40 protein-coding genes are annotated in these 44,674 nt (G+C 73.6%); 21 read left to right on the top strand and 19 right to left on the bottom strand.

Annotated elements, in window-relative coordinates:
* Positions 1-266 precede the first annotated feature (266 nt).
* Positions 267-3,956, top strand: a complete 3,690-nt coding sequence (locus tag AB0G63_RS33150; RefSeq protein ID WP_360758028.1) for a DNA polymerase III subunit alpha — start codon at positions 267-269, stop codon at positions 3,954-3,956.
* Entirely contained in the window at positions 3,953-4,927 is a 975-nt protein-coding gene (locus AB0G63_RS33145) for a hypothetical protein (RefSeq protein WP_360758024.1), read from the top strand. The genes AB0G63_RS33150 and AB0G63_RS33145 overlap by 4 nt, the downstream gene beginning before the upstream one ends.
* 36 nt (positions 4,928-4,963) lie before the next feature.
* On the opposite strand, the gene AB0G63_RS33140 is transcribed toward AB0G63_RS33145, so the two are convergent.
* Positions 4,964-5,338 (bottom strand): cupin domain-containing protein, encoded by a 375-nt coding sequence (locus AB0G63_RS33140; protein ID WP_351891772.1) that lies wholly within the window; start codon positions 5,336-5,338, stop codon positions 4,964-4,966.
* A 93-nt stretch (positions 5,339-5,431) separates the two neighbouring features.
* Here AB0G63_RS33140 and AB0G63_RS33135 point away from each other — a divergent pair, with 93 nt between their 5' ends.
* Positions 5,432-5,878, top strand: coding sequence for a MarR family winged helix-turn-helix transcriptional regulator (locus AB0G63_RS33135; RefSeq protein WP_360758020.1), 447 nt, complete (start codon positions 5,432-5,434; stop codon positions 5,876-5,878).
* 171 nt (positions 5,879-6,049) lie between these two features.
* Entirely contained in the window at positions 6,050-6,910 is an 861-nt protein-coding gene (locus tag AB0G63_RS33130; RefSeq protein WP_360758017.1) for an alpha/beta fold hydrolase, read from the top strand.
* Between the two features lie 64 nt (positions 6,911-6,974).
* On the opposite strand, the gene AB0G63_RS33125 is transcribed toward AB0G63_RS33130, so the two are convergent.
* Positions 6,975-8,003 carry a lytic polysaccharide monooxygenase gene (locus tag AB0G63_RS33125; RefSeq protein WP_360758014.1) on the bottom strand — a complete coding sequence of 343 codons (1,029 nt, stop codon included), beginning with the start codon at positions 8,001-8,003 and terminating at the stop codon, positions 6,975-6,977.
* A gap of 228 nt (positions 8,004-8,231) precedes the next feature.
* On the opposite strand from AB0G63_RS33125, the gene AB0G63_RS33120 reads away from it, so the two are divergent.
* Positions 8,232-8,699: a GNAT family N-acetyltransferase gene (locus tag AB0G63_RS33120; protein WP_360758011.1), complete on the top strand. Its 468-nt coding sequence runs from the start codon at positions 8,232-8,234 to the stop codon at positions 8,697-8,699.
* Here the strand turns inward: AB0G63_RS33120 and AB0G63_RS33115 are convergent, their stop codons facing one another.
* A complete protein-coding gene (locus tag AB0G63_RS33115; protein ID WP_360758008.1) occupies positions 8,700-8,834 on the bottom strand; it encodes a hypothetical protein in 135 nt (44 codons plus the stop codon).
* 139 nt (positions 8,835-8,973) lie between these two features.
* On the opposite strand from AB0G63_RS33115, the gene AB0G63_RS33110 reads away from it, so the two are divergent.
* Positions 8,974-9,597, top strand: coding sequence for a class I SAM-dependent methyltransferase (locus AB0G63_RS33110; RefSeq protein WP_360758005.1), 624 nt, complete (start codon positions 8,974-8,976; stop codon positions 9,595-9,597).
* A gap of 22 nt (positions 9,598-9,619) precedes the next feature.
* On the opposite strand, the gene AB0G63_RS33105 is transcribed toward AB0G63_RS33110, so the two are convergent.
* Together AB0G63_RS33105 and AB0G63_RS33100 are read right to left on the bottom strand one after the other, a co-directional pair.
* Complete coding sequence (locus AB0G63_RS33105; RefSeq protein WP_360758002.1) at positions 9,620-10,126, bottom strand: DUF402 domain-containing protein; 507 nt, start codon at positions 10,124-10,126, stop codon at positions 9,620-9,622.
* On the bottom strand, positions 10,107-11,036 hold the full coding sequence (locus tag AB0G63_RS33100; protein ID WP_360757998.1) for a GNAT family N-acetyltransferase: 930 nt from the start codon (positions 11,034-11,036) through the stop codon (positions 10,107-10,109). The genes AB0G63_RS33105 and AB0G63_RS33100 overlap by 20 nt, the downstream gene beginning before the upstream one ends.
* 71 nt (positions 11,037-11,107) lie before the next feature.
* Here AB0G63_RS33100 and AB0G63_RS33095 point away from each other — a divergent pair, with 71 nt between their 5' ends.
* The gene (locus tag AB0G63_RS33095; protein WP_360757995.1) at positions 11,108-11,479 is read left to right on the top strand and encodes a GntR family transcriptional regulator; all 372 of its coding nucleotides are present in this window, start codon (positions 11,108-11,110) and stop codon (positions 11,477-11,479) included.
* Between the two features lie 105 nt (positions 11,480-11,584).
* On the opposite strand, the gene AB0G63_RS33090 is transcribed toward AB0G63_RS33095, so the two are convergent.
* Together AB0G63_RS33090 and AB0G63_RS33085 are read right to left on the bottom strand one after the other, a co-directional pair.
* Positions 11,585-12,364, bottom strand: coding sequence for a DUF72 domain-containing protein (locus AB0G63_RS33090; protein ID WP_360757993.1), 780 nt, complete (start codon positions 12,362-12,364; stop codon positions 11,585-11,587).
* Positions 12,365-12,397: 33 nt separating this feature from the next.
* Positions 12,398-13,492 carry a DUF5925 domain-containing protein gene (locus AB0G63_RS33085; protein WP_360757988.1) on the bottom strand — a complete coding sequence of 365 codons (1,095 nt, stop codon included), beginning with the start codon at positions 13,490-13,492 and terminating at the stop codon, positions 12,398-12,400.
* 387 nt (positions 13,493-13,879) lie between these two features.
* Between AB0G63_RS33085 and AB0G63_RS33080 the strand changes: the two genes are divergently transcribed.
* Positions 13,880-14,677: an SGNH/GDSL hydrolase family protein gene (locus AB0G63_RS33080; RefSeq protein WP_360757985.1), complete on the top strand. Its 798-nt coding sequence runs from the start codon at positions 13,880-13,882 to the stop codon at positions 14,675-14,677.
* 3 nt (positions 14,678-14,680) lie between these two features.
* Here the strand turns inward: AB0G63_RS33080 and AB0G63_RS33075 are convergent, their stop codons facing one another.
* From AB0G63_RS33075 to AB0G63_RS33060, 4 genes are all read right to left on the bottom strand, one after another.
* On the bottom strand, positions 14,681-16,291 hold the full coding sequence (locus AB0G63_RS33075) for a protein kinase (RefSeq protein ID WP_360757981.1): 1,611 nt from the start codon (positions 16,289-16,291) through the stop codon (positions 14,681-14,683).
* A gap of 63 nt (positions 16,292-16,354) precedes the next feature.
* On the bottom strand, positions 16,355-17,959 hold the full coding sequence (locus AB0G63_RS33070) for a sulfite exporter TauE/SafE family protein (RefSeq protein ID WP_360757978.1): 1,605 nt from the start codon (positions 17,957-17,959) through the stop codon (positions 16,355-16,357).
* The gene (locus AB0G63_RS33065; protein WP_360757975.1) at positions 17,956-19,572 is read right to left on the bottom strand and encodes a tetratricopeptide repeat protein; all 1,617 of its coding nucleotides are present in this window, start codon (positions 19,570-19,572) and stop codon (positions 17,956-17,958) included. Before AB0G63_RS33065 ends, AB0G63_RS33070 begins: the two co-directional genes overlap by 4 nt.
* A gap of 83 nt (positions 19,573-19,655) precedes the next feature.
* Complete coding sequence (locus tag AB0G63_RS33060) at positions 19,656-21,191, bottom strand: DUF4331 domain-containing protein (protein WP_360757972.1); 1,536 nt, start codon at positions 21,189-21,191, stop codon at positions 19,656-19,658.
* 206 nt (positions 21,192-21,397) lie between these two features.
* Here AB0G63_RS33060 and AB0G63_RS33055 point away from each other — a divergent pair, with 206 nt between their 5' ends.
* The 3 genes from AB0G63_RS33055 (at position 21,398) to AB0G63_RS33045 (ending at position 23,151) form a co-directional block, all read left to right on the top strand.
* Complete coding sequence (locus AB0G63_RS33055; protein WP_360757969.1) at positions 21,398-21,940, top strand: sigma-70 family RNA polymerase sigma factor; 543 nt, start codon at positions 21,398-21,400, stop codon at positions 21,938-21,940.
* A complete protein-coding gene (locus tag AB0G63_RS33050; RefSeq protein ID WP_360757966.1) occupies positions 21,937-22,755 on the top strand; it encodes an anti-sigma factor in 819 nt (272 codons plus the stop codon). The genes AB0G63_RS33055 and AB0G63_RS33050 overlap by 4 nt, the downstream gene beginning before the upstream one ends.
* Positions 22,756-22,881: 126 nt before the next feature.
* Complete coding sequence (locus tag AB0G63_RS33045; protein WP_360757963.1) at positions 22,882-23,151, top strand: hypothetical protein; 270 nt, start codon at positions 22,882-22,884, stop codon at positions 23,149-23,151.
* Between the two features lie 438 nt (positions 23,152-23,589).
* Here AB0G63_RS33045 and AB0G63_RS33040 read toward each other — a convergent pair whose 3' ends face one another.
* The 3 genes from AB0G63_RS33040 to hmgA are packed head-to-tail and all read right to left on the bottom strand — an operon-like array spanning position 23,590 to position 26,912.
* A complete protein-coding gene (locus AB0G63_RS33040; RefSeq protein WP_360758031.1) occupies positions 23,590-24,747 on the bottom strand; it encodes a type ISP restriction/modification enzyme in 1,158 nt (385 codons plus the stop codon).
* A 26-nt stretch (positions 24,748-24,773) separates the two neighbouring features.
* Positions 24,774-25,523: a GntR family transcriptional regulator gene (locus AB0G63_RS33035; protein WP_360757960.1), complete on the bottom strand. Its 750-nt coding sequence runs from the start codon at positions 25,521-25,523 to the stop codon at positions 24,774-24,776.
* Positions 25,524-25,550: 27 nt separating this feature from the next.
* On the bottom strand, positions 25,551-26,912 hold the full coding sequence (gene hmgA / locus AB0G63_RS33030; protein WP_360757957.1) for a homogentisate 1,2-dioxygenase: 1,362 nt from the start codon (positions 26,910-26,912) through the stop codon (positions 25,551-25,553).
* 155 nt (positions 26,913-27,067) lie between these two features.
* Between hmgA and AB0G63_RS33025 the strand changes: the two genes are divergently transcribed.
* The 6 genes from AB0G63_RS33025 (at position 27,068) to AB0G63_RS33000 (ending at position 35,380) form a co-directional block, all read left to right on the top strand.
* Positions 27,068-27,673 (top strand): hypothetical protein, encoded by a 606-nt coding sequence (locus tag AB0G63_RS33025; protein WP_360757954.1) that lies wholly within the window; start codon positions 27,068-27,070, stop codon positions 27,671-27,673.
* Positions 27,670-28,332, top strand: a complete 663-nt coding sequence (locus AB0G63_RS33020; RefSeq protein WP_360757951.1) for a TetR/AcrR family transcriptional regulator — start codon at positions 27,670-27,672, stop codon at positions 28,330-28,332. Before AB0G63_RS33025 ends, AB0G63_RS33020 begins: the two co-directional genes overlap by 4 nt.
* 311 nt (positions 28,333-28,643) lie before the next feature.
* Positions 28,644-30,875, top strand: coding sequence for a molybdopterin oxidoreductase family protein (locus AB0G63_RS33015; RefSeq protein ID WP_360757948.1), 2,232 nt, complete (start codon positions 28,644-28,646; stop codon positions 30,873-30,875).
* A 196-nt stretch (positions 30,876-31,071) separates the two neighbouring features.
* Entirely contained in the window at positions 31,072-32,415 is a 1,344-nt protein-coding gene (locus AB0G63_RS33010) for an ABC transporter ATP-binding protein (protein WP_360757945.1), read from the top strand.
* Positions 32,416-32,897: 482 nt separating this feature from the next.
* Positions 32,898-34,286, top strand: a complete 1,389-nt coding sequence (locus AB0G63_RS33005; RefSeq protein ID WP_360757942.1) for an aldehyde dehydrogenase family protein — start codon at positions 32,898-32,900, stop codon at positions 34,284-34,286.
* An 11-nt stretch (positions 34,287-34,297) separates the two neighbouring features.
* On the top strand, positions 34,298-35,380 hold the full coding sequence (locus AB0G63_RS33000; protein WP_360757939.1) for a Zn-dependent alcohol dehydrogenase: 1,083 nt from the start codon (positions 34,298-34,300) through the stop codon (positions 35,378-35,380).
* A gap of 197 nt (positions 35,381-35,577) precedes the next feature.
* On the opposite strand, the gene AB0G63_RS32995 is transcribed toward AB0G63_RS33000, so the two are convergent.
* The 3 genes from AB0G63_RS32995 to AB0G63_RS32985 form a co-directional block, all read right to left on the bottom strand.
* On the bottom strand, positions 35,578-35,793 hold the full coding sequence (locus AB0G63_RS32995) for a hypothetical protein (RefSeq protein WP_360757936.1): 216 nt from the start codon (positions 35,791-35,793) through the stop codon (positions 35,578-35,580).
* A gap of 4 nt (positions 35,794-35,797) precedes the next feature.
* A complete protein-coding gene (locus AB0G63_RS32990) occupies positions 35,798-36,520 on the bottom strand; it encodes a winged helix-turn-helix domain-containing protein (protein ID WP_360757933.1) in 723 nt (240 codons plus the stop codon).
* A 149-nt stretch (positions 36,521-36,669) separates the two neighbouring features.
* Positions 36,670-37,311 (bottom strand): TetR/AcrR family transcriptional regulator, encoded by a 642-nt coding sequence (locus AB0G63_RS32985; RefSeq protein WP_360757930.1) that lies wholly within the window; start codon positions 37,309-37,311, stop codon positions 36,670-36,672.
* A gap of 154 nt (positions 37,312-37,465) precedes the next feature.
* On the opposite strand from AB0G63_RS32985, the gene AB0G63_RS32980 reads away from it, so the two are divergent.
* Together AB0G63_RS32980 and AB0G63_RS32975 are read left to right on the top strand one after the other, a co-directional pair.
* Positions 37,466-38,617, top strand: coding sequence for an acyl-CoA dehydrogenase family protein (locus tag AB0G63_RS32980; RefSeq protein ID WP_360757927.1), 1,152 nt, complete (start codon positions 37,466-37,468; stop codon positions 38,615-38,617).
* A 226-nt stretch (positions 38,618-38,843) separates the two neighbouring features.
* A complete protein-coding gene (locus tag AB0G63_RS32975) occupies positions 38,844-39,473 on the top strand; it encodes a TetR/AcrR family transcriptional regulator (protein WP_360757924.1) in 630 nt (209 codons plus the stop codon).
* Between the two features lie 321 nt (positions 39,474-39,794).
* Here AB0G63_RS32975 and AB0G63_RS32970 read toward each other — a convergent pair whose 3' ends face one another.
* A complete protein-coding gene (locus AB0G63_RS32970) occupies positions 39,795-40,256 on the bottom strand; it encodes a MaoC family dehydratase (protein WP_324788804.1) in 462 nt (153 codons plus the stop codon).
* Between the two features lie 108 nt (positions 40,257-40,364).
* Between AB0G63_RS32970 and soxR the strand changes: the two genes are divergently transcribed.
* Complete coding sequence (gene soxR, locus AB0G63_RS32965; protein WP_360757920.1) at positions 40,365-40,880, top strand: redox-sensitive transcriptional activator SoxR; 516 nt, start codon at positions 40,365-40,367, stop codon at positions 40,878-40,880.
* Positions 40,881-40,981: 101 nt separating this feature from the next.
* On the opposite strand, the gene AB0G63_RS32960 is transcribed toward soxR, so the two are convergent.
* Positions 40,982-41,584: a hypothetical protein gene (locus tag AB0G63_RS32960; protein WP_324788802.1), complete on the bottom strand. Its 603-nt coding sequence runs from the start codon at positions 41,582-41,584 to the stop codon at positions 40,982-40,984.
* Positions 41,585-41,806: 222 nt separating this feature from the next.
* On the opposite strand from AB0G63_RS32960, the gene AB0G63_RS32955 reads away from it, so the two are divergent.
* Positions 41,807-44,608: a penicillin acylase family protein gene (locus AB0G63_RS32955; RefSeq protein WP_360757916.1), complete on the top strand. Its 2,802-nt coding sequence runs from the start codon at positions 41,807-41,809 to the stop codon at positions 44,606-44,608.
* Positions 44,609-44,674: the final 66 nt, after the last annotated feature.

Genomic DNA, 44,674 nt, shown 5'->3' with positions numbered 1-44,674 from the left:
GCCGCCCCCCCCGCGCTGCCGGGCGGGGGCGGCGGGGGCGGCGGCAATGGCCCGCCGGCCCCGCCCCGGTGCCGTTCGCGCAGGCAGCCGCCGCACTTCCCCGGGCAGGGCGGTCCGTGTCATGCCCTCACGCTCCGGGGCGGTGGTCGTTTGCGCAGGTGGGAAGCGCCCGAACGGTTGTCGTACAGACGTTCGGGAATTGGTCTATGGTGGGGGTGAGGGAGTCGGGAACTGATGTTCGATACGGTTCGATGCGGGAGGTGCGGATGCCAGGGTTCACGCATCTGCACACCGTCTCCGGGTTCTCCCTGCGTTACGGCGCCTCGCACCCGGAGCGGCTGGCCGAGCGCGCCGCGGAGCGGGGCATGGACGCCCTCGCCCTCACCGACCGCGACACCCTCGCGGGCACGGTGCGCTTCGCCAAGGCCTGCGCCAAGACGGGAGTACGGCCCCTGTTCGGCGTGGAACTGGCGGTGGAGCCGGCGACGGCGGACCCGCAGCCGGGGCCCGTGCGCGGAGGCGGGCGCCGCACCCCCGTACGCGGAGGCGCCTTCGTCGACGAGTCGACACCCCGCGTCACCTTCCTGGCCCGGGACGGCGCGGTCGGCTGGGCCGGCCTGTGCCGTCTCGTCACCGCCGCCCACGCCCCCGTCCCCGGCGGCTCCGCCCGGGCGGGGGGACCCCCGTCCGCCGGTACGCCCCTGCTGTCCTGGGCCGACAACCACGCCGACGGCCTGACCGTCCTGCTCGGCCCCGCATCCGACGTCGGCCGTGCCCTCGCCGCGGGCCGCCCCGACCGCGCCGCGCAGCTCCTCGCCCCCTGGCGGGAGGTCTACGGCGACGCCCTGCGCCTGGAGGCCGTCTGGCACGGCCGCCCGGGCACCGGCCCCGGCTCCCTGCGGCTGGCCGCCCGCACCGTCGGCTTCGCCGCCGAGCAGCGGATCCGGCCGGTGCTCAGCAACGCCGTGCGGTACGCCGACCCCGGCCTCGGCCCGGTCGCCGACGTCCTGGACGCGGCCCGCCGCCTGGTCCCGGTCGACCCGGGCAAGGAACTGGACTCGGGGGAGGCCTGGCTCAAGGACCCGGGCGCCATGCTGCGCGCGGCCGAGCGGATCGTTCAGGCCGCGGGATTCCGGCCCGAGGCGGCCCGCCGCCTGCTGGAGCAGACGCGGGCGACGGCCGCCGCGTGCCTGGTCGACCCCGAGGGCGACCTGGGCATCGGCACCGTCCACTTCCCCGAGCCGCACCTGGCCGGCGCCGGGCGCCGCACCGCCCAGCGGGCGCTGGCCTCGCGGGCGGCGGCGGGCATGGTGCTGCGCGGCTACGCCGGCCGGCGCGCCTACTGGGAGCGCATGCACCGGGAGCTGGACATCATCGCCCACCACGGCTTCGCCTCCTACTTCCTGACGGTTGCTCAGGTGGTCGACGACGTACGGAGGATGGGCATCCGGGTCGCCGCCCGCGGCTCCGGGGCGGGCTCCCTGGTCAACCATCTCCTCGGCATCGCGAACGCCGACCCGGTCGAGCACGGGCTGCTGATGGAGCGCTTCCTGTCCAAGGAGCGGGTCGTCCTGCCCGACATCGACATCGACGTGGAGTCCGCGCGCCGCCTGGAGGTCTACCGCGCGATCATCGACCGGTTCGGCACCGAGCGGGTCGCGACGGTCGCGATGCCGGAGACGTACCGGGTGCGCCACGCGATCCGCGATGTGGGCGCGGCCCTGTCCATGGACCCCGCCGACGTCGACCGCATCGCCAAGTCCTTCCCGCACATCCGCGCCCGCGACGCCCGCGCGGCCCTGGAGGAACTGCCCGAACTCAGGCGCCTGGCGGGGGAGAAGGAGAAGTACGGAAGGCTGTGGGAGCTGGTCGAGGCGCTCGACGCCCTGCCGCGCGGGGTCGCCATGCACCCCTGCGGGGTGCTGCTCTCCGACGCCTCCCTCCGCTCCCGCACGCCGGTCGTGCCGACCAGCGGCGAGGGCCTGCCGATGTCGCAGTTCGACAAGGACGACGTCGAGGACCTCGGGCTGCTCAAGCTCGACGTGCTCGGCGTGCGGATGCAGTCGGCGATGGCGCACGCGGTCGCGGAGGTGGAGCGGGCGACGGGGGAGCGGATCGACCTGGACGGACTGCCGCCCGGCGACCCGGCGACGTACCGGCTCATCCGCTCCGCCGAGACGCTGGGCTGCTTCCAGATCGAGTCGCCGGGCCAGCGGGACCTGGTGGGGCGGCTGCAGCCGAGCACCTTTCACGACCTGGTCGTCGACATCTCCCTGTTCCGGCCGGGCCCGGTCGCCGCCGACATGGTGCGGCCGTTCATCGAGGCACGGCACGGGCGGGCGCCGGTGCGCTTTCCGCACCCGGACCTGGAGGAGCCGCTGAAGGGGACGTACGGGGTCGTCGTCTTCCACGAGCAGATCATCGACATCGTCGACATCATGACCGGCTGCGGCCGCGGCGAGGCGGACCGGGTGCGGCGCGGGCTGTCCGACCCGGAGTCGCAGGCGCGCATCAAGGTCTGGTTCGCGCAGCACGCGGCGGCGCGCGGATACGACGCAGAAACGATTCAGCAGACCTGGGAGACCGTCGAGGCCTTCGGGTCGTACGGGTTCTGCAAGGCGCACGCGGTCGCCTTCGCGGTGCCGACGTACCAGTCGGCGTGGCTGAAGGCGCATCACCCGGCCGCCTTCTACGCGGGGCTGCTCACGCACGACCCCGGGATGTATCCGAAGCGGCTGCTGCTGGCGGACGCGCGGCGGCGCGGGGTGCCGATCCTGCCGTTGGACGTGAACCGGTCGGCGGTCGCACACCGTATCGAACTGGTGTCTGAATCGGGTGTCTGGGGGCTGCGGTTGGCACTCTCCGACGTGCACGGCATCAGCGAGGCGGAGGCGGAGCGGATCGCGGACGGGCAGCCGTACGCCTCCCTGGTCGACTTCTGGGAGCGGGCCCGGCCGAGCCGCCCGCTCGCCCAACGGCTCGCGCAAGTAGGCGCGTTGGACGACTTCGGCGCCAACCGCCGGGACCTGCAGCTGCACCTGACCGAGCTGCACCGGGGCGCCCGGGGCGCGGGCGGCGGCCAGCTGCCCCTGGCCGGCGGGCGCAGGACCGCCCCGGCCGGGCTGCCCGACCTCTCCTCGGCGGAGCGGCTCAGCGCCGAGCTGGGCGTGCTGTCGATGGACGCCTCGCGCAACCTGATGGACGACCACCGGGAGTTCCTCGACGAGCTGGGCGTGATGTCGGCGCGGCGGCTGCGCGAGGCGCGGCACGGCGAGACGGTCCTGGTCGCGGGCGCCAAGGCGGCCACCCAGACCCCGCCGATCCGCTCCGGCAAGCGCGTCATCTTCACCACCCTGGACGACGGCACGGGCCTGGTCGACCTCGCCTTCTTCGACGACTCCCACGACACCTGCGCCCACACCGTCTTCCACTCCTGGCTGCTGCTGGTGCGCGGGGTGGTGCAGCGGCGCGGCCCGCGCAGCCTCAGCGTGGTGGGCGCCGCCGCCTGGAACCTCGCGGACCTGCTGGAGGTGCGCCGGGAGGAGGGGCTCGACGGGGTCGCGGCCCGGCTGGCCGGGCCGGCCGGGTCCGGCCGGGACGGCGCCGCCGGGGACCGCGCCGCACGGGAGGAAGGCGACGGCTCCGGGCGGGAGAACGGCTACGGCTCCGGACGGGAGGACGGTGACGGCCCCAGGCGGGAGGACGGTGACGGCTCCGGGCGGGACGGTGACGGCTCCGCGCCGGAGGACGGCGGCGGTTCGTCGCCGGCCCGGCTCGCCGGTTCGGACGGGCGGCCGGCGCCCGCGGGCTCCGCGGCCCGCGACCCGATGGAGGACCGGAGGATCCGCATGCCCACGGGGTACCGGATGCACCCCTGGGCGGATCTGCGCCCCGCGGGCGAAGGGCCCGCGGTGGGAAGGAAGTTGTGGCACCAGAGTCCGGGGAGTGCGGGATGACCGTTCTGTGCGTACGTTTCCAGCTGCCGCCGGCGCACGAGGCCGCCCTGCCGGGGCTGCTCGGGCTGCTCGAGGAGTTCACGCCGGTCGTCCAGGCGCTGCCGCCGGACGGGGCGCTGGCCGATCTGCGCGGCGCCGAGCGGTACTTCGGACGCAGCGCGGCGGAACTGGCGTCGGTGATCCGGGTCCGTGCCCTCGCGCTGCACGGGGTCGACTGCGTGATCGGCGCCGGGCCCGGGCCGCTGCTGGCCCGCGTGGCGCTGCGCGACGCCCGGCCCGGGACGACCTGCGCGGTGCCCGAAGACCCGCACGTCATCGCGGAGTTCCTCGCCGGCCGTCCCGTCGCCGCGCTCCCCGGCGTCGGCGCGGCGACCGCCCGCACCCTGGGCGAGTACGGCCTGGACACCCTCGGCCGGGTCGCCGCCGCGCCGCTGTCCACGCTCCAGCGCCTGGTCGGCGCGAGGGCGGGCCGCGAACTGCACGAGAAGGCGAACGGCATCGACCGCGGCCGCGTCGTCCCGAACGCCGTTTCCCGTTCCCTGGCCGCCGAACGCCCCTTCCCCCGGGACGAACTGGACCCCGGCCGCCACCGCCGTGCCCTGCTCTCGGCCGCCGAGGAGCTGGGCGCCCGGCTGCGCGCCCTGGACAAGGTCTGCCGCACGCTCACCCTCACCGTGCGCTACGCCGACACCTCCGCCACGACCCGCAGCCGCACCCTGAAGGAGCCGACCGCCCACTCGGCCGCGCTGACCGCGGCGGCGTACGGCATGTACGAGGCGCTGGGCCTCCAGCGCGCCCGGGTCCGCGCGGTCCACCTGCGCGCCGAGGGCCTCGCCCCCGCCGAACAGGCCTCCCACCAGCTCACCTTCGACCCCGCCGACGAGAAGGCCCGCCGTCTGGAGGAGGTCGCGGACCGCGCCCGCGCCAGGTTCGGCCCGGACGCGGTGAAGCCGGGGACGCTGGCGGCGTGAACGCGGCCGGCGGGGTGACCGTGGCCGGCGGGGTGGTCAGTTCGCCCACGGCGGGCTGATCCGGGTTCCGTCGGCCAGTTCGGCCTCCAGCCCGATGGACGTGGTGACCCAGGAGATCGCGGTCTGGTCGGTCGGGTTCTCGACGCCGAAGGCCGTGCCCGGGTTCACGATCACCGTGTCGCCCGCGGTGACGCGGTCGGTGCGGCCGTCGAGGGTGACCAGCAGTTCGCCGATGAGCAGGTGGAAGACCTCCTCCCGGCTGACGGTGTGCACCGGCGCCCTGGTGCCCGCCGGGATCTCGCCCCGCCAGGCGCACAGCTCCTTGCTGCCGGTGAGGGGAGTGGCGTACGAGACGAAGCGGGCGCCGTGGATCTCGTGGGTGACGGCGTCGGACGTGCGGATGACGGGCATGGGTGCCCTCCGTTGGTCAAGTTGCTTGACTATATGGACTGGACCCATGGTCAAGCCGCTTGACCATTTCGTCAAGGGTGTTTCAATGCCTCCGTGCAGAACTCCGAGGCCATGGCCCTGTCCGCCGCCCTGCTCGCCGTCGCCGGCGAGCTGACGCAGCGCATCAACGAGGGCGTCGCCGCCCGTGGCTTCGAGGGGCTGCGGCCCGCGCACGGTTTCGCCTTCGCGCGGCTCGCCCCGGACGGTGCGACGGTGACCGACCTCGCCGCCCACCTCGGGGTCACCAAGCAGGCCGCCAGCCAGCTCGTCGACGAGATCGTGCGCAAGGGGTACGCCGAGCGGCGGCCGCATCCCGCCGACGCGCGGGCCCGGCTGATCGTGCTGACGGAGCGCGGGCGGGCCTGCACGCGGGCCGCGGAGGAGGCGGCCGCGGAAGCGGTGCGCCGGTGGGCGGAGCTGCTCGGGGAGGGCGAGGTGCGGGCGCTGTCCGACCGGCTGGCCCGCCTCGCCCCCTACGGTCCTGTCCGGCCCACCTGGTGACGCCTCATCAGGCGTGACAGCCGAATCGGCTGTCACTGGAAGTTTTTACTGACGCGTAACTTCACGTCTTTACTACTCGCCCGTAACTTGATGGGTGAACAGCATCCTCGTGATCCGGATCACAGGGCGTCCTGCCGTCGCAACTCCCTTGAGCCGCAAGGAGATCACTCGATGCTGCCCTGGAAAAGACTCCTCAGACCCCTGACCGCGCTGCTCCTCACCGCCGCCGTCGCCCTGGTCCCCGCCACCGCCGCCCACGCCTCCACCGCCCCCAGCGCGGGCTGGAACGACTACTCCTGCAAGCCCTCCGCCGCCCACCCCCGTCCCGTCGTCCTGGTGCACGGCACGCTCGGCAACTCCGTCGACAACTGGCTGGGCCTCGCCCCGTATCTGAAGGACCGCGGGTACTGCGTCTTCTCCTTCGACTACGGCCAGCTCCCCGGCGTCCCCGTCTTCTACGGCCTCGGCCCCGTCGACAAGTCGGCCGAGCAGCTGTCCGCCTTCGTCGACAAGGTGCTCACCGCCACCGGCGCCGGCAAGACCGACATCGTCGGCCACTCGCAGGGCGGCATGATGCCCCGCTACTACCTGAAGTTCCTCGGCGGGGCCGCCAAGGTGAACGCCCTCGTCGGCATCGCCCCCAGCAACCACGGCACCGACCTGAACGGCCTGACCAACCTGCTGCCCTACTTCCCGGGAGCCGAGGACCTGCTGTCCACGGCCACCCCGGCCCTGGCCGACCAGATCACCGGCTCCGCCCTCCTCACCAAGCTCAACGCCGGCGGCGACACCGTCCCCGGCGTCCACTACACCGTCCTCGCCAGCAAGTACGACGAGGTCGTCACGCCGTACCAGAGCCAGTACCTCAGCGGTTCCGACGTGCACAACGTGCTGCTGCAGAACCTGTGCTCGCTCGACCTCTCCGAGCACCTGGCGATCGCGCTGTTCGACCGGATCGCCTTCCACGAGGTGGCCAACGCGCTCGACCCGGCGCACGCCACCGCCACCACCTGCGCGTCGGTGTTCAGCTGACCCCGCGTCGGGGCCTGCCCGGCCTGAGCCGCCGGACAGGCCCCGACGCCGTCGCCGGGCCCGCCTAACGGCCGTGCCGCCCGGCGGCCGCGCGGCGGCGGACCGAGGCGAACAGGGCCGCCGAGCCGAGCGTCAGGGCCGCCGCGCCGCCCACGGCGAGGTACGGGACGCTGCCGTCGCCGGTCTCGGCGAGGCGCCGCGCGGCCCCGGCCGCCGTCGGCGCGCCGGCCGCGACGGCGTCCGTGCCACGGCCCTCCGCGCTGCCCTCCGCGCTGCCGTCCGCGCTGCCGTCCCCGGTGGTGGCCGGCCGCGCGGAGGTGCGGGCGTCGTCGTCGCCGTGACCGTGGTGCTCCACCGTCGACTTGCCGGCGCCGTCCTCGATCTGCTCCTCGGAGGGCGCGGACGCGCTCGGGACCGGCGCCGGACCGGCCGTCACGGCGCCGCCGCTGTCGCCCCCGAACGCGACGTCCGAGCAGGAGTAGAACGCCTCCGGGCCGTCCGAGCGCTGCCAGATCGCGTAGAGCAGCTGCCTGCCGGAACGCTGCGGGAGCGTGCCGGAGAAGGTGTAGTAGCCGCCCGACGCGACCGGGTCGGTGGCCGTGGCCACCGGGTGCTCCAGGTCCAGGTCGGACCAGGCGAGCGGCTGGGCCGGGTCGTGACCGGCCTTGGTGATGTACACCGTGAACGTGCCCTTGTGCGGGGCGGTCACGCGGTACTTGAAGGTGTACGAGCCGCTGCTCACGCTGGTCGCGGGCCAGTCGGCACGGGCCAGGTCCAGCCCCTTGAACTCCTCGTTGCCCGCGCTGCACAGCCTGCCGTCCGGGATCAGCTCCCGGTGCCGTCCGTTCGCGTCCCCGATGCGGATGCCGTTCCAGTCGTACAGCGCCTGCGTGCCGCCCGCCGCGACCGCCGCCTTGCACGCGTCCGACTTCGGGCTCTCGGGCCCCTCGGCGTAACACTGCGCGACCCGGCTGACCGGGTCGCCCATCGAGCCGTGCGCGGACGCCGGGGCGGCGGCGAGGGCGGTCAGCGCGAGCGGGGCCGCGCCGAGGGCGGCGACGGCGACGGCGGCCTTGCGGCGGCGTGCGGGCATGCGGGAACTCCTCGGAGACGGTCCTCGGCGTGAAGCGCGGGGCGGGCCCCGGGGCGGAACCCGGGCGCGGACCCCGTGACGCGGACCCCGTGGCGCGGACCCCGTGGGGGCGATCCGAAACTAGCGCCGGAAGACCGCGGAATCGCCTGCCGGAGGCCGGTGAGGGAGATCCTTATGGTGCCGTTAAGGGAATGCTCAGGCTGCGCTGAGGCAGGTAGCGTGCACGCCATGACGGAGCAGGGGATCCGGCCGGCCACCGCCGACGACGTGCCGGCCGTACGGGCCGTGACCGACGCCGCGTACCACCCCTACATCGCCCGCATCGGAGTGGTGCCGGTGCCCGTGCGGGCGGACCACGCGGCGGACGTGGCCGCGGGCAGGGTGTTCGTCACGGGCGACCCCGTGATCGGTCTCGTGGTCGTCGAGGCGCACGACGACCACCTCTTCCTCGACAGCGTCGCCGTCCACCCCGACGCCCGCGGACGGGGCGTGGGGCGGCGGCTGCTGCACTTCGTGGACGCGCACGCGCGTGCGCTGGGGCTGTCCGAGGTCAGGCTCTACACGAACGCGCTGATGTTCGAGAACCAGCGGATCTATCCGCGCTACGGCTACGAGGTCGTGGAGCGGAGGCAGGACGGGCCGTACGACCGCGTCCATTACCGCAAGCGGCTGGACGGCGGGGCGGGACCGGGCTGATCACCCGTCCGGCCACCAGGTGCGCGCGATGTCCTTGCGCACCTCCGGACGCCCCGCGGGGCGCTCGTCGGCCTCCTCACGGATCCGGCGGGCGTCCGTCCTCTTCAGGGGCTTGTGCACGGTGGTACGGCGCATGGCTGCCTCCTTCAGTGCCTACCGGGTTCCGTGATGTCACGGAGGTAGACCCTTTTCGCGAGCCTGACTCATCAACGGGGGTCTGTCAGTGGTGGTGGTCACGATTCGACTGTCAGTGGCAGGTGTCACTCTGGGGCCCATGACACCCGACGACAAGGGCTTGACCGGTGCGGATGTGGACTGGGACGCGCGGGCCGCCACCTTCGACGAGGAGCCCGACCACGGCCTGCGCGACCCCGGAGTGCGCCGGGCCTGGGCCGGCCGGCTCACCGGCTGGCTGCCCGGACCGGCGAGCGACGTCCTCGACCTCGGCTGCGGCACGGGCAGTCTGTCGCTGCTCGCGGCCGAGCAGGGACACCGCGTCACCGGCGTCGACCGCTCGCCCGCCATGGTCGCGCTCGCGCGGGCGAAAGCGGCCGGGCAGGCCGGATGTGACGCGGTGTTCCATACCGGCGACGCGGCGCTGCCGCCGGTGGGGGAGCGGCGCTTCGACGTCGTGCTGGTGCGTCATGTGCTGTGGGCGCTGGCCGACCCCGGCCGCGCCCTGCGGCACTGGCGCCGACTGCTGCGCCCCGGAGGGCGGTTCGTGCTGGTGGAGGGCGTGTGGGGGACGTCCGGCCCGGTCGGGATACCCGCCGACCGCCTCACCGCGCTGCTCGCCCCGCTCGCCGGCGAGGTGCGCGTGGAGCGGCTGTCCGGGGACGCGCTGCTGTGGGGGAAGGAGGTGCACGACGAGCGGTACGCGGTGGTGGCACGGGTGTGAGGACCCGGGCATGAGGCCCGCGTCAGCCCAGCAGCGCCTCGAAGGCGCCGTCGCGCCGCAGGGCCAGCGCCTCCAGTTCGTCCAGCGCGGCCACGGCGGCGGCCGCCGCCCGCGGGTCGCTGCGTGCCAGGCCACTGTCGGCGAACTCGTCCTCGTCCAGGCGGCGTACGTCCGTGCCGTCCGCGGAGCGCCACAGGTCCAGGTCGAGGTCCTCGACGACCAGCTGCGCGCCGGTGAGCGCGGCCGGGCGGGTGATGTCGCAGTACCAGCCCTTCAGGCGGCCGTCGGCGTCACGCACCTCCTTCACCGAGTACCAGCGGTCGCGCCAGTAGTACTCGGTGAAGACGTCGCCCTTCTCGAAGCGGACGAACCCGAAGTCGCGCACGCCGTCACCCGCCCAGGGCGCGCGGACCGCGATCCGGGTGCCGTCGTCGCCGAGCAGTGCGGCCGGGTAACGGATCTTCGTCCGGCCCGCCTTGACCAGTACGACGTCCAGCGGCCGCGCCGGTTCAGCCGAGTTCGCGGACATACCGCACCTCCGTCCCGCAGCGCTCGTACCCGAACCACTTGTTGATCGCGATCATCGGCTCGTTGCCGGTGTCGTTGCCGGTGAACGCCTCCCGGTAGCCGGCCGCGCGGGCCCGGTGCAGTGAGTCGTTCTTGGCCAGCTTGGCCAGGCCCCGGCCGCGGAAGGCGCGGGCGGTTCCGGTCATGGCGGTGGAATACCGGCCGGCGCGGTCGGTGTAGGCGACGGTGAAGGCGGCGGGCCGGCCGTCGACCACCGCGACGGTGGTCAGCTCCCGGTCGAGCAGCGGATGCTGCCAGCTCACCTCGATCCAGTTGTCGTAGTCGGCGAACTCGGCGTCGATGTCGCTCGGTTCGTCCGACATCGTCTCCGCGTCCAGCTCGAACAGCGGGCGCGGATCGTCCGCGAAGTCGGCCGCGGTGCGCAGCTCGACGCCCGGCGGTGGAGGCGAGAGCGGCGGGAGCGTACCGTCGGCGAGGTCCAGCCGGAGGAAGTGGGCGGAGCGGCCGACGTGGTAGCCGTGCCGTTCGGCGAAGGCCCGGTCGGCCGGTGTGTCCAGCACCCAGGCGAACAGCTTCGTCGCCCCGTGCGCGGCCAGGTGGTCCTCGGCCGCGCGCACCAGGAGCCCGCCGGCGCCGCGGCGTGTCCGGCCGGGGTGCACGTAGACGGTGAGCAGGCCCTGGCCGGGCTCCGAGGTGTCGTGGGCCAGGCTCACCTGGGCCGTGCCGATCACCTCGCCGTCCTCCTCGGCGACCAGGGAGGCGAAGTGGGTGTCGGGGTGGGAGTGGTTCAGGTGGTGGAGGATGGCGTCCGGGGTCCACAGGATGAACGGGAGGGCGAGGTGCCGTACCCGGGCGAAGGCTTCGACGTCGGCCCGGTCGCCGGCACGGAGGTCGCGCACGATCACTGTCATATGCGCGCACGGTACGCCGGGGGCCTGCCGGGGTGCCTCTCATTTTCCGGCGGGTGCGGGACAATCGAGCGGTGACCTTGAAGATCCGCATCGACGACACCGCCCCGCCGTACGAGCAGGTACGGGCGCAGATCTCCGAGCAGGCACGGTCGGGCGCGCTGCCGGTGGGCTACCGGCTGCCGACTGTGCGCGGGCTGGCCGAGTCGCTGGGGCTCGCGGCGAACACCGTGGCGAAGGCCTACCGGGCGCTGGAGACCGACGGGGTGATCGAGACGCGGGGGCGCAACGGCACGTTCGTGGCCGCCGCCGGCTCGGCCGCCCAGCGGGAACTGGCGGCGGCGGCCCAGACGTACGCGGAGCGGGCCCGGCGACTGGGGCTGACGCCGGACGACGCGCTGGAAGCCGTACGCGACGCACTGCGTGCGGGCTACGACCGGGACTGACCGGGCCGGGACCGACCGGGCCGGGACCGACCGGGACTGACCAGGCCGGGACCGACCGGGAACGACCAGCCGGGGCCGACAGGGATCGCTCAGAGCCGGGAACGGTCAGGGCCCGGCGGCGGTGGGCAGCCGGCTCGGGGTGCGGGTGACGGTGAGCCCCGCCCTGGCTGCCGCCCTCCCGAAGGCCCTCACGTCCCGCACCGCCGCCCCGCCGGGGTCGTTGTTGAAGTACACGTACGTGTCCTCGGCGTCGGAGAAGGCGGTGGCGATCCGGTCGACCCAGGTCTCCAGGGACCGCCGGCCGTAGTGCGGCCAGGGCCGGGCGCGTCCCTGGTGCAGGCGGACGTAGCCCCAGTCCGCGGTCCGCCACAGCGGGGTCACCGGGCGGGCCAGCACGTCCGCCCAGCACAGGGCCGCACCCCGGTGCTCCAGGACCCCGCGGACCTCCGGCGTCCACCACGAGTCGTGGCGCGGTTCCACCGCCACCCGCGTCCCCGGAGGGAAGCGGGCCAGACAGGCGTCCAGCAGGCCCGCGTCCGCTCGCAGCGTCGGCGGGAGCTGGAGCAGCACCGGGCCCAGCCGGTCGCCGAGGCCGGCCGCGTGCGTCATCAGCCGGTGCACCGGTTCCTCCGGCTCCCGCAGGCGCTTGATGTGGGTCAGATAGCGGCTGGCCTTGACCGCGACGACGAAGTCCGGCGGCACCCGCTCCCGCCAGCTCTCGAAGGTCTCCCGCGTCGGCAGCCGGTAGAACGCGTTGTTCAGCTCCACGGTCGCGAAACACCGCGCGTACTCCTCCAGCCACAGCCGCACCGGGCACCCGGCCGGGTAGAGCACGCCCCGCCAGTCCCTGTACTGCCATCCCGACGTTCCGGCCAACAGGGTCATACGACCATGAAAGCACCCGGTCCGGTACACGGCCTACAGGTACAGCCCGGCCTCCGCGCCGTCCCGCGGTTCCGGCAGCGCCGTCGGGGAGGTGCCCCGGCGCAGCGCGTACAGCTCCGCCAGCGTCGCCCCGTCGCGGCCCACGCCCTCCTCGCTGCCGAGCCAGTTCACCGCCTCGCGCCGGGTCAGCCTGCCGACCTCGATGCGGGCCAGGCAGCGTCCGGGCCGGACGACGGCCGGGTGCAGGCGCTCCAGGTCCTCGTTGGTCGTCACGCCCACCAGCACGTTGCGGCCCTGGCCGAGCAGGCCGTCCGTCAGGTTCAGCAGGCGGGACAGGGCCTGGCCGGCGGTGTGCTTGGCCTCGCCGCGGATCAGTTCGTCGCAGTCCTCGAGCAGCAGCAGGCGCCAGCGGCCCTTGCCGGCCGCGTCCTCCTCGCCGATCGCGATGTCCATCAGGTACCCCACGTCGGAGAACAGGCGCTCGGGGTCCAGGACGCAGTCCACCTGGCACCAGTCGCGCCAGGACCGGGCGAGGGTGCGCAGCGCCGAGGTCTTGCCGGTGCCCGGCGGGCCGTGCAGCAGCAGCAGACGGCCCGCGATGTCCTCCGGCGTCGTCTTCATCAGGCGGTCCATGGCGTCCGCCACGGGCGCGGTGTAGTTCTCCCGCACCTCGTCCCAGGTGCCCGCCGAGATCTGCCGGGTGGTGCGGTGCGGTCCGCGCCGTGGGGAGACGTACCAGAACCCCATCGTCACGTTCTCCGGCTGGGGTTCGGGCTCGTCGGCGGCGCCGTCCGTGGTTTGGTCGAGGACCTTCTTCGCCAGCTCGGGGGTGGTCGCCGTCACCGTCACGTCGGCGCCCCGGTTCCAGCGCGAGACCAGCAGCGTCCAGCCGTCGCCCTCCGCCAGCGTGGCGCTGCGGTCGTCGTCGCGGGCGACGCGCAGCACCCGCGCGCCGGGCGGCAGGAGCGTCGCCCCTGACCGCACGCGGTCGATGTTCGCCGCGTGGGAGTACGGCTGCTCGCCCGTCGCGAAGCGGCCGAGGAACAGCGCGTCGACGACGTCGGACGGCGAGTCGCTGTCGTCGACGTTGAGCCGGACCGGCAGAGCGTCGTATGGGTTCGCAGACATGGCGCCCATGATCCGGCACCCGGGCGTCCCACGCACCCGGTTTCCATGGTGCGCCGGGCGTGTCGGACCGCGTGTCACCAAGACCGGCACCGGGCCGGCCGGCGCCTGTCGCGCGGCGCCTGAGGGGGCGTCAAGGGCTTTGGACCCTGGGGTGAATCTTCCCCACCTTCCCGTTCAAGGCTCAGCAAAGGTTCGGGTGAGGTGCGACCCCGCCTGTCCGGAGAGTTGAGTCGCTGTCAACCGACGCGTCATGAACGCGTGATCACGATCGGGTGAACACGGGCACGGGAGCTGTCGAGGTCTCAGCATTTTTGACATGAACACTTCCCGTCAACGCGCGTAGCTGGTACCAACGTTGTGGCGGAGATCCTGCTAAAGGGAGGTTCCATGAGACGTTCCCGTATTGCCGTGTTCATCAGCTCCATCGTTCTCGCCGCCGGTGCGGCCCTGACCGGAGCCACGGCGGCGCACGCGTCCGTGACCGGCGGGTACGTTGCCCTCGGCGACTCCTACTCCTCCGGGGTGGGCACGAACAGCTACATCAGTTCCAGCGGCGACTGCAAGCGGAGCACGAAGGCCTACCCGTACCTCTGGGCGGCCGCCAACTCACCAACGTCCTTCAGCTTCGACGCCTGCTCGGGCGCCACCACGGACGACGTCCTCGCCAACCAGATGGGGTCGCTCAGCTCGTCCACCGGCCTGGTCTCGATCAGCGTCGGCGGCAACGACGCCGGATTCGCCGACGTCATGACGACCTGTGTGCTCTCGTCCGACAGCACCTGCCTGTCGCGGATCGCCACCGCGAACGCGTACATCGACTCGACGCTGCCCGGCAAGCTGAACAACGTCTACTCCGCCATCAGCAGCAAGGCGCCCAACGCCCATGTGGTGGTGCTGGACTACCCCCGCTTCTACAAGCTGGGCACCACCTGCATCGGTCTGTCCGAGACCAAGCGGTCGGCGATCAACGCCGCGGCCGACCACCTCGACAGCGTCATCGCCAAGGCCGTCGCCGGCCACGGATTCACCTTCGGCGACGTCCGCACCACCTTCACCGGCCACGAGATCTGCTCCGGCAGCTCCTGGCTGAACAGCGTCAACTGGACGAACATCGGCGAGTCGTACCACCCCACCGCGGCCGGCCACTCCGGCGGCTACCTGCCCGCGTTCGCCAACGCCGTCTGATCCTCACGGCGTCGCCGAGCCGGAAGCGCTGGCGGAGGTCCCTCCTGACGGGGTCTCCGCCACGCACGTCACCGAGAACGGCACCGAGTCGGACGTCACGTGCACCGGGGAGCGCACCTCGACGCTGACCGCGTTGCGCAGCGTCCCGGTGCTGTCGTACGTCGTCACGAACGCCTTGTCCTGCTTGGTCCGGCCGCCGCCCGCCGGGAAGGACAGGGTCTTCCACCCCGTGTCCACCACGTGCCCGTCCTCCGACAGCCAGCGGTAAGTCACCTCGGCCGGCAGCCGGCCCACGGTGATGGTCGCCGTGAAGGCGGGCGCCTCGCTCTCGGCCGGCGGACAGGCGCCGGAGTAGTCGGTGTGCGAGCCGGTCAGCGTGACGCTCACCGACTGCGCCGGGGCGGAGGTCGTCGTACCGCTGCGGCTCGGCGTAGGAGCGGTGCCGGCCGTCTTGCCGCCGGACTCGCCGCGGGTGGCGGCCGGCGAGCTCGCCGCCTGCGAACCGGCGGTGCCGCCGCCCGTCTTCCCGCCCCCGTCGCCGCGGTCGAGCAGCGCGTACGTCAGCCCGGCCAGGGCGAGGGCCACCACCAGCAGCCCGGCGACCAGCACCGCGACGGCCCGCCGGTCGCGGCCCGGCGGCGCCGGGTCCGCGGTGGTCCCCGGCCCGGTGCCGGGCTCGTTCCGGCCGGCCGGATACGGCATCGGCGGCGTCGGCCCCTGCGGGTCGGGGAACCCGGCGACGGTCGGCGCGTACGGCGATGCCCCCACCGCGTCCGCGCGCGGGGTGCCGCCCGCCGCGACCAACCGCAGGTCCTGCTCGGCCCGTTCGGCCGACAGCCGTTCGGCCGGATTCTTGCGCAGCAGCCCCTCGATGACGGGGGCGAGCGCGCCCGCCCGGCGCGGCGGCGGCAGTTCGTCGTCGACGACAGCGCGCAGGGTGTTCAGCGGGGTGTCATGGCGGAAGGGGGAGTTGCCCTCGACGGCCGCGTACAGCAGGACGCCCAGCGACCACAGATCGGACTCCGGGCCCGGCTTGCGGCCCAGCGCCCGCTCCGGCGCGAGGAACTCCGGCGAGCCGATGACCTCGCCGGTCATGGTCAGCGCCGAACTCCCCTCCACCGTGGCGATGCCGAAGTCGGTGAGCACCACCCGGCCGTCGTTCGACATCAGCACGTTGGCCGGCTTCACGTCCCGGTGCAGCACCCCGGCCGCGTGCGCGGCCCGCAGCGCCGCCAGCACCTCGGCGCCGATGCGCGCGGTCCGCTCGGCTGGCAACGGGCCCTCGGCGTCCAGCAGTTCGGCCAGCGAGATGCCCCGGACCAGCTCCATCACGATCCACGGGCGGCCGTCCTGCGTGGCCACGTCGTACACCGTGACCACGTTGCGGTGGGAGACCCGGGCCGCCGCCCACGCCTCGCGCTCCAGGCGGGCGTACATCCGCTCGACGTCCTGCGCCGGCAGCCCGGCGGGCGCCCGCACCTCCTTGACGGCGACCTCCCGGTGCAGAACCTCGTCCCGGGCCCGCCACACCGTTCCCATGCCGCCCTCGCCGAGGGGGGACAGCAGACGGTAGCGGCCCGCGACCAGCCGTTCACCGCCCGGTTCTTCGGACACCTGTGCGCCCCCTTCGCATCCGAGTGCCGTCTCCGCTCCGCGTGATTTCTCCACAAAAGTAGCTCAGCCGAGTGCGGATGCCGCCCCCCTGAGGACCAATCCGGCCCCGAGCGCCACCACGAGGAACGCCGAGCCGAGCGGAGCCGTCCGGCGCACCAGGGCCGCCGCCGGACGGGACGTCCAGCGCGGGCGGCGGTCCAGCACCCGGTTCATGCCGGTACCCAGCTTCACCACGGCGATTCCGGCCGCGGTGAGGGTGAGGGCCAGCCCGGCGCCGTAGGCGACCACGAGCAGCAGACCGAACCAGGCCTGCCCCAGGGCCGCGGCTCCGACCAGCACGACGACCGCGGACGGACTGGGCACGAGCCCTCCGGCGAAGCCGAGCAGGATCGTGCCCCGGAGGGTGGGCGCGGTGGGGTGGGAGTGGGTGAATCCGCCGTGGGTGTGCTCGACCGTGTGCGGATGGGGGTGGTCGTGGGAGTGGCCGTGCTCGTGGCCATGTGCGTGGCCGTGTGCGTGGCCGTGGCCGTGATCGTGGTCCTGGGGGCGGGCGTGGTCGTGCTCGTGCTCGTGGTCGTGGTCGTGGTCGTGGTCGTGCTCGTGCCGGTGTTGCCCGTGCCCGTGGGCGGCCCCGGGTGCGCGGTTGTGCCAGGCCCGGCGCACCAGGTTCGCGCCCGCCAGCGTCACCAGGGCGCCGCTCGCCACGCCCAGCCAGGCGATCACCGAGGGCGCCGCGGCGGAGCCGGCCGTGACCAGGAGACCGAGGGCGACCACGCCGAGGGTGTGGGTGACCGTCACCGACGCGGCCAGCGGCAGCACGTCCCGCGGCCGGGCCCGGCCCCCGCGGGCGGCCGCCGTCGCGGCCATCAGGGTCTTGCCGTGGCCCGGGGCGAGCGCGTGCATCGCGCCGAGCACGACCGCGACGAGCAGGGCGAGCGCGGCGAAGCCGACGGTGAGGTGGTGCCGCGCGACCAGGGAGTCCAGGGCGCGCGTCCAGCGGTCGGCGCCGCGCGGCAGCACGGAGGCGGCCGGGGCGGGCCGCTCGTCCTGGGCCAGGGCCGGTCCGCCGGGGCGCACCCGCAGGGCGGCGGTCACGGTGTCGGCGGGGGAGGACAGCAACTCCTGTGGATAGCGGGTCAGTTCGTGGGACACCGAGGTCTTCGGCACGTCCGAGGCGGTGAGCGTCATGCGGTCGCCGCGGGCGGTGATCTCCCGCCAGCCGGGCCCGGAGGCCGTGCCCGCGCCGCGGAAGCCGAGCGTCACCCTGCCGCCGGGCAGGGGCGCCGTGAGCCGGCACTCCACGCGGAGGGTGTGCAGCCCCGCCTGGCCGGGCCGCAGGCGGGCGTGCCCGGCGCCGACGGTGAGGGCGGTGGCGCGTCCGTCGACGGTGACCCTGCTGCCGGACGCCGCCTTCGCGCACCGCTGCCGTGCCCATCCGGCCAGGCCGAGCCGCTCGATGTCCGGCCCGGCCTGGGTCGCCGGGATCTCGGCGAGGTCCTCGACGTGGTCGACCCGGAGTTGGCCGGGCGCGGCGACGAGACCGTCGTAGCGGTTGACGGTGAAGTTGCCGAGCGGATGCGCGCTCGCGGCCGGGGAGGGAAGGATTACGAGGGCGCAGACGGCCGTGAAGACGGCCGCGCAGGAGCCGAGCACTCGACGGGGGTTCACCGGCTCGCCTCCAGTGCCGCGCGGGCCTCGCGGGCGCCCAGCGGGGAGAAGCCCGGGTTCAGCTTCAGGGCCGCCCGCAGCAGGGTGCGGGCGCGGTCGCCGTGGCCGGTGGCGCGTTCGATCACGCCGCGGTGGTAGAGGAAGGCCGCGTTGCGGTAGCCGGTCGCCGTGGCCCGGCGGGCGTAGGGCAGGGCCTCCTCGTCCCGCCCGTTCACGTGCAGCGCCCACGCGAGGGCGTCCGCGGTGTGCACGGTGTGGCGACGGGACCACTCGGCGCGGGCGGCGCGCAGGGCGGCGGTGCGGTCGCCGTGGTCGGCGGCGGCGAGGGCGGTGTCCAGATCGGCGTCGACGCCGTTGGCGCGGGCGAGCGCGGTCCAGGCGTCGACGAGGGCGTACTGCTGGGCTGCCCGCGCCCGGTCGCCGCCGGCGCCGCGGTCCTCGTACAGCTCGCCGAGAAGGACCAGCGGGCCGGGCAGCGGGTAGCGGGCGACGACCTGCTCCATGCCCCTGATCGCCGCGGCCCGGTCGCCGCTCGCGAACTGCGCGCGGGCGCGGCCCTCCAGGGCCGGGAGGTAGTCCTCGTCGGCGGCGAGGGCGCGCGCGTAGCGGGTGAGCGCGCCCGCGTAGTCGCCCTGGTTCCAGGCGAGCTGGCCGAGCTGCGTGGCGACGTAGGCGACGTCTCCGCGCGTGGCGGCCCCGGCGAGGGCCTGCTCCAGCACCCGGCGGGCGGTCCTGACGTCGCCGCGCAGCTCGTGCACGTAGGCGTACCGGGTGAAGACGGGGACGCCGGGACGCCGGGAGTCGGCGGTGTCGGCGGCCTTGGACGCGGCGGTGTAGCGGCCGAGTTCGACGAGGGCGTCGATGCGGGAGGACAGGGCGCGCTCGCTGTAGGGGTTCTGCTTCAGGGCCCGGTCGGCGTAGGTCAGGGCGCCCGCGAAGTCGTGGCGGGCCGCGGCGAGGGCCGCGCGGCCGGCGAGCGCCTGGTCGTTGCCGGGCTCGATGCCGAGGGAGCGGTCGAGGGCCTTCTCGGCCTGGGGGTAGCGGGCGGGGTCGCCCTTGGTGCGGGCCTGCTCGACGTACGCCAGACCGAGCGTCGCCCAGCCGCCGAAGTCCCGCGGCTGGGCGCGGAGATGGGCCTGCAGGGCGGCGATGCCGGCGTCCAGGTCGCCGCTGTTCAGCAGCGCCGGCGACAGGGCGGCGGGCGCCGCGGCGACGGCCGGGGCCGTGTGGTCGCGCAGCGCCCCGACGGCGAGGGATCCCGCGGTGAGCGCGACGGCCAGCAGCAGCGCGGAACCCCCGAACCGCAGGCCCCGCACCCGCCGCCCGATCGCGGCCATCCGCCGCACGGTGACGACCCGCTCGTCCGCGGCGTCCGCCGCGCTCCCGTCCGCCGCGCTCCCGTCCGCCGCGCTCCCGTTCCCGGGGCTCCCGTTCCCGGGGTGCCCGGCCCGCGGTGGAGGAGGTGGCGCGGTGTCGTGCTTCCCCGCCGACGTGGTGCGGTTCTCCCCCGTCGGCGCGGTGTCGTGCTTCCCCGCCTGCGCGGTGCCGTTCTTCCGCGTCGGCGGGGTGTCGTTCGTGCGCGGGGCCATGCCCTCTCCCTGATCGCGTGCCATGGACGGACGGTGTCGTTCGGGTGTGCGGCGCGGCCCGCGCCATGGGGGAATCCGCGGGCCGCGCCAGTCGGTGGGGGAGCGGGTCAGTACGCCCGGCCCCGCATGCGGCGCCACCACATCAGGCCGCCGCCGATCAGCAGGATTCCCGCCGCGCCCGCGCCCGCGGAGGCCGCGATCAGCGGGGTGTTGCCGGACCCGGTGGCCGAACCGGCCGGCCGCAGGGCGTCGCCGAGCTGGTTGCGGACGTCGTTGCCGCTGCTGACGCCCTTGGCGGTGGCCCCGCGCGAGCCGGGCGTCGGGTTGGCCAGGTACGGGAAGGAGTGGCCGAACTTCTTGTCGTTCGCGTCCACCGCGTCGCCCAGGTCGTTCTTGGCGCCCAGCAGTTCGCCCTCCACGACCTGGAGCGCCTCGTCGATCACGTCGTCGGTGAGCCGGCGCCCGTTCGGGAAGCCCGCGTTGTCGCCGTCGAGGACGCCGAGCCGCTTGGGCTCCGCGGCCGGCTTGATCGACGTGTTGAGCCGCAGTTCCTCCGCCGGGGTCACGTGCGGCGGCTGGTTGAGACCCTCGACGCCCTTCAGGAAGACGTCGACGAGGTCGTTGCGCGGCTCGGCCGGCGCCTTGATCTTGTAGATCTGCTCGATGAGCTTGGGCAGTTCGGGGTTGGTGACGTTCTTCAGGAACTGGGCGTCGTACCGAGGCGAGGACGCGTTGAACCTGTCCTTGTCCTTCAGCGGGTTGACGACCTCGTTGACCAGCGGGTTGCCCAGGCGTGAGACCTGCTCGTAGTAGCCCCGCGCGTTCTTGCGCTGCGTCGTCGACCAGATGCCGACGACCGGCTGGTCCTTCGACTCCGTGATCATGTCGGTCGGCACCTGCAGGGCGATGGAGTTGACGTTGTAGCCCTTGAGGGTGTCCCGGCCGACCTCGGACAGGTTCCCGCCGTACAGCAGGTCGAAGACGCGCAGGTCCAGGAAGAACGGGTCGTCGGCCTGGCCGGCGAACGTCTGGGCTCCGCTGGAGAGCTTGTAGACCGCCTGCTGCCGCAGCTTGTCGTAGTCCGGCATCGACGCCTTGCCGACGTTCGACGGGGCCACCGGAACGTCGTCGGCGAGCTTCGTCCTCGCCAGCACCTTCCGGTCGTGCAGCTTGAACAGCTCGATGTCGTAGGTCTGGGTGACGTTCAGGTCGGGGTCGTCCAGGCTGGTGACCGCGCCGGTGTTGTACAGGAAGGTGTTCTTGTTCTTCGTGTGGGTCTTGAACGTGTAGCGGATCAGCAGCTCGGTCTGTGCGTCGCCGTCGTTGTCGATGTGCAGGTCGTACTGGGCGTCGTCGGCGAACGTGTAGAAGTTGGGGCCGCCGGCCGGGTCCTGGAAGGGGATCCAGTTGGCGATGATCGTCGTCGTGTCCGGCTTGTCCGGGCTCACGAACGCGTACACGTCGGTGTTGTCGTACTGGGGCTGCCCCGAGATCAGCGGAGCCTCCCGGTGGCTGGAGGCGGAGGCCGCCCCCGGTTCCAGCGCGGTCACGCCGGCGGCTGCGAGCCCCCCGGCGGCCAGCGCGCCACATATGAGGGTCGCGAGGCTCCCGCGTCCCGCACCGCTCCTGGAGATAGGTGTCATGCCGTCCGTCCTCAGTGCCAACTTGCCTGACGCACGGGCATTCGGAGCGGCCGCCGGGCCGGATTGGTCGGATCCGAAAAATTCTTTCCCGCCTGCTCGACCCGCGTTTTCGGCGGGCTGATCCGTAACACCGGGCGGAGGTGCGTTCGGTGCGAATGCCTGGTGTGACGGGACGGGGCCCATGCGGCCGCAGAGAGGGGGACCGAGTGGAGGCGGACAAGCTCCTGGTACTCGTGGCGGGCGGCGACCAGAGGGCCTTCGAGGATCTGTACGGTCTGGTGGCCGGCCCGGTGTTCGGGCTGGTGCGGCGCGTGGTGCGGGACCCCGCCCAGTCGGAGGAGGTGGCCCAGGAGGTGCTGCTCGAACTCTGGCGGTCCGCGGCGCGCTTCGACCCCGGCCGGGGCAGCGCGCTGTCGTGGATCCTCACGCTCGCCCACCGGCGCGCCGTCGACCGGGTGCGCAGCGCCCGCGCGGCCGGGGAACGCGAACAGCGCGAGGCCCGGCGGGCCGACGGCCCCGCCTTCGACCACGTCGCCGAGGAGGTCGAGGCCGGCCTGGAGCGCGAATGGGTGCGCCGCTGCCTGGGCCGCCTCACCGCCCTGCAACGTCAGTCCGTCACCCTCGCCTACTACGACGGCTACACCTACCGTGAAGTGGCCGAGCGGCTGTCCCTGCCGCTCGGCACCGTCAAGACCCGTATGCGCGACGGACTCACCCGGCTGCGCGAGTGCCTGGGAGGTATGGCATGAGCCTCCTCGACCGCCTGCTGCGCCGCGAGGACGTCCACTCCCTCGCCGCTCCCTACGCGCTCGACGCCCTGGAACACGCCGAGCGCGTCCGCTTCGAGAAACACCTGCGGACCTGCGACGTCTGTTCCGCCGAGGTACGGGCGCTGGCCGAGGACGCCGTCCGCCTCGCCTGGTCGGCGGCCGCCCCGCCGCCGGCCGCGCTGCGCGAGCGGGTGCTGGCCGCCGTACGCGCCACCCCGCAGGAGTCCGCCCCGGCGCGGGAGCACACGCCGCAGTTGCCGCCGCACGTCTGGGGCACGCAGCCGCCGCCGTCGCGCACCCGTGCGCCCCGCGAGCGCCGCCCCCTCTTCGTGCCGTTCGCCACGGCGACCGCCGCCGCGGCCCTCGTCGTCGCCTCGCTCTTCGCCGTCCAGGCCGACCGGACCCGGGACCAGTTGGACGCCGAGCGCGCCCAGAACCGTGAGATCGCCCACGTTCTGGCAGCTCCCGACGCCCGCTCGGCCGGCGAACGGGACGCCCGGGGCCGGAGCATCGCCGTCGTCGCCTCCGCCTCCGAGGGGCGCGCGGTCGTCACCCTCAGCGGATACGGCGACCCGCCCGGCGGCCGGGTGCACCAGCTGTGGCTCATGCGCCCCGGTGCGCGGCCGCGCTCCCTCGGACTGTTCCCCGGCGGCGACACGCCCTTGGTCGCGACCGGCCTCACGAGGTCGGCCACGTCACTCGCGGTGACCGTCGAGCCCGACGGCGGCTCACCGCAACCCACCGGTCGGCCTGTTGTCCAACTCGCCCTGAAAACTGTCGGATTCGGAGAGTAATGAAGGAGGGGTCGTCAACCTCCTTACGGGGAAGGTGAATCCTGTGACCGCGATACACGAGTGCCGCAAGGTGGCGATAGGGTTACCCTGCCCGGGCCGGGTGGACTCGTACGGGTGGGGAGTGACATGGAACAGATAACAGTGCGCAGCAGGGCGAGGGTCCCTGCGATCACCTGCGGGAGCAGTGCGACCAGTTCGCGTCTCGACCGCCATCTCTCGGTGCTGGCGGGACCCGCCGTCCCGCAGCGGGAGACGGCCGAGGCGACCTCGCTCATGCGTGAGCTGACCGCGCGTGACACCACGCACCAGCGCAGTGGCCGGGGCGCGCGTGTCCATCGCGTCTCGCTGTTCGCGCCGTTGCGCCGGCTGCGCCGCTCGCTGTTCGGGGGGCGCTGAACGACGCCTGCGTCCGGCAAGGCCGGCGCCCGGGCGGCCTGCCGCACCGGTGTGCGCCGTACCCGGCCGTCCGTCATCCCCACGGCCCGCAGCGGCGCCCCGGCGCGCCTCCCGGGCGCGGGCGCGTCCCCCCGCCCGCGCCACGGCCCGCAGTACCCCCGCCCCGTAATACCCCCGTCCCGGGGTACACCCGTCCCGGGCAACACACCTGCCACCCCTGCCATAGCGCAACATCTGTCACACCCGCCCCGCCGTACTCCCGGTGCGTCCCACCCGCTCCGCACCCCGGGAGGCGGCGGACCGGCGAGAGACCCCGCATACGAGAGAGACCCTGCACGCGCGCGAGATCCCGCACGCGCGCGAGATCCCGCACGCGCGCGAGATCCCGCACCCGCGAGAGATCCCGCACGCGCGAGAGGCCTCGCATCCGTGCGAAGGCTAGATCAGCGCGAACTGGCCCTCCGGGCCTTCCTCGTGGTGGTCCAGCACCGACGCCGGCCTGCGGGCCGACTCCGGCACGGGCAGCACTCCCGCCGCGGCGAGGTCGGCCGCCGTGACCGGGCTGGTGACCGTCAGCTCCCGCTGCCGTGCGCGGACCTCCGCGACCAGGGCCAGCACCGTGATCAGCTCCAGCAGCTCCGACGTCCAGGCCTGCGGCCAGGCCGTCGGGCGGATCGCCGCCAGCGTGCCCGGCTCCGGTTCGGCCGTCCGCGCCGTGAACCACTGCTCCAGCACCCGGACCCCGGCTGCCTCGAAGTCCCAGGCGTCGGGCGGCACCGGTGAGACGCGGCCCCCGTCCAGGTGCAGCGTCTCCTCGTCGCGGTCGTAGTGCAGGGTGAGCGGGCGCGCCGGGAGCGGGGCGCGGACGTAGGGGCGGCGGCCGCCGGGCAGCTTGGGGCGTTCGCCGTCGCGGCGCATCAGCCACAGCAGGCGGCGTCCCGACTCGACGCCGTGCGCCCACACCTCGGGGTCGGCGGTGAGCGGGACGGTGCGGGCCGGACCCGCCGTCGCCAGGATCCAGGCCAGCACGTCGAGCGGCTGCGGGGTGTGTCCGAGCCGCGCGCCCAGGTGCTCCGCCAGGCCGGGCGCCAGGTTGGGTTCGGCCCCGCCGGGGCGGCGGTACAGCGGGCGGACGCGGCCGGTGCGCAGCAGCGGCAGGCGGGACGTGGCGAGCAGCGGCGGCCCGGTGTCCGCGCCCGTCTCCACCGTGAAGACCTGGTGCTCGTCCGCCACCCGCCACAACTCCGGGCGGGCCGCGTCGATCAGCCGGTGGTCGGGGATCAGCCACTGCTCGTCGAAGGGCGCGTGCAGCACCCGTACCGGCTCCGCGCACGGGCCCGAGGCGCGGGCCAGCCGCCGCGTCCCGCCGGCCCCGCCCGGCAACTGGCCGACCGCCGAGTGCAGCGTGCGTGCGCGGGTCGGCTGGAACAGGGCCTCCCGGTCAGGGCCGTCCGCCTTCAGCAGCGCGTCCCAACGGGCCTTCAGGGACGCCGCGTCGGGGGCCGCCGGCCACCCCCGGCCGAGCCGCGGCGGTGCGACGGACCACGGCATGAGGTCCGCCAGCGGCGGAGCGTCGTCATGCGTCACGCCGGTCATCGTACGGCGTGTCACGGACCGTCACCTCAGGTGGCGTCGAGGGTGACCGTGAAGGAGAAACGGTCGCCGCGGTAGTGGATCACCGCCGCGTCCAGCACCCGGCCGTCCGCGTCGTAGGTCACGCCCGTGTAGTGCAGGATCGGGCTGAGCAGCGGCACTTCGAGCAGCCGCGCCGTCTCCGGGTCCGCCAGCCGGGCTTCCACGATGTCCGTGATGCGGCCGATGTCGGCCCCGACGACGTCCCGCAGCACCTTGGTCATCGGCCAGCGCACCAGGTCCGCGGGGTCGATGCGCGCGGCCAGCTCGGGACGGACGTAGTTGCGGGCGTGGTTGGTGGGCTCGCCGGTCTTCTCGTCGCAGCGCAGGCGGTGGTAGGTCGCCACCTGGTGGAGGTCCGGGAAGTACTCGGCGACCACGGCCGGCACCGCCGCCATGCCGTGGTCCAGCAGTTCGGTCGCCATGCCGGACTGCTGGGCCACGATCGCGTCCACCGAGCCGAGCAGCCGCACCGGGGCGGCCCGGCGGGCGTCCGGCTCGATGAAGGTGCCGCGGCGGCGGTGGCGGGTGATCAGGCCCTCGTCCTCCAGCTCCTTCAGCGCCTGCCGCATGGTCAGCACGCTCACCCCGTAGTGCCCCGCCAGCTGTTCCTCGGTGGGCAGGCGCAGCGGGTCCTGGGGCGAGCGGCCGAGTATCGAGGCGCGCAGCGACTGCGACACCTGGTACCACAGCGGCAGCTTGCGGTTCAGGACGATCGAATCCGGGGCGAAGGAGGTCACGGGCCCATCCGTACCTGTCGGAGATATTCAGTGCAAGGGGCGGAAGTGCCGCTCCAGTCCCTCCCACACGTCGTCGTAACGCGGCTGCAGGTGCCCGGCCCCGGCCGCCTGCGCGGTCAGCGTCACCGGCCAGCGGGTCTCGAACATGAACGCCAGGCCGTCGTCGACCTTCTGCGGCCGCAGCTCGGCGGCGCTCGCGCGGTCGAAGGTCTCCCGGTCCGGACCGTGCGCCGACATCATGTTGTGCAGCGAGCCGCCCCCCGGCACGAAACCGCCCTCTCCGGCCGTCTTCGCGTCGTAGGCGCCCTCGATCAGGCCCATGTACTCGCTCATCACGTTCCGGTGGAAGTACGGCGGCCGGAAGGTGTCCTCGCCCACCAGCCAGCGCGGCGCGAACACCACGAAGTCGACGCCGGCCAGGCCCGGGGTGTCCGACGGGGACGTCAGCACCGTGAAGATCGACGGATCGGGGTGGTCGTAGGAGATCGAGCCGATGACGTTGAAGCGGCGCAGGTCGTAGACGTACGGCAGGTGGTTGCCGTGCCAGGCGACGACGTCGAGCGGGGAGTGGCCGTAGGTCGCCCGCCACAGGTTGCCGCAGAACTTGTTCACCACCTCCACCGGGCCCTCGACGTCCTCGTACGCGGCGACCGGCGCGCGGAAGTCCCGTGCGTTGGCCAGGCCGTTCGCGCCGATGGGGCCGAGGTCGGGGAGGCGGAACGGCGTCCCGTAGTTCTCGCACACGTAGCCGCGCGCGAAGCCGTCCAGCAACTCCACGCGGAAGCGCACCCCACGGGGGATCAGCGCGACCTCGGACGGCTCCACGTGCAGCAGCCCGAACTCCGTGTGCAGCAGCAGTCCGCCGCGCTCCGGGACGATCAGCAGTTCCCCGTCGGCGTCGCTGAAGACCCGCTCCATCGAGGCGTCGGCGCGGTAGAGGTGCACGGCCATCCCGGCGCGCTGCGTCACGTCGCCGTTGCCGCCCAGGGTCCACAGGCCCGCGAGGAAGTCGGTGCCCGCGGGCGGCTCGGGCAGCGGGTCCCAGCGCAGCCGGTTGGGGTCGGGCACCGACTCGGTGAAGGGCGCCGTACGGATCGCGCCGTTGTCCGCGCGCTCGAACGCCGGATGCGCGGCCGACGGGCGGATGCGGTACAGCCAGGAACGGCGGTTGTGCGCCCGCGGCTCGGTGAACGCCGTGCCGCTGAGCTGCTCCGCGTACAGCCCGAGGGGGGCGCGCTGCGGCGCGTTGCGGCCCTCGGGCAGGGCGCCCGGTACGGCTTCGGAACTGTGCTCGTTGCCGAAACCGGAGAGGTAGCTCAGCCCCTCCGCGGTCTTGCGCGCTCCTCCGCGCTCCAGCCCGCTCGCGCGGGAGGCACCCCCATCGCTCATGATCGCTCGCTCCCTTGCGCTCTGATTCCTATGTAACACCGTAGGATTGGGATTTCGCGGGCGCAAGAGCACGGCCGGACCTCCTCACCAGGGAGGAACCAGAACCAGCCTTGAGGGGGATTCGCGCGTCGGACCCGTGTTCTAGTCTCCGGAACATGTCGTGGACACGGGGACTACCGGCCGTGCTCGCGGTCTGTGTCCTGTCGCTGGCCGGATCCGCGGGCTGCGGCTCCGGCGGTGCGGAGGAGGGCGGGCCGGGCGTGTCGGCCTCGCCGGCCGGCCGGCTCCTCGACGACACCGACGAACTGGGGCACCGCTACCGGGAGGTGGACGGCAAGGGCGCGCCCGAGGTGAAGATCGAGGTGCAGCCGGACGCCGGCGACACCTGGGACGTGCGCCTGACCGTCCGCGGCTTCCGCTTCTCGCACGCCGGCGCGCGGGCCGAGGCCGTGGCCGGGCGCGGCCTGGCGTACCTCTTCGTCGACGGCCGGCTCGTCACGCGCCTGCGCGGCCCCGCCCACCGGCTGCCCGCCCGCCTCGTCCCGCGCGGCACGCACCATGTCACCGCCCGCCTGTACGCCGACGACGGCACGGCGTGGGCGGTGGACGGCCGGCCCGTCGAGAGCACCGCCGACATCACCGCGTCCGGGGCGCGGCCGTCCCCGGCCGGCGCCGCGGACACGGGGACGTTGAGTGCATCGGCCACCGATCTCCGTACTGGGGGGCGAGGTTCACCGGACCGCGGCGGAAAGGCATCATGAAACCCGTGCCCAACGCGACTTCGCTTCGCCGTGCGCCCGTGCAGCGGCGCAGCGCCGAACGGCTCACCAGGATCCTCGACGCCTGCGCCGACCTCCTCGACGAGGTCGGCTACGACGCCCTGAGCACCCGGGCCGTGGCGCAGCGCGCGGGGGTTCCCATCGGCTCGGTCTACCGCTTCTTCGGCAACAAGCGCCAGATGGCCGACGCGCTCGCCCAGCGCAACCTCGAGCGCTTCACCGAGCGCGTCACCGAACGGCTCCGCGGGTCCGGCGACGCCGGTGAGCCGGGTGAGCCCGGTGAGCCCGGTGTGCCCGGTGGGGGCGGCTGGCGCACCGCGATGGACGCCGTACTCGACGAGTACCTGGCCATGAAGCGGACCGCGCCCGGCTTCTCCCTCGTCGACTTCGGCAACCAGATCCCGGTCGGCGCCCGCCAGTCCGAACCCAACCACCGCGTCGCCGACCGCCTCACCGACCTGCTCTCCGGCTACCTCGCCCGGGAACCCGACGAGGACCTGCGCCGTGCCTTCCTCGTCGCCGTGGAGACCGCCGACACCCTGGTCCAACTGGCCTTCCGCGTGGATCCGGAGGGCGACGAGAAGATCATCAAGGAGGCGCGGCGGCTGCTGCGGGCCTACCTGGCGGGCCTGCTGGACTGACGGCCGGCGGCCATCATGGCTGCGCCTCGGACCGAGGGCGGCGGCCATCATGGCTGCGCCTCGGACCGAGGGCGGCGGCCATCATGGCTGCGCCTCGGACCGAGGGCGACGGCCATCATGGCTGCGCCTCGGACCGAGGGCGGCGGCGCCGGCCGCGTGCCCGTGGAGGCGGCGCCTGAGAGGTCGCCCGTGGAGGCGGCGCCGGCGCGGGTTTTCCGGTCGCTTCTCCACAGGGGTCTCCCCTCCATCCCTACCGGTCGGTATGCTGCCCCGTGCCCGAGCGTCACCGCCGCCGCCCTCCGGGAGGACCCGTGTCCCGCACCGCCCTGCGCATCTGCCCCCTCTGCGAGGCCACCTGCGGGCTGACCCTCACCGTCGAGGGCACCCGGGTCACCGGCGCCCGCGGTGACCGCGACGACGTGTTCAGCAAGGGGTTCATCTGCCCCAAGGGCGCCGCCTTCGGCGCCGTCGACGGCGACCCCGACCGGCTGCGCACCCCGCTCGTGCGCCGCGACGGCGAACTGCGCGAGGCGACCTGGCAGGAGGCGTTCGACGCGGTCGCCGCGGGCATCCGGCCGGTCGTCGAGCGCTACGGGCCGCACTCCGTCGGCGTCGTCCTCGGCAACCCCAACGTCCACACCATGGCCGGCGGCCTCTACCCGCCGCTCCTGCTGGCCGGCCTCGGCACCCGCAGCCTCTTCACCGCCTCCACGGTCGACCAGATGCCCAAGCACGTCTCCAGCGGGCTGCTGTACGGCGACGCGGGCGCCATCCCCGTACCGGACCTGGACCGCACCGACCACCTGCTGCTGATCGGCGCCAACCCGCTGGAGTCCAACGGCAGCCTGTGCACCGCGCCCGACTTCCCCGGCCGGCTCAAGGCGCTGAAGGCCCGCGGCGGCACCCTCACCGTCGTCGACCCGCGCCGCACCCGCACCGCGAAGCTCGCCGACCGGCACGTCGCCATCCGGCCCGGCGCGGACGCGCTGCTGCTCGCGGCCATGGCGCAGGTGCTGTTCGAGGAGGACCTCGCCGACCTCGGCGCACTGGCGCCGCACGTCCAGGGCGTCGAGGAACTCCGCGCCGCCCTCGCCGACTTCACCCCCGACGCGGTCGCCGGCGCGTGCGACGTGGACCCCGGCACGATCCGCGCCCTCGCCCGCGAACTCGCCGCCGCCCCCACCGCCGCCGTCTACGGCCGCATCGGCAGCTGCACCGTCGCCTTCGGCACCCTCGCCAGCTGGCTCGTCGACGTCCTCAACGTCCTCACCGGCAACCTCGACCGCCCCGGCGGCGCCCTCTTCCCGCAGTCGGCCACCGACCGGACGCCGCGGCCCGCCGGACCCGGCCACGGGTTCCGGCTCGGCCGCTGGCACTCCCGGGTAAGTCGGCACCCCGAGGCGAAGGGCGAGCTGCCCGTCTCCGCGCTCGCCGAGGAGATCGACACCCTGACCGAGGAGGGCGAGCCGGTCCGGGCTCTCGTCGCCATCGCCGCCAACCCGGTGCTGTCCGTACCCGACGGCGACCGCCTCGACAAGGCGCTGGGCTCCCTCGACTTCATGGTCAGCGTCGACCCCTACCTGAACGAGACCTCGCGCCACGCCCACGTCGTACTGCCGCCGCCCCCGCCCGCGCAGAGTCCGCACTACGACTTCGCCTTCAACGCCCTCGCCGTGCGCAACCAGGTCCGCTACACCCGCCCCGCGGTGGAGCCGGAGCCCGGCCGGATGGCCGAGACCGAGATCCTCGCCCGGCTGATCCTGGCCGTGACCGGCATGCACGGCGCCGACCCGGCCGCCGTCGACGACCTGGCCATCGGCCAGACCCTCGGCAAGGCGGTCCGCGAGGCGCACTCCCCGGTGCACGGCCGCGACCCCGGGGAACTCGCCGCGCGGCTCACCGGCGTCAGCGGCCCCGAACGGCGGCTCGACCTGATGCTGCGCCTCGGCCCCTACGGCGACGGCTTCGGCGCACGGCCCGACGGGCTGAGCCTCGAGAAGCTGCTCGCGCACCCGCACGGCATCGACCTCGGGCCGCTGCGGCCGCGTCTGCCGCAGCCGCTCAAGACCCCCTCCGGCAAGGTCGAACTGCTGCCGCAGCCGCTCGCCGACGACCTGCCCCGGCTGCGCGCGGCGCTGCGCGAACGCCCGGCCGAACTGGTTCTGGTCGGCCGCCGCCACCTGCGCTCCAACAACAGCTGGATGCACAACGTCCCGGCCCTCACCGGCGGCTCCAACCGCTGCACCCTGCACATCAACCCGCAGGACGCCGAGCGGCTCGGCGTGCGCGACGGGGCCGCCGTGCGCGTGACGGGCGCCGGGGGAGAGGTCACCGTGCCCGCGGAGGTCACCGACACCGTGCGCGTCGGCGTGGTCAGCCTCCCGCACGGCTGGGGCCACGACCGCCCCGGCACCCGGCTGGGCCACGCCTCCGCCGACCCCGGCGTCAACGTCAACCAGCTCCTCGACGGCAGCCTGCTCGACCCGCTGTCGGGCAACGCGGTGCTCAACGGAGTGCCCGTCGAGGTCGATGCGGCGTCGTGACCCGGGTGCCCGGAGACCGTCCGCCCACCGGTGAATGACACCGTCCGCTTTCTCACAGGCTGAACCGCACCGTCCGAAGTCTTCCCCTGGCCGCGCGCATTCCGTTAACTTCCGTGACCCACAGGCCTCGTACGACCCGTACGAGGCGTCGACCGCGGAGCACCAGCGCCCTAGTGAGCCCCCGGGGGCACCCTTCATGACACGCGCCATCTCCCTGCAGGACGTGAGCAAGACCTACACGCGCGGCCGTCGCGTGGTGGACCGGCTGTCGCTGCACATCGAGCCCGGTGAGTTCCTCGTGCTCCTCGGGCCGTCCGGCTGCGGCAAGTCCACCGTGCTGAGGATGATCGCCGGCCTGGAGGAGATCACCGACGGACAGCTGCTGTTGGACGGCGAGTACGCCAACGACCTGCTGCCGGCCGAGCGGGACATGGCGATGGTGTTCCAGAACTTCGCCCTCTACCCGAACATGACGAGCCGCGGCAACATCGGCTTCCCGCTGCGCGTGGAGAACCCCGCCGCCGACCCGCGCCCGCGCGTGGACGCCACGGCCCGCATGCTGGGCATCGAGGACCTCCTCGACCGCTTCCCCAGCCAGCTCTCCGGCGGCGAACGCCAGCGCGTCGCCATGGGCCGGGCCATCGCCCGCCACCCCTCCGCCTTCCTCATGGACGAACCGCTGTCCAACCTCGACGCCAAGCTCCGCAACCACCTCAGGGCCGAGATCGCCAAGCTCACCCGGGACCTGGGCGTCACCACCGTGTACGTCACGCACGACCAGTCCGAGGCCATGTCGCTCGGCGACCGGGTCGCCGTCCTGCGCGGCGGCGTCCTGCAGCAGGTGGGCACCCCGCGCTCGGTGTACGCCCTGCCGCGCAACGTCTTCGTCGCCGCCTTCATCGGCACCCCGCGCATCAACCTGCTGCGCGGCGTGGTCCGCGCCCCGCTCGACGGCGCGATGACCATCAGCCTCGGCAAGCAGTTCCTGCGGCTGCCCGAACCCCTTTCCCTGGACCACCAGTTGCTGCGCGTCCAGCAGGGCCGGGAGGTGATCGTCGGCCTGCGCTCCGAGGCCGTCCGCATCGCCAAGCCCGCCTCCGCGCGGCCCGGCGAGGTGGCCCTCACCGGCCTCGTGGAACACGTCGAGTTCCAGGGCCACGAGATCCTCGTCCACTTCGACACCGGCTCCCGGCCCGCCGTCGTGCCCGACCTGGAGGCCGCCCGACCCGCCGGCCGGCCCGACCGGCGCCGCCGCCGGGAGGGCGGTCACACGGTCCTGGACCGCCTCAAGGAGCGGGCGGGTTCCCTGCGCGCCGGTCCGGTGGTGGTCCTGGACGACCCGGCGCAGGCCGGCCCCGAGCCCGCCGCCCCCGACGGGCGCCTGCCCGGCGACCTGGTCGTCCGCACCACCCCCGACATCCAGCTGCGCCACGGCATGCAGGTCCCCCTGCTCGTCGACCTCGCCCACATGTTCGTCTTCGACCAGCACGGCGAACGCATCAGCCCGGCTCCCGCGCGGCTGCCCGACCTGGACGCCTGAGGGCACGCCGCCGCCCGCCGCGCCCGTGCCCGCAGCCGTCCGGGCGGGTGTCCGTTGCTCTCCGGTCGGTGTCTGCGGTCGTCCGGGCGGGTGTCCGTTGCTCTCCGGTCGGTGTCTGCGGTCGTCCGGGCGGGTGTCCGTTGCTCTCCGGTCGGTGTCTGCGGCCGTCCGGGCCGGGGTCCGATGCTCTCCGGTCGGCGTCTGCGGTCGTCCGGGCGGGTGTCCGTTGCTCTCCGGTCGGTGTCTGCGGTCGTCCGGGCCGGGGTCCGATGCTCTCCGGTCGGTGTCTGCCGCCCTCCGGGCCGGGGTCCGACGCTCTCCGGCCGGTGTCTGCCGCCCTCCGGGCCGGGGTCCAATGCCCTCCGGGCAGGTGTCCGATGTCGGGTGTCTGATGTCATGGGGTGCCCGGCACGTCTGGCGCCAGAAAACTAACGTCGCTAGTTTAAGTGCCCGACGACGACGCACCCCGCCCGGGAGGACGCATGAAGGCACACGACGGCATGTACATCGACGGCGCCTGGCGCACCCCCGCCGGCCGCGACACGATCGACGTCGTGAACCCGGCCGACGAGCAGGTCATCGGCCGCGTCCCCGCGGGCACCGCCGCGGACGTCGACGCCGCCGTCCGGGCCGCCCGCGCCGCCCTCCCGGCCTGGGCCGCGACCGCGCCCGCCGAGCGGGCCGCCCGGCTGGCCGCTCTGCGGGACGTCCTGGCCGCCCGCAAGGACGAGATCGCCGAGACCGTCACCGCCGAACTCGGCGCGCCGCCGCAGTTCTCGCAGAACGTGCACGCCGGCGTCCCCCTCGCGGTCGCGGGCTCCTACGCCGAGCTGGCGGCGACGTACTCCTTCGAGGAGAAGGTGGGCAACTCGGTCGTCCACCTGGAGCCGGTCGGGGTGGTCGGCGCGATCACACCCTGGAACTACCCGCTGCACCAGATCGTCGCCAAGGCCGCCCCGGCGCTCGCGGCCGGCTGCACGATCGTCGTCAAGCCCGCCGAGGACACCCCGCTCGTCGCTCAGCTCTTCGCCGAGGCGGTGCACGAGGCGGGCCTCCCGGCGGGCGTCTTCAACCTGGTCACCGGCCTCGGCCCGGTCGCCGGCCAGGCCCTCGCCGAGCACCCGGGCGTCGACCTGGTCTCCTTCACCGGCTCCACGGCCGTCGGCCGGCTGATCGGCGCCACGGCGGGCGCGGCGATCAAGAAGGTCGCCCTGGAACTGGGCGGCAAGTCCGCCAACGTCATCCTGCCGAGCGCCGACCTGACCCGGGCGGTCAACGTCGGGGTCGCCAACGTGATGTCCAACTCCGGGCAGACGTGCAGCGCCTGGACCCGGATGCTGGTGCACGCCGCGCGGTACGACGAGGCCGTCGAACTGGCCGCGGCGGCCGCCGCCAAGTACGGCGACCGCATCGGCCCGGTGGTCAGCGCGAGGCAGCGGGCGCGGGTGCGCGGCTACATCGAGAAGGGCGTGGCCGAGGGGGCGCGGCTCGTCACCGGCGGCCCCGAAGCTCCGCGCGAACAGGGATACTTCGTGGCCCCGACGGTCTTCGCCGACGTCACCCCGGAGATGACGATCGCCCAGGAGGAGATCTTCGGCCCGGTACTGTCGGTCCTGCGCTACACGGACGAGGAGGACGCCCTGCGCATCGCCAACGGCACGGTCTACGGCCTCGCGGGCGCCGTGTGGGCCGGGGACGAGGCGGAGGCGGTCGCCTTCGCGCGCCGCATGGAGACCGGCCAGGTCGACATCAACGGCGGCCGTTTCAACCCGCTCGCCCCGTTCGGCGGCTACAAGCAGTCCGGGGTGGGCCGCGAACTGGGCACGCACGGCCTGTCCGAGTACCTCCACACCAAGTCCCTGCAGTTCTGAGGAGACGTCACATGGTTCGCGCCGCCGTCCTGCCCGCCGTGGGCGCTCCGCTGGAGATCACCGACATCGAGCTGCCCGACCCCGGGCCCGGCCAGGTCCGCGTCCGGCTCGCCGCCGCCGGGGTCTGCCACTCCGACCTGTCCCTGTCCGACGGCACCATGCGGGTGCCGGTCCCCGCGGTCCTCGGCCACGAGGGCGCGGGCACGGTCGTCGCCGTCGGCGAGGGCGTCGGCCACCTCGCGCCGGGCGACCGCGTGGTCCTCAACTGGGCTCCTTCGTGCGGCAGTTGCCATGCCTGCTCGCTCGGCGAGGTGTGGCTGTGCGCCAACGCGCTCAACGGCGCCGCCGACGTGTACGCCCGCCGGGCCGCCGACGGCGCCGAACTGCACCCCGGCCTGAACGTCGCCGCGTTCGCCGAGGAGACGGTGGTCGCGGCCGGCTGCGCGCTGCCCCTGCCGGAGGGCGTCCCGCTCACGGACGCGGCTCTGCTGGGCTGCGCCGTCCTCACCGGCTACGGCGCCGTCCACCACGCGGCGCGGGTCCGGCCGGGGGAGACGGTGGCGGTGTACGGCGTCGGGGGAGTGGGCCTCGCCGCGCTCCAGGCCGCCCGCATCGCGGGCGCCGGACGGGTGATCGCCGTCGACGTCTCGCCGCGCAAGGAGGAACTGGCGCGCGGTGCCGGGGCGACGGACTACCTGACCGCCTCGGAGAACACCGCCCGCGAGGTCCGCGCCCTCACCGGCCGGCAGGGCGTGGACGTGGCGATCGAGTGCGTGGGCCGCGCGGCCACCATCCGCACGGCCTGGGACTCCACCCGCCGCGGCGGCCGCACCACCGTGGTCGGCATCGGCGGCAAGGACCAGCAGGTCACCTTCAACGCCCTGGAGATCTTCCACTGGGGCAGGACCCTGGCCGGCTGCGTCTACGGCAACTGCGACCCGGCGAAGGACCTGCCGGTGCTCGCCGGGCACGTCCGCGCGGGCCGACTGGACCTGGGCGCCCTGGTCACCGAGCGAATCGCCCTGGACGGCATCCCGGCGGCCTTCGACAACATGCTGGCGGGCAAGGGCGGACGGGCACTGGTGGTCTTCTAGGCCGTTCCTTCCGGGCGCGCGGCCTCCCGGCTCGTGGGCCTGCTCCGCCCGGCCTCCGCGCGCTCGGGGCGAGAGGTGAGTGCGGCCAGGTCGCTTCGAGTGCTCGTTCCGGCGGCGCCGGCCGTGCTCGGCGGCTTGCTGCCACGCTCCCCTTCTCGCGCTCTCGCGCTCTCGTGCGCTCGCGCTCTGGTGCGCGGTCAGGCGGAGTCGCGGGCCTGCTCAGGTGCCGGCTCCGGTACCGGTTCCGGCTCCGGTACCGGCACCGGTTCCGTGGCGGCGACGCGGGCGGTCCGTGCCCGGGAACGGGACACCGCGACGCCTGCCAGGCACAGCACTCCGCCCGCCAGCGTCAGCGGGCCCGGTACCTCGCCCAGCGTCAGCCACGACATCAGCCGCCCAGACCCATCGCGCACCGGCTCACCGCAAGGTCCCCGGGGCGATGCCCAGCAGTTCGTGCAGGGCGGTCTCGCCCCGGGGCGTCAGCCTGAGGGCGCGTTCCGTGCCGATGCGCACGCACCAGCCCGAGTCCAGCGCGTGGCGGCACAGGGCCGCGCCGGCGGTGCCCGCGAGGTGGGGGCGGCGCTCGGTCCAGTCGAGGCAGGCGCGGGCCAGGGGACGCCGTCCGCCGCGGTCGAGGGCGATGCCCGCCGCGTCGAACCAGGCGAGCCCCGCGTCCGTGAGCGCGAACCCGGTGTCCTGGCGGAGCAGCCCGCGGCCGGTCAGCGCGTCGGTGACCGCGATGCCGAGCCGTCCGGCGAGGTGGTCGTAGCAGGTGCGGGCGCGGGCCATCGCCGACCCGGCGCTCGACGCCCGCAGCCCGCGCGGCCGTGCCGCGGCGTCCGGGGCGAGCCGCGCGGCCAGGTCCTCCACCAGCTGGGCCACGGTCGCGTCCGCCAGGCGCACGTACCGGTGCCGGCCCTGCCGCTCCTCGGCGAGCAGCCCGCCCGCGACGAGCTTGCCCAGGTGCTCGCTCAGCGTCGACGCGGCGACACCGGCGTGCCGCGCCAGTTCGCCCGCGGTCCACGCCCGCCCGTCGAGCAGTGCCAGCAGGCACGCTGCCCGCGTCTCGTCGGCGATCAGTCCCGCGAGCCGGGCCAGCCGCGGGGCCTGCGGTTCCCTGGAGGCCATGCGTCCCAGCATGCGGCACCGGCACTTCGGCGCCCGCCGAACCGTCCCGGCCGTCCTGCCGCGACTGTCCAGGCCGCCCGCCGAACCGTCCCACCGTCCGCCGCAACTGTCCCGGCCACCCGCCGCGACAGTCCCCACCGTCCGCCGTCCGCCGGGCAGGCCTAAGCGGTCCGCCGGAGCTGCTCGTACTGCTGCGCCAGCCCGTCCAGCAGTGCCGTCAGGCCGGTCTCGAAGGCCCGCTCGTCGATCTTCTCCTGCTGCTCGGCGAGGAGGTGGGCCTGCCCGAGGTGGGGGTAGTCGGCGGGGTCGTAGGCGCTCGCGTCGTCCACGAACCCCCCGGCGAACGAGCCGAGCGCCGAGCCCATGACGAAGTAGCGCATCACCGCGCCGATGGAGGTGGCCTGGGCCGGCGGCCAGCCCGCGCGGACCATCCCGCCGTAGACCGCGTCGGCGAGGCGCAGTCCGGCCGGGCGGCGGCCGGGACCCTGGGCCAGGACGGGGACGATGTTCGGGTGGTCGCGCAGGGCGGCCCGGTAGGAGACGGCCCAGTCGTGCAGCGCGGTCCGCCACTCCCGCCCGTCCTCGAACATCGACAGGTCGACCTGCGCGCTCACCGAGTCGGCGACCGCCTCCAGGATCTCGTCCTTGGTGCGGAAGTGGTTGTAGAGCGAGGGTCCGCTGACGCCCAGTTCGGCGGCGAGCCGGCGCGTGGAGACGGCCGCCAGGCCCTCGGCGTCCACCAGCGCCCGCGCGGTCTGGACGATCCGGTCGGTGCTGAGAAGGGGCTTGCGCGGTCGGGCCATGGCGCACATAGTAGGGCTGCACCCAGAAACTAGCAGTGCTAATTTAAAGGTACGGCTTTCAAGGACCGGGCCTCGCCGGGGGCCTCGCCAGGCCTTGCCGTGCCCGTGCTCGTGTCGTTTCCCGTTCCCTGGCCATTCGTGGGGTGATCTCGTCGTGAATCTGGAGCTCAGCGAGGAGCAGGCCGCCGTCCAGCGGCTCGCCCGGGACTTCGTGGAGCGCGAGATCGCCCCCCATGCCGTCGCCTGGGACCGCGCCGAGGAGGTCGACCGGGGCATCGTGAAGAAACTCGGCGAGGTCGGATTCCTGGGGCTGACCGTCGACGAGGAGTACGGCGGCTCCGGCGGCGACCACCTCTCCTACTGTCTGGTGACGGAGGAACTCGGGCGCGGCGACTCCTCCGTGCGCGGCATCGTCTCCGTCTCGCTCGGCCTGGTCGCCAAGACCGTCGCCGCCTGGGGGAGCGAGGAGCAGAAGCGGCGCTGGCTGCCGGGCCTGACCTCCGGCGCGTACGTCGGCTGCTTCGGCCTGACCGAGCCGGGCACCGGATCCGACGCCGGCAACCTCGCCACCCGGGCGGTGCGCGACGGCGACGAGTACGTCGTCAACGGCACCAAGATGTTCATCACCAACGGCACCTGGGCCGACGTCGTGCTGCTGTTCGCGCGCTCCACCGACGCCCCCGGCCACAAGGGCGTCTCCGCCTTCCTCGTCCCGGCCGACACCCCCGGGCTCACCCGCCGCACCCTCCACGGCAAGCTCGGCCTGCGCGGCCAGGCCACCGCCGAACTGGTCCTCCAGGACGTGCGGGTCCCGGCCTCCGCGATGCTGGGCGAGGAGGGCAAGGGCTTCTCCGTCGCCATGTCCGCCCTCGCCAAGGGCCGGATGTCGGTCGCGGCGGGCTGCGTCGGCATAGCCCAGGCCGCCCTGGACGCGGCCGTGCGGTACGCGGGGGAGCGCGAACAGTTCGGCAGGTCCATCGCCCACCACCAGCTGGTGCAGGAACTGATCAGCGACATCGCCGTCGACGTGGATGCGGCCCGTCTGCTGACCTGGCGGGTGGCCGACCTGATCGACCGCGGCCTGCCGTTCGCCGTCGAGGCGTCCAAGGCCAAGCTCTTCGCCTCCGAGGCCGCCGTGCGCGCCGCCAACAACGCCCTGCAGGTCTTCGGCGGTTACGGCTACATCGACGAGTATCCGGCCGGCAAGCTGCTGCGCGACGCGCGCGTGATGACCCTCTACGAGGGCACCAGCCAGATCCAGAAGCTCCTCATCGGCCGCGCCCTGACCGGGGTCTCGGCGTTCTGATCCGCGTACCCGGGCCGGGCCGGCCGTCGGCCGCCGGCGTGGCGCCCGGGCGTGCTCATCGCCCCTTCGGGAAGCTCTGACCGTCCCCGCCGCCGTGAGCCGGCACGCTAAGCGCTCGCTCACCCGGAGCGGTATGGTGGGGAGCCTGTCGGGCAGAGGGTGTTGCCCGTACGGCCGCCGCCGAGGGCGGCGGTGGGAGACGGCGGGCGAGAGAGGCTGGCGAGCGATGAGTACGGCGGAGGAGACGGTCGGCGGCGAAGTGCAGCCGTGGGGCGAGGTCACGCCCGACGCGGCCCGGCGGCTGCTGATCGCCGCCGTGGAGGCTTTCGCCGAGCGCGGCTACCACGCGACGACGACGCGCGACATCGCGGGCCGCGCCGGCATGAGCCCGGCCGCCCTCTACATCCACTACAAGACCAAGGAAGAACTCCTCCACCGCATCAGCAGGATCGGCCACGAGAAGGCCGTCGAGATCCTGCGCACGGCCGCGCAGCGCGAGGGCACCCCCACCGGGCGGCTGGCCGACGCGGTGAGCTCCTTCGTCCGCTGGCACGCGGGCCAGCGCACGACGGCCCGCGTCGTGCAGTACGAACTCGACTCGCTCGGCCCGGACGCCCGCGCCGAGATCCTCGGGCTGCGCCGCCAGGCCGACGCCGAGGTGCGCGGGATCATCGAAGAGGGCGTGGCGACGGGCGAGTTCGACGTCCTGGACGTGCACGGCACCACTCTCGCCGTGCTGTCCCTGTGCATCGACGTCGCCCGCTGGTTCAACGTCGGCGGTCCCTACACGCCCGACGAGGTCGGCGCGCTGTACGCCGACCTCGTGCTGCGGATGGTGGGCGCCGGCAAGCGGTAGCACCCCGGGGGCGGCGCCTGAGCGCTCCGCCGGCAGTGCCGCACCGTGCCCTCGGCCGCGTGCCGCACCGTGCCTTCGGCCGCGTGCCGCACCGTGCCCTCGGCCGCGTGCCGCACCGTGCCTTCGGCCGCGTGCCGCACCGTGCCTTCGGCCGCGTGCCGCGGCGTGGTGGCCGGTCGCGCGGTTCCCCGCGCCCCTTCGGGGCACTGCCGCGCCGTGCCGTCGGTCGTGTGCGGCAGCATCGTGGCCGGTCGCGCGGTTCCCCGCGCCCCTTCGCCCTTCGGGGCGCTGCCGAACCGCCGGGGATTTCGCGCGACCTGCTCAGAGGTAGTACCGCGAGACGGACTCCGCGACGCACACCGGCTTGTCGCCGCCCTCGCGTTCCACCGTGAAGGCCACGGCCACCTGCACCCCGCCCGGCACGTCCTCGACGCCGGTGATCCGCGCGGTGGCGCGCAGCCGCGAGCCGACCGGGACGGGGGCGGGGAAGCGGACCTTGTTGGTGCCGTAGTTGACGCCCATCTTCACGTTCTCCACCGTGATCAGCTGCGGCCCGAACAGCGGCAGCAGCGACAGGGTCAGGTAGCCGTGCGCGATGGTCGTGCCGAACGGGCCCGCGGCCGCCTTCTCCGGGTCCACGTGGATCCACTGGTGGTCGCCGGTGGCCTCCGCGAACAGGTCGATCCGCTTCTGGTCGACCTCCAGCCAGTCGGTGTACCCCAGCTGCTCGCCCACCGCCGCCTTCAGCTCGTCGGCGGACGTGAAGATCCTCGGCTCTGCCATGTCCCGGCCTCCCATGTGCCTGTATCCCTAAGCAACTGCTTAGCATGGTCGGGTCGGGGGGCAAAGTCAACGCACGGCGGCTCATCGCGGGTGGGTAGTCTTCGAGGGGTGCCCCAGATTCCCGAGAAGATCCACGAACTCACGGTCGGCCAGCTCGCCGCCCGCAGCGGCGCCACCGTCTCCGCCCTGCACTTCTACGAGTCCAAGGGCCTGATCAGCAGCCGCCGCACCACGGGCAACCAGCGCCGCTACAGCCGCGACACCCTGCGCCGCGTCGCCTTCGTCCGCGCCGCCCAACGCGTCGGCATACCGCTCGCCACGATCCGCGAGGCGCTCGCCGAACTGCCCGAGGAGCGCACCCCCACCCGGGAGGACTGGGCCCGCCTCTCCGAGACCTGGCGCTCCGAGCTCGACGAGCGCATCAGCCAGCTCAACCGCCTGCGCGACCACCTCACCGACTGCATCGGCTGCGGCTGCCTGTCCCTGGACTCGTGTGTCCTGTCCAACCCGGACGACGTCTTCGGCGAACGGCAGGCCGGCTCCCGGCTCCTGGTGGAGCGCCGGGGCGGCCGGCCGGGGAGCGGGAGCGGCACGCCGGACCGGGAGCTGCCGAGCCGCCGCTGAGCGGCGCTGTCGAAGCCCGGCGGCGCGGGCCTGGTGGCGCGTCGGGTGACGCGGGCGCGGTAAACAGGGGGTGCGGCATCCCCGGCGCACCCCCGCCGTGCTCAGGCCGACACGAGCAGCCTTCCGCGCCGTGCGTCCGCCAGGGCCTCGGGCGTGAGCACGGGCCGTGGCACGAGAATTCCGCAGTGCGCGCACACCGGACCGGACGAGGGTTCGTGGTCCAGGTCGTACCGCCAGACCAGACGCTCCCCGCGGCACACCGGGCACTCCGCTCCCGGCTCGCGCTCCAGGGCCGCGATCAGCCGGCGCAGCACTTCCGCCAGCGGTTCACGGGGGTGGACCCGCGGGTCGTCGCACCAGGCCACGCCGAAACCGCCCCAGGTCAGCCGGTGCCAGTCGTCCACGCTGCCCGGCCTGCGCAGCCCGTCGTGCTTCTCCTTCCTGCGCCGTTCGGCGAACTCCGTCTCGTACGCCAGCCAGACCGAACGCGCCTCCTCCAACTCCTCCAGTGCGGCCACGAGCCGCGCCGGATCGGGGGACCGGTCCTCCGGACCGAACCCCGCCCGGGAGCACAAATGGTCCCAGGTCGCCCTGTGCCCGTAAGGAGCGAACCGCTCCAGGCACTTGCGCAGTGAGTAGCGCCGCAGTGCCAGATCGCACCGCGGGTCGCGGACCTGTCTCGCCAGACTCCGGAAACCGGCCATCGCCCTGCACCTCCGTCACACCTGCACCTGTACTTCGGTCACCTCGGCGTCGTCGTTCGGACGTCGCCGAATAGACGTATCGACAACCGATTCGGCTCCCTCCGTTTTCCGATGACCTCCATCACCCGTCGCGCCGACTCCAAAAAGTGACGCATGTTCATCTTCACTCCCGGGGATACCGGCGGTAACGTCCCGGCTCACCCCTCGTCGGTAGGAGCTGCCATGCCACGGCGTACCCCACGCAACGTTCTCGACAGACTGAGAACTCCCCGCAGGTTCCCCGGGTTCCTGAAGAGCGCTGCCGTATGCGCCCTGATTGCCGGACTTTTGACACCGCTTTCCCAAGCGGCGGTGGCCGCGACGGACGCGACGGCGTCCAACGACTACTGCGGCGGCCAGTGTTCCGACATCCTGCCGCCCGGCGAGAACGGCAACGCGACGCTCGCCCAGATCCTGCTCAACCAGGCCTTCGGCACCCAGCCCTCGCACGCCGAGGACCAGCTCGGCCCGTACGCCAACCTGGCCACGGGCTACTCGGCGCTCACCACCGACAAGATCAACACGTTCTTCAACGACGCGTCCTTCGGGGTCGCCTCCGACCAGGTCGCCTCCACCGAGAAGCCCGCCGGCCGCAGCGACGTGACGATCGTCCGCGACAAGAAAACCGGTGTGCCGCACATCACCGGCACCACCCGGTACGGCACCGAGTTCGGCGTCGGTTACGCCGCCGCCGAGGACCGGCTGTGGCTGATGGACGTCTTCCGGCACGTCGGACGCGGCCAGCTGACCACGTTCGCCGGCGGCGCCGCCTCCAACCAGGGCCTGGAGCAGGAGTTCTGGCGCAACGCCCCCTACACCGAGGCCGATCTGCAGGCCCAGATCGACAACGCCATCGCCAGCAACGGCGCCCGCGGCCAGCAGGCCCTCGCCGACGCCAACGCCTACCTCGCGGGCATCAACGCCTACATCGACGCCTCCGACAGCGGCCGTTACTTCCCCGGCGAGTACGTCCTGACCGGGCACAAGGACTCGATCACCAACGCCGGCACCATCGAGCACTTCAAGATCACCGACCTGGTGGCGCTGGGCTCCGTGATCGGCTCGCTGTTCGGCTCCGGCGGCGGCGGTGAGGTGAACAACGCGATATCGCTGCTCGCCGCCCAGGCCAAGTACGGCGTGGCGGAGGGCACCAAGGTCTGGGAGTCCTTCCGCGAGCGCAACGACCCCGAGGCCGTCCTCACCGTCCACGACGGCCAGAGCTTCCCCTACGCGAACAAGCCCGACGACCCGCAGGGCGAGGCGCTGCCCGACGCGGGCTCGGTGACCCAGGAGCCGCTGGTCTACGACCGCACCGGCAGCGCGGCGACCACCAGCGCCACCACCGCCTCCGCCACCGCGGCGAAGACGACGCTCAGCTCCGCCAAGCGCGGCATGTCCAACGCCCTGGTGGTCAGCGGCAAGCACACCGCCAGCGGCCACCCCGTCGCCGTGTTCGGCCCGCAGACCGGCTACTTCGCCCCGCAGCTGCTGATGCTGCAGGAGATCCAGGGCCCGGGCATCAGCGCCCGCGGCGCCTCCTTCGCGGGCCTGAGCATGTACGTCGAACTGGGCCGCGGCCAGGACTACTCGTGGAGCGCCACGACCTCCGGCCAGGACATCATCGACACCTACGCCGTCGAGCTGTGCCAGGACGACTACCACTACCTGTACCACGGCACCTGCACGGCCATGGACAAGGTCGAGCAGAAGAACGCCTGGACGCCGACCACCGCGGACGGCACCGCGGCGGGCTCGTACACGATGCGGGTGTGGCGCACGAAGTACGGGCCGGTGCAGTACCGGGCCACCGCCGGCGGCAAGAAGGTCGCCTACACCACCCTGCGCTCCTCCTACCTGCACGAGGCCGACTCGATCATCGGCTTCCAGATGCTGAACGACCCGGACTACGTCAACAGCCCGCAGACCTTCCAGAGCGCGGTGCAGCACATCAACTTCACCTTCAACTGGTTCTACGCCGACTCCCAGCACACCGCGTACTACAACAGCGGCGACAACCCGCAGCGCGCGAGCGGCGTCGACGCCGAGTTCCCGGTGTGGGCCCAGGCGGCCTACGAGTGGAAGAACTGGGACCCGGCGACCAACACCGCCGCCTACACCCCGGCCTCCGCGCACCCCAACTCCATCGACCAGGACTACTACATCTCCTGGAACAACAAGCAGGCGAAGGACTACACGACCGCGCCCTGGGGCGACGGCTCCGTGCACCGCGGCAACCTGCTGGAGGACCGGGTCAAGAAGCTGATCGCCGCGGGCGGGGTGACCCGGGTGGCGCTGGTGAAGGCGATGGCGGACGCGGGCCTCGCCGACCTCAGGGCCGAGGACGTGCTGCCCGACCTGCTCAAGGTGGTCAACAGCTCGACCGTCACCGACTCCACGGCCGCCGCGGCCGTCAGCAAGCTCCAGGCGTGGCTGACGGCGGGCGCCAAGCGCACCGAGACCTCGGCCGGTTCCAAGACGTACGCGAACGCGGACGCCATCCGGATCCTGGACGCCTGGTGGCCGCTGCTGGTGAAGGCCGAGTTCCAGCCCGGACTCGGCAGCGACCTGTACACCGCCTTCACGAACAACCTGCCCATCGACGAGTCCCCGTCGGCCGCGCACGGCCCGACCGGCTCGCACGCCGGCAGCTCCTTCCAGTACGGCTGGTGGAGCTACGTCGACAAGGACATCCGGGCCGTCCTCGGCGAGTCCGTGCAGGGCCCGCTGGCGCAGAAGTACTGCGGCGGCGGCAGCCTGAGCTCCTGCCGGGACATCCTGATCAGCACGCTGAAGACGGCGGCCGGCATGACCGCGTCCCAGGTCTACCCCGGCGACGACCAGTGCTCGGCGGGCGACCAGTGGTGCGCCGACTCGATCGTCCAGCGCACCCTCGGCGGCATCAAGCACGGCAAGATCAGCTGGCAGAACCGGCCGACGTTCCAGCAGGTGGTGGAGTACACGTCACACCGAAGGGGGACACTGTGAGCACTGCCGTCCTGAGGCCTGAAACATCTCCCGCGGAGGCCGGCCTGGCCGAACTGACCGACCTGC

The sequence above is a fragment of the Streptomyces sp. NPDC020996 genome, from assembly GCF_040641355.1.
Classification (GTDB): Bacteria; Actinomycetota; Actinomycetes; order Streptomycetales; family Streptomycetaceae; genus Streptomyces.
Note: the sequence above shows the minus strand (reverse complement) of the source record. Positions and strands in the feature narration are given on the sequence as shown.

Excerpts from the sequence above, each read along its gene's own strand:
- AB0G63_RS33150 (WP_360758028.1), top strand. The coding sequence starts at position 267 with ATGCCAGGGTTCACGCATCTGCACACCGTCTCCGGGTTCTCCCTGCGT.
- AB0G63_RS32975 (WP_360757924.1), top strand. The coding sequence starts at position 38,844 with ATGAGTACGGCGGAGGAGACGGTCGGCGGCGAAGTGCAGCCGTGGGGC.
- AB0G63_RS33085 (WP_360757988.1), bottom strand. The coding sequence starts at position 13,492 with ATGTCTGCGAACCCATACGACGCTCTGCCGGTCCGGCTCAACGTCGAC.
- AB0G63_RS33100 (WP_360757998.1), bottom strand. The coding sequence starts at position 11,036 with ATGACAGTGATCGTGCGCGACCTCCGTGCCGGCGACCGGGCCGACGTC.
- AB0G63_RS33090 (WP_360757993.1), bottom strand. The coding sequence starts at position 12,364 with ATGACCCTGTTGGCCGGAACGTCGGGATGGCAGTACAGGGACTGGCGG.
- AB0G63_RS33000 (WP_360757939.1), top strand. The coding sequence starts at position 34,298 with ATGGTTCGCGCCGCCGTCCTGCCCGCCGTGGGCGCTCCGCTGGAGATC.
- AB0G63_RS33050 (WP_360757966.1), top strand. The coding sequence starts at position 21,937 with ATGAGCCTCCTCGACCGCCTGCTGCGCCGCGAGGACGTCCACTCCCTC.
- AB0G63_RS32990 (WP_360757933.1), bottom strand. The coding sequence starts at position 36,520 with ATGCTGGGACGCATGGCCTCCAGGGAACCGCAGGCCCCGCGGCTGGCC.
- AB0G63_RS32960 (WP_324788802.1), bottom strand. The coding sequence starts at position 41,584 with ATGGCCGGTTTCCGGAGTCTGGCGAGACAGGTCCGCGACCCGCGGTGC.
- AB0G63_RS33045 (WP_360757963.1), top strand. The coding sequence starts at position 22,882 with ATGGAACAGATAACAGTGCGCAGCAGGGCGAGGGTCCCTGCGATCACC.
- AB0G63_RS33115 (WP_360758008.1), bottom strand. The coding sequence starts at position 8,834 with ATGCGCCGTACCACCGTGCACAAGCCCCTGAAGAGGACGGACGCCCGC.
- AB0G63_RS33120 (WP_360758011.1), top strand. The coding sequence starts at position 8,232 with ATGACGGAGCAGGGGATCCGGCCGGCCACCGCCGACGACGTGCCGGCC.
- AB0G63_RS33040 (WP_360758031.1), bottom strand. The coding sequence starts at position 24,747 with ATGACCGGCGTGACGCATGACGACGCTCCGCCGCTGGCGGACCTCATG.
- AB0G63_RS33080 (WP_360757985.1), top strand. The coding sequence starts at position 13,880 with ATGAGACGTTCCCGTATTGCCGTGTTCATCAGCTCCATCGTTCTCGCC.
- hmgA (WP_360757957.1), bottom strand. The coding sequence starts at position 26,912 with ATGAGCGATGGGGGTGCCTCCCGCGCGAGCGGGCTGGAGCGCGGAGGA.
- AB0G63_RS33010 (WP_360757945.1), top strand. The coding sequence starts at position 31,072 with ATGACACGCGCCATCTCCCTGCAGGACGTGAGCAAGACCTACACGCGC.
- AB0G63_RS33060 (WP_360757972.1), bottom strand. The coding sequence starts at position 21,191 with ATGACACCTATCTCCAGGAGCGGTGCGGGACGCGGGAGCCTCGCGACC.
- AB0G63_RS33020 (WP_360757951.1), top strand. The coding sequence starts at position 27,670 with ATGAAACCCGTGCCCAACGCGACTTCGCTTCGCCGTGCGCCCGTGCAG.
- AB0G63_RS33110 (WP_360758005.1), top strand. The coding sequence starts at position 8,974 with ATGACACCCGACGACAAGGGCTTGACCGGTGCGGATGTGGACTGGGAC.
- AB0G63_RS33140 (WP_351891772.1), bottom strand. The coding sequence starts at position 5,338 with ATGCCCGTCATCCGCACGTCCGACGCCGTCACCCACGAGATCCACGGC.
- AB0G63_RS33125 (WP_360758014.1), bottom strand. The coding sequence starts at position 8,003 with ATGCCCGCACGCCGCCGCAAGGCCGCCGTCGCCGTCGCCGCCCTCGGC.
- AB0G63_RS33025 (WP_360757954.1), top strand. The coding sequence starts at position 27,068 with ATGTCGTGGACACGGGGACTACCGGCCGTGCTCGCGGTCTGTGTCCTG.
- AB0G63_RS33105 (WP_360758002.1), bottom strand. The coding sequence starts at position 10,126 with ATGTCCGCGAACTCGGCTGAACCGGCGCGGCCGCTGGACGTCGTACTG.
- AB0G63_RS32985 (WP_360757930.1), bottom strand. The coding sequence starts at position 37,311 with ATGGCCCGACCGCGCAAGCCCCTTCTCAGCACCGACCGGATCGTCCAG.
- AB0G63_RS33130 (WP_360758017.1), top strand. The coding sequence starts at position 6,050 with ATGCTGCCCTGGAAAAGACTCCTCAGACCCCTGACCGCGCTGCTCCTC.
- AB0G63_RS32970 (WP_324788804.1), bottom strand. The coding sequence starts at position 40,256 with ATGGCAGAGCCGAGGATCTTCACGTCCGCCGACGAGCTGAAGGCGGCG.
- AB0G63_RS33005 (WP_360757942.1), top strand. The coding sequence starts at position 32,898 with ATGAAGGCACACGACGGCATGTACATCGACGGCGCCTGGCGCACCCCC.
- AB0G63_RS32955 (WP_360757916.1), top strand. The coding sequence starts at position 41,807 with ATGCCACGGCGTACCCCACGCAACGTTCTCGACAGACTGAGAACTCCC.
- AB0G63_RS33145 (WP_360758024.1), top strand. The coding sequence starts at position 3,953 with ATGACCGTTCTGTGCGTACGTTTCCAGCTGCCGCCGGCGCACGAGGCC.
- AB0G63_RS33065 (WP_360757975.1), bottom strand. The coding sequence starts at position 19,572 with ATGGCACGCGATCAGGGAGAGGGCATGGCCCCGCGCACGAACGACACC.